Consider the following 57,671-nt stretch of genomic DNA (forward strand, 5'->3'; position numbering starts at 1 on the left):
TCGCCCTTGAGCAACCGGAGCACCGCCTCCTTCTTGCGCTTCGCCGAAAACCGACCGCGCTCCGACGTCCTGTCCTGCTTCTGCTGCTTCTTCACATCCACCTCACACGGGGGAGGTTATTCCCCCAAAGAGGTGTCTCAAGAAATCCTGGGGCGGAGGAATCCCATCGGTGGGCTGCCTTCGGCCCTCACCTGACCATTGAGCATGACGTACCTCGCTTCGTGCGAGGGGCGTGCAGGGTTGCGCTGGTCGCGGCCCTCTCCTTCCCCGTCGTTGCTCTCCTCGTGCCCTCCCTCTGGAGCGCATGGCAGGCATGGGCCATGGCGCTCCTCGCCTGCGGGTGGGCCGCCCACCAACTGACGTCCGACTGGAAGGTGCTGCTCAACAAGGAAACACAGCTCTTGAAGCTGCGGTCCGGTGTCGGCGTGTTCTTCTCCGCGAACACGCACCCTCTCGAGTCTTTTACGTCCGTGGCCCTCTCCCCCCGCGGAAAGGCGGGTGGAGGAGGCTCCAGCGACTGGGGATTCTACTCGGTGGAGTTGAAGTCCCCGACACGAACCGTGGCGGTGTCGGGGAGTAACGACCGGGAAGAGGCGCTGGAGCTCGCCCAGGCCCTCTCTCGTTTCCTGGGCGTTGATTTGAGTGTGGACGGCGGACATGCGCGCCCCGCGGACGCCCGTCTCGAAGCAGCGCCACTTGAGGGCGAGCAGGCGATACCTTCACTCCCCCCAGGCAGCCGTATCCGGGTCCGGCAGAGTGCGCAGGGGTTGGTGTTGCAGCTGCCAGGCTGCGGCTGGAGGCCCCTGTTCGTAGTGAAGGCGGGCATCGCGCTTGTCATCGCGGTAGGTGGGCCCACCGTCTTCGGGCTGGCCTGGGTGCGCACGTTCGGCCCTCGACAACTCACCTCCGCGGAGCCGCTGACTGCCCTCGCCGTCTTCCTTTGTCTGGGCGGACTCCTTTTGTGGAGTGTCATCCGGGAGGTCAATCAGGGTTGGTCTCTCGCCGCCTCCTCACGGGGGATTGAGCATTCACGCACCGGGGGCGGGAAGCCGCGAGAAGTCACACGACTCCCGTCGTCGCAAATCGAGGACATCGACCTGCGTGAGACGGAGGAAAAGCTCTTCCGGAGCTTGACCGTCGTCATCGAGCACAAGAAGGGCTTCGTGCGGATGGGGGCGGGGCTGTCCCGAGAAGAACTCGAATGGACGGAAACCATGCTGCGCCGAGCGCTGGCAACACGCGGGTGTCAGGGCAGAGGCGACGCAGAAGCATGATTCACGGAGTGTCGCATGAGTGCCGCCGCAAGAGGTGGCACGCTCGCGCGAGGAGGCGCGTGCCCCATTCCGCCAAGGGTCACCAGGGTCTCGCGTGGCAAGGTCTCCGCGAGGAACCGGGCATTGGACGCGGGATGGGTGGGGTCCTCCGGGGCGGCGATGACAAGCGTGGGTACGGTGACCTGCGTGAGATCCGCGAGCCAATCCGGAAGGGTCGGCTCGGGCATGGGCCGTCGAAGGCATCGAAGGGAATCACGTGGCCGTTGAGCCTGCGCCAGTTTTCGACCCGCATCCCAGGTGGACGCCCTGGTGTCTCGATGGTCATAGCGGATGACCCGGTAACGCCGGGCGAGAAGGGCCACGAGCGCATCCGGCCCATCGGACTCCCAAGGTCGCGGCGCCTGCCCAACCGCCCTTCCCCGCCCCGACGAAATACCCAGTCGGAACGGGGGGTTGCGAAGTGACCCCGACAGGAATCGAACCTGTGGCCTGCGGTTTAGGAAACCGCCGCTCTATCCAACTGAGCTACGGGGTCGGAAGTGCGGGAGTTATAGCAGGGGGCTCGGCGCACGCAACGGGTCTGACACCCGGGAGGGCGGCTCTGTCCACCTCGCGGCGAAGCCCCTGGTGCCACCGGACTGGAGAGACGTCCACCGAGCCGATCTCGTCCTGCGCCACCTTCGAGCAGCGGCTGGCCGAAGCGTACGTACGGCTGCGCGCCGTTGAGACCTTCGTTCAGGGGCTTGTTCGTCTCTGGGGCGACCTTTCAGTAGACTGGAACTCTCCACGAAGCTGGAAGGCGTCTCATGGCAACTCGTCTGGGCGTCACGCTCCTGCTCCTCGTCCTGCTCAATGCGTGCGCCACGCCGCGTGTCATCCGCCTCGACACGGGGCAGGGCGCGCCCCTGGAGTTCAGGCCGTCGTCCTCCTCGAACCCGCCCGTAAAGATGGACACGGAAGCCTTCGAGGAGGCGCTGGCACAACTGGTGCTGGATGTGCCCCTGACGCTCCGTGCTCCGCAGCAGATTTTACTGGTGCGCGCTTCCCACCCAGGTACCCGTGATGACAGCCGATGGCAGCGCTTGATGCGCAAGAGCTTTGGCGGCCTCTGCGATCCGGGCCAGCGCAGGGACCACTGCCTCTCCCTTCTCGATGACGGGATAGGCTTGGGCGAGTGGGACAAGCTGGGCGTTGCCTTGGGGCTGTCGCTGGAGCCCCTCAAGGAAAGCATCGCTCGGGCGGTCGAGAAGACCCTGGCGCCCCAGCTCTTCTACACGGTTATCGCCACGGGCCTCATCACCTGGGCCGTGCTGGCGGCCAATCCCGAGCCGGTGTTCACCAAGGCGGCGGCCATCGTCTCCGCGGTCCTGCTCATCTATCTAGGTGTGGAGACGTTCCTGGAGGTGGTGGACGCCAGCCGGGAGCTGAAGCGGGCCACCGACCGGGCCACGACGTGGATTGAGCTGGATCAGGCCGGTCAGCGCTTCGCCAACAGGGTGGGACCGGAGGTGGCGCGCGTCTTCGTGCTCGCGGTCACCGTCGTGGTAAGTCAGGGCATGACCGGAGGCGCCGCGTGGCTGGCCTCGCGGCTGTCGATGCTGCCTGGCTACATGGAGGCTGCGGCAGCCGGGGCATCACGGCTCGGCATCAACCTCGCGAACGTGGGACAGGTGAGTGCGGTAGCCGTGGAGGGAAGCACCGTCGTCATCTCCCTGCCTTCCACGGCGGTCGCCATGGTGGCACAGGGCTCACGAGGAACCGCAGCGGGAAGCAGTCCTGCCGGCGTCAGATCCTGGGGCTCGTTCAGTGGCCTCAAGAGTGCCATGGGCTCGGCGGGACCTGGCAAGAACTGGCACCACATCGTTGAGCAGACGCCTGGCAATGTGGCTCGGTTCGGGCCTCATTCCCTGCATAACACCGAGAACGTCATCTCTCTGGAAGAAGGGCTGCACACCCAGGTGAGCGCCTTCTATTCACGGAGGAATCTGAGGGTCACCGGCTCGCGAGATCTCACGGTGAGGCAATGGCTGAGAACTCAGTCTTACGAGGCCCAGCGTGCATTCGGATTGCAGACGATCGCGAACATCAGGAACGGAGTCTGGTGATGAAACTCGAAGAACTGGTTGAGCAATTCGCCCGCCAGGTGCAAGCAGAGACAGAGGCCGGCTGGCTGGGAGATGCTAAAGCCGCTAACAGGCACGTCGATCAATACCTCGCAGTATTCGATAAACTCCGCGCCCGGGGAGATACAGGACGCGATGCGCTTGCTGATCTTTTCAGACATCCACGCATGGATGTCCGCGTTGCAGCGGCGGCGTTCCTTCTCCGCCACCGCACGGAGGAGGCCAAGGCAGTGCTGGAAGAGGCCGCGAAAGGCACTGGGATGGTGCCCTTCGAGGCGCAGCAGGCCTTGAAGCGGTGGGAGGATGGTACCTGGGCCTTGGACCCTGAATGACCCTGCGAAACCTCAAAGGGACGAGCATGGAGGAACTCGTCCAAGAGTACGCGCAGGCGTCGGTTGTGTACGGACAAGCGATGTCCGCTGCGAATCATCGTGCTCCTAAACGGCAGCGGGCTCGCCTCTTCCAGACAGGTGACGACGTCGGGAGACCGATTGTCCAGAGTCAAACCGTTCTAAGCCGACTGCGGGGCCGGGCGAGGCCATATCTTCAGCGCCTCCTCGAACAGCGCCTTGCCGCGTCTTTCGATCGCATCCTCGTCCCATGTCCCGTACTGGTGGAGTTGCTGATTGATCGGAAGGAGAGACACCTTCAGCAACTCGGGCTTCTTCACAGCCCAAGCCGAGTTGGAGACGGACGAGTTCAGCCCCTGCGTGACAATCGTTAGATTCCCTAACGTTTGTAGGATCGCATTCCGGCGGCGTGAGGCTACCCCCCCCTCATCGTCAGAATCGGCGTCGAAGAGTTCCTTGGGAGAGAGCCCCTTATTGCCGCCGGGAAGCGGCCAATGCTCGACCCATTTCTGCGGCATGAGGTGCTCAATCGTGAGTGGGCTATCGATCGTGATGCACTCACTGAGCTTCGTGAGGTGTTCGTTGCTAATTCGCCGAAGGATGTGTCCCAGCCTTGCGTTGTTGAGTTGCTCGTAGGCATTGACCGTGAGCCACGTCTCGGAAAACTCCGTGTCGGTCGGCCACCCGGACGACTCTCCCGAGAGCGCCACGAGTGCGGCTTCGAGGTTCTTGCCCGATGGGCCAACCTCCTTGAGCGACTTCGTGAGGCTAAGGAAGACCCGATTGTACGCCTTCGTCGTCCAGCCGAGAACCGCCCGGCGAAGGAGGTATGATTCGAGGACCACCGAGATGGTCTTCCATTCCCCCTCCGATAGATTCGAATCGAGCAGGAATAGCATCAGCGGATAGGCAGTCCGGATGTCGAATCGCTCAAGGAAGGTCGCGAGTTCGAATACGACGTCACCCGGTTCGGGCGCGACGATTCGCCGGAAGTGGTCCCGCTGCCTCGCCAGGGTTGCCAACTCCTTCGTCACATTCTCAAAGGGCCGCGCCCTTTCTATCCAGAACTTGTACTCGACAAACAGGTGTTTGATGGGAATGTCGACGAATTGTCGGCTCGACAAAAAATGTTGAATGAACAGGTCGCTGCGGGGACGGACCAAGCGGCCTTGGCGGACCTCTTCGCGCCAGAAGTCGTCGTCGAATCCCCGCCAATACTTCTCGTAGAGATCCTCCTGCGGCTCGCCCTGCCTCGCGGCTCGCAAGAAGATGTGATTTCGCAGCAGATCGGCGGGAAGCAGGGGCTCCCCCCGCGCATTCAGCGTCTCGAAAATCACTTGAGCGTCGTCCTCCTTCTCAAGATCAATCGATACGACCTGCAGGGCATTCTTGAGCGCTTGGAACGCATCATCAATCCTCACCGCCAAGGGCTGGTCAGCGGCGAGTGGCTTTTCCTGGTCGGTCCCAAGGAAAAAGTCCCGGATCGAATCGCTGAAGAACAGGTACGCCTCCACCATTCTCGGACGCGGATCGTCCTTGCGTGCGTACTTCCGCCGCGTCAGGGGGTGCTTTGTCTCCACGGCGGCGCGAGAAAGCGATCCGACGACGTCGCAGAACTGTGCCCGGTCGAGCTGTGTTGGCCAGACCTTGAACTTGTCAACCTCTGGGTTGGCCAGAATACCCTTGTTGAGGGTGAAGCTCTCAAGTTCGCTCGCGAGATCCTCGCACTTCTGCTCGCGGCAGAAGTCACGAAGGGCCGCGAGAAAGATCTGGAGCGTAGTCAGACGCTGCTGGCCATCGATCACCTGCCGCTTCTCGACGTGCGTGGACGGAGTCTGCTTCTGATCGAGAACCATGGCCCCGAGGAAGTGGACCGGCGCGTCCTTACGGCCGTTGAGGTACTCAGTGAACTTTCGTTCGATGTCTTCCCAGAGAGGTTCCCACTGCTCCTCGCGGCTCCAGACGTACTGCCGCTGAAAAAGCGGCACTTCCAGCCGCATCTTCTTCTCGAATAACGCCAGCAGCGTAACAGCATTGGCTTTCATGTGGGCGCCTCGTGCAGTGCAACAGCCGCATTCACGAACTTGCGAACTACCGTCCGGAGATTCGCACTCTCGGCCTTTGTCGCCGAGTGAAATGCGCGGTGCCAGCCAAGCGGGAACGTCCGACGGCGGATGCCATCGTTCCCTCGCCCAGTCTGCTGCTCGCGGTGCCTCACGTCGCCCCGCCCCCTGCGAGCAGATGGTCCAGAACTCCGCTGACAGCTTCTGTCAAATGTTCGGAGGACAAAGCCAATGGACTGAAGTCCTCATAGACCCACTCGCGGCGGATGCTTCCGAGGGCAATTGGTCGCGGAGACTCTTCGAGTTACAGATGCCCTTCGTGCAGCCATGCTCACGGTTGAGGAGGCAGTGCGCGCCACGGGCATTCACACCCGTACCGGTGAGCGTCGAGGTAGTTGTCGCGTGGAAGGATTCAGCCGAGGCGCCTCACCTCCTGCACCGCCGGGGTGAGGTTCGGAGCGGGGCCAAAGCGGACGGTACCAAGCCATGAAGGGGCGCCGCGGGAAGCTGGGGCGGTGCTTCAGCGTGCGGATGAGAGCCTCGGAAAATGCGTAGTCGTCCGAGACGCGGGGGCGGCTGAAGGAGGGCGTGACGCCCAGCCACCGCATCCGGGCCCACTCTGTCCACCGCCCCCTGAACGGGTACGAGGTCGGCGGGCGTCCATCCCCCCACTTTGGGCCCGCCCCATCCGGACGCTGGAGCCCGCTGCCAGGATGTATGTCTTTGATGAATACGCCTGCCCGCCATGGGACGCGGCAGGCACGTCAAGCGTGATCCGCGGCCCTGCTTCCAGGCCTGACCGGAAAGTCCGCACCTTGAAGTCAGGCCGGGAATCGTCAAAATTGGCGGCCCATCCGCGTGCGTCCGGGCCCCACGGTTCCGGCGGACGCCCTCGCGAGACCTCCATGCTCGACCGCCCGATGTACCTGAAGCCCGATGTCGCCATCGAGCCGCTGTTCAACCAGTGGTACGTCTGGTGGTACCTCATCTCCCCCGCCACGGCGCCGCTGTTCGTCTCCCGCCTGCACCTGAAGCTGATGCAGTCGTTCGTCGCGAACCCGGACGTGCACGTGGCCGCGCTGCAGAACCCGGCGCTGATGGGCGGCCCCTTCATCAACCACCCCGTGTCGCGCGTGAACGAGGTGAAGGCGCTGCTCGACCGCACCACCCGCGAGCAGGCGGACATGCTGGCCTACACCAAGGCCTTGTCGGACCTGGAGCAGCTCTTGGCCAGCTCCAAGGGCGAGTCCCTGGAGCCGCTCTACGCCAAGGTGCCGGACATGCTCCGCGGCTTCGTGGAGCTGCACTACGACCTGGCCCACCGCGCCAACGCCCGCATCATGGAGCCGCTGCTCTACCGCAGCAGCCTCTACAAGGAATCCGCGCAGAGCATCTCGCTGATGCGCGTGGCCGGTGACGCGCGCAAGTACGTCTTCAGCACCCCGCGCCTGGAGGGCGATTCGCCCCTGTGGCTCCAGGTGCCCTACCGGCACGAGGGCATCGACGCCCTCTTCCGCATGCGCCACACGCCGGGCAGCCCCGGGCACGTGGCGGAGATGCTGGGCGTGCCGTCCTCCGCCGCGGAGGCCTTCGCGGACCTCTTCACGGAAGCCGCCCCGCGCAAGCCCGAGCCGTACACCGGTTCCGGCGTGCGCGTGCGCTACTTCGGCCACGCGTGCGTGCTGATGGAGACGCGTGAGGTGTCCGTCCTCACCGACCCCGTCATCAGCTACGAGCACTCCACCGCGCAGGGCCGCTACACCCACGCGGACCTGCCGGAGAAGATCGACTACGTCCTGATCACGCACGGCCACGCGGACCACCTGATGATGGAGACGCTGCTCCAGCTGCGTCACCGCATCGGGACCATCGTCGTGCCGCGCTCGAACGCGTACTCGCTGGCGGACCCCTCGCTGCGCCTGGTGCTGGAGAAGACGGGCTTCAAGAACGTCATCGAGATCGATGACCTGCAGGAGATTAAAATCCCCGGCGGGTCGCTGATGGGCATCCCCTTCATCGGCGAGCACAGCGACCTGGCGGTGCAGGCGAAGACGGCGCACCTGGTGCGGCTGGCCGGCCGCTCGCTGCTGATGGCCGCGGACTCCAACGCGCTGGAGCCGCGCATGTACCAGCACCTGTCGGAGCTGGTGGGCCCGCTGGACGCGCTCTACCTGGGCATGGAGTGCGAGGGCGGCCCGATGAGCTGGATGTACGGCCCGCTGCTCAGCCAGCCCCTGCCGCGCAAGATGGACCAGTCGCGGCGGCTCAACGGCTCCGACAGCGCCCGCGCCACGGAGATCCTCAATCACCTGAACCCGAAAGAGGTCTTCATCTACGCCATGGGCCAGGAGCCCTGGCTGCGCCACGTGATGGTGCTCCAGTACGACGAGACCGCGCCCCAGATGATCGAATCCAACAAGTTCATCGAGGTCTGCAAGGGCCGCGGCATCCCCGCCGCCCGGCCCTTCCTGAGCATGGAGCGCATCCTGGAGTAGCCGCGCGCCCGCTCCCGGTGGCGCCCCCTCCTCGGATGAGGCAGGGCGCCCCGGGGGAGCGCGTCACGTCTTGGGCCAGGTGAAGCGGAACGCCGCTCCCTCACCCGGCACGGAGTCCACCCAGGCCCGGCCGCCGCGGGTCTCGACGATCTTCCGCACCACGGACAGCCCGATGCCGGTGCCCTCGACCTTGTCGCGGCTCTCCAGCGTCTGGAAGATGCCCCAGATGCGCTCGTGGAACTCCGGCGCGATGCCCGCTCCGTTGTCCGCGACGGTGAACTCGTACTGCTCCCCCGCGTCCCGCCACGTCACCTGGATGCGCGGATCCGGCCGGTGCAGGCGCGTGAACTTGAGCGCGTTCCCGATGAGGTTCAGGAACACCTGCTGCAGCTTCACGCGCTCGGCGCTCACCGTGGGCGCGCCCGGCTGCACCGCCACCTCCACCTCGGGCGGCGGGGCCAGGAGCTCCACCACCTCCTTGAGCAGGGCGCCCGTGTCCACGGCGGTCGGATCGCTCAGCTTGCCCGCGCGGGCATAGGTGAGGATGCCGTCGATGAGCGCCTCCATGCGGTGCACGCGGCCGTGCAGGAGCGTGATGAACTCGCGCGCCTCGCTGGTGAGGTTCGTGCCCAGCTCCTCCTTGAGCCACTCCGCCAGGTTGGCGATGCCGCGCAGCGGGGCCTTGAGATCGTGGGAGGCCACGTAGGCGAACTGATCCAGCTCGCGGTTGGACTGCTCCAGCGCCTGGGTGAGCCGCACCAATTCCCGCGCCCGCTCCTCCGCCTGCTGGCGGGCGCGCACCATGTCGGTGACCTCCACCGCGTGGGTCATCACGCCGAAGGTCCCCCCGTCCTCGTCGGTGAGCGGCTGGTAGACGAAGTTGAAGTACGCGTCGTCCATCCGGCCGAAGCGCGCGACCCGCACGGGCACCTCGTTGCCGACCACGGGTTGTTTCGTGGCGTACACCTGGTCGTAGAGCTCGAAGAGGCCCTGGCCCGCCAGGTCCGGGAACGCGTCCGGGATGGTCTTCCCCACCAGGGGGCGGTTGCCCGTCATCTGATCGTAGCCCGGGTTGACCACCTGGATGACGTGCTGGGGCCCGCGGGCCACCATGATGGAAGCGGGCGCCTGCATGAAGACCTGGGTCAGCCGGTTGCGCTCCAGCTCCAGCTGCTGCTCCAGGCGGTGCTGCTGGGTGATGTCACGCAGGGTGAGCACCACGCCCAGATGGACGCGGGTGTCGGTGTACACCGGGACGGCGCTGCCCTGGACGCGCAGCCTGTGGCCGTCGGGCGTGGAGAGGGTCCACACCTCGTTGAGGACGCGCTCCCCCCGCCCCGCCCGCGCCGGGGGCAGCTCGTCGGCGGAGAGCGGCGTGCCGTCGCCCCGCTCCTGCCGGAAGCCCTGGGCGGCGAAGGGCTCGCCCACGCGCAGGCCCGGGTAGAGCGTCCGGGCCATCTCGTTGAGGAAGCTGACGCGGCCCGCGGTGTCGAAGGTGATCACCGCGTCAGCGATGTGGCCCAGCATCGCGACGCGCTCGGCCGCCAGCGCTTCGATGCTCCTGCGCGCCAGCACCTGCTCCGTGGTCTCCACCGCGTGCGCCATGATGCCGAACACGCTTCCGCTCGCGTCCTTGAGCGGCTGGTAGACGAAGTCCAGGTAGACGTCCTCCACCGCCCCGGTGCCCTTGCGGTCCAGGCGGACCAGCGCGTCGTGCGCGATGTAGGGCTTGCCGGTGGACCTCACGGTGTCCAGCAGCTGCAGGAAGCCCTGGTCCGCGATCTCGGGCAGGGCCTCACGCAGGGGCTTGCCAATCAGGTCCCGGTTGCCCGTCAGCTGCTGGTACAGCGGGTTGGAGACGGTGAAGCGGTGCTCGGGCCCCTCCAGCACGGCGATGATGGCCGGGGCCTGCATGAAGACCTCGTACAGACGCTCACGCTCCGCGCGCGCCTCCGCCAGGGCGCGGTCGCGCTCGTTGCGCGCCCGGACCTCGCGGGTCACGTCGAAGATGGAGACGAGGACGCCGCCCACGGCGCCCGTCTCGTCGCGGACCGGGCTGTAGCAGAGCGTGAGGAAGAACTCCTCCGGGCGGCCATGCGGCGCGAGCGGGTACATCCGCTCCTCGTACGTGACCGTCTCCCCGTTGAAGATGCGCGGGTAGATGGTCTCGTTGATGTGCCACACCTCCGGCCAGCACTCCTTGTTGCCCTGCCCCAGGCCTCCGGGGTGCTTGGTGCCCATGAGCAGGCGGTAGCCGTCGTTGTAGAACTGGTAGAGCTGTGGCCCCCACAGGACGATGAGCGGGAACTGCGAGCCCAGCACCATGCTCACCGCGGTCTTGAGGCTCTGGGGCCAGGTGTCCACGGGGCCCAGCGGATGCGTGCTCCAGTCCTTCGCCCGGCACAGCGCGCCCAGCTCTCCGCCGTCGGGGAAGACCCGGGCCGCCGCGTCGGTTGCTGGCTTCCACTGCACGGTCATGTCAGGGCATCTCCACGAGGGTCCAGTACTTGTTGAGCGTGGCCATGACCTCCACGAAGTTGATGAAGGTGACGGGCTTGAGCAGGTAGCCGGCGACGTTCAGGTTGTACGCGTCGATCTTGTCCCGCTCGTCCGCGGACGTGGTGAGCACCACCACGGACACCGTCCGCAGCTCCGGGTCCGCGCGCAGCACGCGCAGGAACTCGATGCCGTTCATCTTCGGGAGGTTCAAATCCAGCAGCACCAGCCGGCGCCCCTCGGGCACCGCGCCGTTGCGCAGCATCTCCAGGCCCTCCAGCCCGTTGGTGGCCACGTAGAGGGGGTTGGCGATGTGGTTCTTCTGGAAGGCGCGGCGGACGTTCATCACGTCCACTTCGTCATCTTCAATCAACAGGATGTGCAGCGTCCTGTCACCGGCGGTGGCGGTGGTCATCTCAAGCCTTTCGAGCCTGCGCGGCGTCCAGACCCAAGAGGAGCCCGAGCACGCGGCATCTAGCGTTCGCTTCCGTTCGGATATCAGGCACCTTCGGGCAACTGTCTGCTTCCTGACGCGACCCTCCGCACGCCTGCTCGGGAGGGCGCCTGGAGAGTGTCGACCATCCTTCACTTCGCACCCATGGGTTGAGGGCCCTCGCGCGGGGACGGTATGGCGATAGGCCCTGTGCGCCGTCCCCCTCCCATGGATGACTCCCAGAAGACGAAGGAAGAGCTCCTCGAGGAGCTCCATGGCCTGCGCAAGGCCTTGCGCCAGAACAGCGCCGACCTGGAGCAGTTCACCTACGTGGCCAGTCACGACCTCCGGGCCCCGCTGCGGGGCATCTCCAACCTGTCCCAGTGGCTGGAGGAGGACCTGGGGCCGCAGCTGTCCCCGGGGTCGCGCAGGCAGATGGAGCTCTTGCGCGGACGCGTGCAGCGGATGGAGACCATGCTGGATGGCCTGCTGGACTACAGCCGGGCAGGCCGTGTCCACCACAAGCCCGAGTCCGTGGCGGTCGACCGGTTGATCCACGAAACGCTGGAGCGGCTGGCCCCCGGGCCTTCCGCGCGGCTGGAAGTGGGTCCCGGGATGCCGGTGCTCGTCACGGAGCGCCCCGCGCTCCAGCAGGTCTTCCGGCACCTGCTCTCCAACGCCCTGAAGCACGCGGGCCGCGAGGACGTGCGGATCCGCGTGGAGGTGGAGGCCACCCCCGCCTTCCACCACTTCCGCGTCGCGGATGACGGCCAGGGAATCGCCTCCCGCTACCACGAGAAGATCTGGAGTCCGTTCCAGACGCTCGTGTCGCGCGACAAGGTCGAGGGCGCCGGCATGGGCCTGTGCGTCGTCAAGAAGCTCGTGGAGGGTCGCGGCGGCCGGACCTGGGTCGAGTCGGCCGAAGGCGCGGGCGCCACGTTCCACTTCACCTGGCCCGGGTCCGAGGAACGCCTCACGTGAGCGACACCCCTGTCTCGACCTCCCCCATGGAAGCCACTCCCCCCACCGAGCGCCTGCGGCTGCTGCTCGTGGATGACGACGAGGTCGACCGGCTCCTGGTCCAGCGGCTGTTGGGCACGACCGGGCTCGCGGTGGACGTGGTGGAGGCCACGAGCGGGAGCGAGGCCCTGGAGCACCTGAAGGCGCGGTCCTTCGACGTCATCCTCCTGGACTTCTTCCTGCCGGGGGAAGACGGGTTCTGGGTGCTGCGCGAGCTGGGCCGCCTGGGTTCGCGCTCCCCCATCGTCGTCCTCACGGGCCAGGGCAGCGAGCAGATGGCCGTGGAGCTGATGAAGGCGGGCGCGTCCGACTACATCGCCAAGAGCCGGTTGTCCGCGGAGCGGCTGGAGCAGAGCCTGCGCCAGGCCATGCGGCTGCACCTGGCGGAGCAGCGGCACCGGGCGCTCGCGGAGGCCCTGCCGCAGATCGTCTGGACGGCGGGCCCGGACGGACGCCCGGACTACTTCAACCAGCGCTGGTACGACTACACCGGGTTGACGCCACGGCCCGCGGCGGTGGAGAGCGGGAGCGCGGCCACCCTGCTCCCCCGGGACGTCATCCACGCCGACGACATGGCGGGCTGCCTGGGCAGGTGGAGCGAGAGCCGGCTGGCGGGGGCGCCCTTCGAGTGCGAGGGCCGCATCCGGCGCCACGCGGACGGCGCCTGGCGCTGGCACCTCATCCAGGCCCTGCCGCTGCGCAACGCGCACGGCCGCATCCTCCAGTGGCTGGGCACCTGCACGGACATCGATGATCAGAAGCGCGCGGCGGAGACGCTGAGCTTCCTGGCGGAGGCGAGCACCATGCTCACCGCCTCGCTGGAGATGTCCGTCACGCTCGAGCGGCTCTCCGCGCTGATCCTCCCTCGGCTGGGCGACTGGTGCGCGGTCTACCTCCAGGACGACGACGGGCCCGTGCGCCAGGCGATGGTTGCCCACGTGGATGCCTCGCGGGTGCCGCTCCTGCGCGAGCAGCACCGCGCCTTCCCTCCATCCGCCACCGCCAGCCACGGCGTCGCGCGGGTGCTGCGCACGGGCGTGCCGGAGCTGGTGCCCGAGCTCACCGACGCCGTCCTCCATGAAGCTCTGGGCGAGGCCCTGGGCGAGGCGCTGGGCCCTACGGGCGACGACGCGCGGATCCGCCCGGGGTCGTGGATCATCGTCCCCCTGTGGGCACAGCGGCGCGTCTTCGGGGCGCTGAAGGTGTGCGCCCTGCCGTCCGGCCGCCGCTACGGCGCGCGGGACCTGGAGCTGGTGCAGGAGCTGGCGCGGCGGGCGGAGATCGCCATCGACAACGCCCGGCTGTTCGAGATGGCCAAGGCCGAGCACCTGGGCGCCGAGCAGGCCAACCGCGCCAAGGACGAGTTCCTCGCGGCGGTTTCCCACGAGCTGCGCACCCCGCTGATGGCGATGGTGGGCTGGACGCGGATGCTGCGCTCGGGGCAGCTGGGCCCGGAGAAGGCCGCCCGGGCCCTGGAGGCGGTGGAGCGCAACACGCAGGTGCAGACGCAGCTCATCGAGGACCTGCTCGACGTGTCGCGGATCATCACCGGCAAGATGCGGCTGGAGATCCGTCCGGTGGTCCCCGGCATGTTCATCGAGGCGGCGCTGGACTCGGTGCGGCACGCCGCCGAGGCGAAGGGCGTCACGCTCTGCGCCGAGCTGCCGCCGGGCACCGGCTCCATCCACGGCGACGCGGACCGGCTGCAGCAGGTGGTCTGGAACCTGCTCTCCAACGCCATCAAGTTCACGCCCCGGGGCGGCCAGGTCACCGTGCGACTGCGGTGGGTGGAGGGCCACGTCGGCATCGAGGTCCAGGACACCGGCCAGGGCATCCCCCGGGCCTACCTGGGCCAGATCTTCGAGCGCTTCTGGCAGGTGGACGGAAGTTCCACCCGGAAGCATGGCGGGCTGGGGCTGGGGCTGGCCATCGTGCGGCACCTCACGGAGCTGCACGGGGGCACCATCGAGGCAACGAGCCAGGGCGAAGGCCATGGCGCCCTCTTCCGGTTGACGCTGCCGTTGGCGACCGCGGCCTCGTCGCGGGGAAGCACGCCCCTCGTCCAGGTCCAGGCGCGCCAGGAAGTGCCCTCGCTCGATTCAGGAGTGCTGAAGGGCCTGCAGGTGCTGGTGGTGGACGACGAGCCAGACGCGCTCGAGCTGCTCACCGTGGTGCTGGAGAGCCGCGGGGCCCAGGTCTTCACGGCCTCCAGCGCCCGCGAAGCACTGGAGAAGCACCAGCTCCACCGCCCTCACGTCATCATCTCCGACATCGGCATGCCGGGAGAGGACGGCTATTCCTTCATCCGCAGGCTGCGCGCCCTGCCACTGGCGCAGGGAAGCCAGACGCCGGCCATCGCGCTCACCGCCTTCGCGCGGATGGAGGACCGCACCCGGGCGCTGCTCGCGGGCTTCCAGATGCACGTGCCCAAGCCCATCGAGCCGGCGGAGCTGATCATCGTCCTGGCCTCGCTCACCGGGCGGCACCCGCGGGTGGACTCACAGGTCCAGGCCGTCCGCCAGGCGCCGTGACCGCACGAACAGGAACAGCAGGCCGCACGCGCTCAGCACCGCGGACAGGCCCAACGCTCCCGCGACCCACATGAAAACGCGTGCGTCGCCCGTGCTCACCTCCAGCACGCTGCGCTCCGGGGCCCCTGGGGCGTAGTGCACCTTCACCGTGGCGCCCACCGGGTAGCGCGCCAGATACGCCGTCAGCTCCGCGCTGGGCTGGGAGTGCACGCTCAGGAACTCCCGCTGAGACACGTTGGACAGGGTCTCGCCAAGATACGAGCGGCCATCCACCTCGTAGGCGTAACGCGGCTTCACGTACCAATAGCGGCTGGACTTCGAGAGCCCGGTCTCCACCGAGATCGCGAGCATCCGCCCCGGCACCGTCGGCCGGGCCAGGAATGCCTGCTCCGCGAGGTGGAGCCGCCAGGCCAGATATCCCAGGAATAGGCCGAAGACCGTTCCCACGGTCACGATGGCTTTCAGGGTGGTGCGCAGCCACATGGTGGAGTGGGCCCTCAGTGCTTGCGGCGCTGGAGCCTGCGCAGGCCCGTCAGCAGCGCCTCGCCATCCGGCGTACCCAGGCCCGTGCACGCGTTCCACAGCGTCGAGTCGCTGGCGAAGTAGGCGCCGTTGCCGCCGTGGGTGATGCGACGGACGACGGGCTGTCCCTCGGTGACGAGCGCGTACAGCCGGGGGTGGAGGAAGCCCACGCGCTCCCCCAGCGCCTCGTTGAGGCGGACGATGAGCGCGGCCCACATGGGCGCCGCGGCGCTCGTGCCCGCGGCCACGCCCTGCTGGCCCTTGAAGACGATTTGATAGCCGGTGTGCAGGTCCGCGTTCGCCGCGACGTCCGGCACGCCACGGCCGGTGCTCCGGGACACTTCGAACACGCCGTTCTTCCATGACGACTTCACCAGGTCCGGCACGCCCATGCCCTGCTGGTACCGCGGCAGCGCGTTCATGGTGCTGACGCCGCCGCTGCTCGCGCCCGCGGCCGTGGAGCTGGGGCCCATGGACATCGCCTCGCCCAGGCGGTTCCACACGCGCTCGTGGTGGAGGACGTCCCCTACCGCCTCCAGCGTGGTGCCGCCGCAGCCCAGCACCAGCGCGCTCGCGGCGGGGTAGCTCGTCGCGGCCAGGGTGATGGCGCCCGTGGGCGAGCGGGCATTCACCGGCACCTGCGACCCCAGGTCACCGGACGCGGCGCACACGGTGATGCCCAACAGCGCCGCTTCGATGAAGAGCCGCTCGAAGGCCAGCTCCTCGCCCTGCTGGATGAGCGACCCTTCGTAGAAGGACCAGCTGGTGGTCAGCACCGACGGCCGGTTCTCCCGGTCGCTGATGGCCTCCGCCAGCACGCGGTGGTAGTCGCGCAGCGAGTAGTCCTTCGACCCCGCGTTGTAGACGACGACGCTCGCGGCCGGACACACCGAGGCCACCAGCTCCACGTCCATGGTGACCTCCGCGTTGGAGGCGGTGTTGAGGAGCCCCGCCTTGTTCGGCCCCACGTTCACCACCGGCGCCGTGCGCTCCACCCCCACGGACTTCAGGTACGCATCCAGGTCCGACTGCTTGTAGCCGCCCGCCAGCTCGATGATGCCCACGCACTGGCCTTCGCCCTGGTTGCGGGGATAGCGGTACAGGTTCGCCACCTGGGGCGCCGTGTACGTGCGCAGCCCGGCCTGCTTCGCCATCTCTTCGGGGATGGGCAGGGCCGCCGCGTTGTGGGTGACGAGCGGTCGCGTGTCCAGGCCCAGGACCCACTCCGCCACGCCTTGCAGCGCGCGCGGCAGGGTCACCGGCTTCGTGTGGGTCAGGTAGGAAGACTTCCCGTGGGTGTAGCGCCGCAGGTCCACCTCGAAGGCCTTGCGAATCGCGGCCGTGGACCCCTGGAGCACGACGTAGCTCCGGTCGCGCCGCTCGGAGGTGATGGTGAGTCCGTGGCTCTTCGCGAAGCGCCGCACGGCGGCCAGGTGCTTCGGGTTCGTGCCGTACTTCGCCTCGAACTCGTCGTGGGTGAGCGGGCGGCGCCGCGGGTTCGCGCACAGCTCCTCCACCGTGGGCAGCGGCGCCCCATGACGCAACAGCAGGGTGATCTCCACCGTGCCGGTGGCGGAGCGGCTCCGGAGCGGAGGGTGGAGGGACGCCGGGGACACACGCGCGCTCTGCGTCAGGGGGATGCGGGCCATGCGCGGCGTTCTACCACGCGGGGTCCGGGCTCCCGGAAGCCGGGGCCGGGTCGTATCCACGAGCGGGGGCTACCGGGTAGGCTCGCCCGCCTGCCCATGGACCGAGTCCTCCGCATCAAGCCCCACCTGCGCGCCGAGGTGCTCGACGCGCGACGCGTGTTCCTCGTCGGGGAGCGCGCCCAGTTCCTGCTGGAGGGGGAGCTGCACGCGAGCATCGTGCCCCTGCTGGATGGCGAGCGCACCGTGGAGAACGTCATCGCCGCGCTGGCGGGACGGGCCTCCGCGCCGGAGGTGCTCTACGCGCTGTCGCTCCTGGAGGAGCGCGGACACGTGGAGGAGGCACACGACGTCTTCGACGCCAGCGTCGCCGGCTTCTGGGAGTCGCTGGGCGTGGGCGCGGCCACCGCGGCCGGTCGGCTGTTGGACGTGTCCGTCTCCGTGCACGCGGTGGACGGCGAGGATGGCGAGGGTCTGGCGGAGGCGCTGCGCGACACCGGCCTGGACGTGCGCGACGACGCCGACCGCCGCGTGCTGCTGGTGGACGACTACCTGTCGACCGAAGCGCTCGCGCTGGCCCAGGAGGCCCGGAGCGCGGGCGCCGCGTTCCTCCCGCTGAAGGTGTCCGGCACCGCGTGCCATGCGGGCCCGGTGGTGGACTCCGGCGAGCGCGCCTGCTGGACGTGCCTCACTGCGCGGCTGTTGGACAACCGCCCCATCGAGAAGTACCTCGCGCGCAAGGGCACCCCGCCGCGCGCCATCCGCCCACCGCGCACGGGGCTGCCCACCACCGCGAAGGCGGGGCTGTCCTTCGCGGCGACGCTCGTGGCCCGCTGGGTGGTGGACGGGCCCGGGGGCCCGGGACAGACGCGGCTGTGGACGCTGGACTTCGCCACCTGGAAGCTGGAGTCGCACGCGGTGGCGCGGCGTCCGCAGTGCCCGGATTGCGGCGACCCCCACTGGATGGAGGCGCGCGCGAAGAAGCCCCTGGAGCTGGCCTCGCGCTCCAAGCGCTTCACCGACGACGGGGGCCACCGCATCCTCACGCCCGAGCAGACCTGGGAGCGCCACCGCCACCTCATCAGCCCGGTGACGGGTGTGGTGAGCGACCTGCGCGCGGTGCCGGGCGACGCCCCGCTGGGCCACATCCACTCCGCCGTCTTCCGCGTGTGCCCGTGGACGGACGCGCCGGCCTCCGACGACTTCCACCGCGTGGCCAGCGGCAAGGGCCGCACGGAGGCCCAGGCCCGCGCGGGCGCGCTGTGTGAAGCGCTGGAGCGCTACAGCGCGGTGTTCCAGGGCGACGAGCCCCGAGTCCACGCCACGGCGTCCCAGCTGGGCGCGCAGGCCGTGCACCCGGACATGCTCCAGCACTTCAGCGCCGCGCAGTTCCAGGCCCGGCCCGAAAGCGCGAGCCGCGACATGCGCACCGCGGTGCCCCGTCCGTACGCGGATCAACCCATGGACTGGAGCCCCGCGTACTCACTCACGCACGGGGTCCACAAGTACGTGCCCACGTCGTTCGCGTACCTCTTCGCGCCCACGTCCCCGCTCGGAGACGGGCCGTTCTGCTTCTTCAACTCCAACGGGAACGCCGCGGGCAACTGCGTGGAGGAGGCCATCCTCCAGGGCTTCCTGGAGCTGGTGGAGCGCGATGCGGTGGCGCTCTGGTGGTACAACCGCCTGCGCCGTCCGCGCGTGGACCTGCGCTCCTTCGACGAGCCGTGGTTCGCGTCCGTAAGCGCGCACTACCAGTCGCTCGGCCTCACGTTGTCGGTGTTGGACCTCACGCACGACCTGGGCATCCCGGTGTTCGCCGCGCTCGTGTGGTCGCCGGAGCGCGGGCGGGCCTGGGCCGGGTGCGGCTGCCACTTCGACGCGAAGCTCGCCGTGCAGCGCGCGCTCACGGAGGTGGCCCAGTGTTACGACCCGAAGGACGTGGCTCCGTCCCCCTGGGACGCCAGCGCGCACGGCGACGTCAGCTGGCTCTTCCCCAACGACCTGGTCCCCGCGCGCGTCCGCGCAGACTTCCCACACGTGGGGCACAACGACCTGCGGGACGACGTGCGCGAGTGCGTGGCCCGGGCCTCGAGCGTGGGGCTGGAGACGCTGGTGGTGGAGCAATCACGGCCCGACGTGGGCGTATCCGCGGTGAAGGTCATCGTCCCGGGGCTGCGCCACTTCTGGCCGCGGCTGGGCCCCGGACGGCTGTATGACGTCCCCGTGAGAATGGGGTGGCTGAAGGCCCCGAAGACCGAAGCGCAGCTCAACCCCGTGCCCTTCTACTTCTGAGCGATGGCGCCGCCTCCCGACCCCAAGCCTCGCATCCTCCTGGTCCAGTGCGGCCCCGACCGGCGCCACGTGGACCGGGAGACGGAGGACTTCGATCCCGAGCGAGGCCTGGTGAAGCGCGCGACGATGACGCCGCTGGCCTGCGCGACGCTCGCGGCGCTCACGCCGGACGCCTTCACCGTGGACATCTGGGACGAGGAGCTGCACGGCCAGCTGCGCGCGGACACGGAGCTTCCGGACTACGACATCGTCGGCGTGTCGGTGATGTACTCCGCCCTCACCTACCAGGCGCGCTTCCTCGGCGGGCACTTCCGCGACCGGGGCGCCACCGTGGTCGCGGGCGGCCCCGCCATCTCCGCCGCGCCGGAGGACTACCGGGGCTTCTTCGACGCCCTCTTCGTCAACGAGGCGGAGCGCACCTGGCCGCGCTTCCTCGCGGACTGGCTCGGGGGCGAGTACGCGCCCGAGTACCGTCAGCTCGACAAGCCCTCGCTGAACGAAAGCCCCCTGCCCCGCTGGGACGCCATCGAGGCGGACCTCCCGCGCTACGCGTGGGGCTCCGTGCAGACCACGCGCGGCTGTCCGTTCGACTGCTCCTTCTGCGACGTCATCTACCTGTACGGCCGCAAGCAGCGGCACAAGCCCGTGGAGCAAGTGCTGGACGAGGTGCGCGCCCACGCGGCGCTCGGGGCGGAGGGCGTCTTCTTCGCGGACGACGAGTTCATCGGTGACGCGGCGTACGCGAAGGAGGTGCTCGCGGGGCTGGTGCCCCTCAACCGCGCACTGCCCCGTCCGCTGCGCTTCTTCACCCAGGTGACGATGAACCTGAGCCGCGACGCCGCGCTGCTGGAAGGCATGGCGGACGCCAACTTCTACACCATCGTCCTGGGCATCGAGTCCTTCGACACCGGCGCGCTCAAGGAAGCGCAGAAGCACCAGAACGTGCGCGCGGACCTCGTGGGCGACCTCTTGCACATCCAGGCGCACGGCATCGGGCCCCGGGGCAGCTTCATCGTCGGGTTCGACCACGACACGCCCGCGGTCTTCGACTCGCTGCACGCGAACATCCAGCGCACGCACCTGCCCTGGGTGGTGGTGGCGCCGCTCCAGGCCCCGCGCGGCACGAAGCTGTGGACGCGGCTGCGCGCGGAAGGCCGGCTCGCCACGCCCCGCAGGGCGCACGCGAAGGACCGGGGCGCCATCGTGCTCAACGTGATGCCCCTGGGCATGACGCGGCCCCAGCTGCTCGAAGGCTTCCGCGACCTGGTGGAGCGGCTGTCCACCTGGGACGCCGCCTGCGAGCGCATCCGGGGCTTCATCGCCGGCATCCAGCGCCCGCCCCAGGTGAAGGAGCCCCACTGGCCGGAGGCCGTCACCGACCGCTTCCTGCGCGAGGCCACCACCGCCTGGGCCCTGACGCCGACCGAGCGCCACGCCCTGGGGGACACGCTCGCCCAGGTGCGCCGCACCGCCCCGGCGATGCTGCCGCGCGCGGTGTTCTTCCTCGCGCGCAACCAGAACGAGCGCCGCCGCCATGAGCGCCTCTTCACGGACTTCGACGCGGTGCTGGCCGCCGAGCGCCAGGGGGACCTCGTCCCGGACACGCAGCCCGTCTACGTCCCGCCGGGCTTCGCCACCGCGATGCGCGACGTGTTCCCGGACCTCTTCGTGCGCCTGAGCCGCGACCTGCCAGACCGCCGCGACGTGCCGGAGGCTTCACGCGACGTGCTGGTGGACTTCGTCGCCCGCTGGGGCGAAGGCTTCCAGGCGCTCCAGCCGCAGCACCACGAATTCCTGCGCGAGTTATGCGACCGTGAGGTGGCGGCGCGCGGTGGCCATCCAGGCACGCTGGAGGTCTCCGAGGAGCAGGCCCTGCGCACCCAGGCGCGCCGCACCGGCCTGCTGGAAGCACTGCTCAAGGACGTGCGCGACGAGCTCGCGAGCTGGGGACCCTGACGCATGCGCGACGGCCTTCACATCTTCGACGCGGACCGGCACGTCCTGGAGCCGCTGAGCCTGTGGGCGGAGCAGCTGGAGCCCGGCCTGCGCCGGCACGCGCCTCGCCCGGGACGGCTCCCGGACGAAACGCTGGAGGAGCGCCTGGAGCGGCTGGGGCCCCAGGGCCTCCTGCCCGTGCTGCCCCTGCCGGAAGTGGACGGCAAGCCGCTGTGGAACCACATGCCGGAGAAGGCCTGGCTGGCGTTCTCCGCGCGCTCCTACGCGCAGCTGGGGCGCAATGAACTGCTGCAACGGCCGGACGTGTACCTGGCCCAGATGGATCGCGACGGCGTGGACATGGCGGCGCTCTTCCCCACCTACGCGTTGCTCCTGGAGGGTTTCTCGCCCCTGGAGCCCCACGTGGCCACCGCGTTCGCGTCCGTCTACAACACCTGGCTGCACGGCTTCTGCGCACACCAACCGGAGCGCCTTCGCGGCGTGGGGCTCATCAGCCGGCACCAGCCGGAGGCCATGGTCGCGGAGGTCCGCCGCGTCGCGGGCTTCGGCTGGCGCGCCGTGATGGTGCGCCCCAACCCCATCGGAGGCCGCCTGCTGTCGGACGCCGCCTATGAGCCCTTCTGGTCCGAGTGCGAGAAGCTCTCACTCGCGGTGGTGCTTCACGGCAGCGGCCACGTGTACGTGCCGTCCGCGGGCGCGGACCGCTTCGACACCCGCTTCGCCAACCACGTGTGCGCCCACCCCATGGAGCTGATGATGGGGCTGCTCGCGCTCCTCCAGGGGGGCGTGCTGGAGCGGCACCCGGCCCTGCGCATCGGCGCCATGGAGGCCGGCTGCGGGTGGCTTCCGTACTGGGCGTGGCGTCTGGATGAGGAATATCGCGCTGTAGGTGCAGAGGTCTCCGCCACCATCCGACAGCTCCCTTCCTCGTACCTACGCCAGCACTGCTTCGTTTCCATGGAACCGGACGAACCGTACCTGTCTGACGTGGTGCGACACCTCCCGGAGGACCGATTGGTATTCGGAAGCGATTTCCCCCATCTGGACCACGGCGAGGATGTGCTGGGTGCGATGCTGTCCTTGCGTGACGTGATGACCGAAAGTCGTCTACGAAAGGTTCTCTGGGAAAACCCGACTCGGTTCTACGGTGTGGAACCGTGAGGCCGCACGAATGAGATTGTCGCTCGCCGAAGGTGTGGCGCTGCGTTGCCCCGACGCGGAGGACGCGCGCGTGGAGGGCCCTGGCCGCTCACTGCGGTTGGGCCCGCTGGCCCCCGGTGTGCGCGCCGTCTTCGAGTCGCTCGCGGACGGAGGCATCCATGAGACGGAGGTGCCGGCCGCCGCGGGCTCGGACACGACGCTCGCCTGGTACTGGCTGGACCTGGCCGGAGACGGCGGCCTGCTGTCGTGGACGGTGGAGGAGCGCGGCAACCTGCTCCTGACGCTCACGCCCGCGTCCGCGTCGTTCCTGCGCCACCGCGCGACGTTCGACGCGGCCCAGCCGCTGCAGCTGTCTCGCTTCGCGCACACGCGCATGGCGGAGGGCCGCGCGGTGCTGGACTGCCCCACGGTGCACGCCACCGCGGCGCTGCATGACCGGCGCGTGGTGTCGCTGCTCTTCGACATGGCCCGCCCCACGCTCCTGGCGCGGCTCAACCAGTTCAACACCGGCATCGAGTCCTTCACGCTGCGCGAGCTGGTGCGCCTGCTGGCGGAGACGGGCATCCTGGTCCCCAACGGCCTGGACGTGCCGGCGTCGGAGGAGACGCAGACAGCGCTCAAGCAGTGGGAGCCGCACGACCTGCTCTTCCACCTGCGCTCGCGCGGCTGGGGCCACCAGACGCGCGCGGGGGCCACCTACCGCTTCCGTGGCGAGCTGCCCAACCCGCCCGCCCTCAAGCCCACCGTGACCGAAGAGGTCGTGGAGCTGTACCGGCCGGACCTGGAGGCGCTGCGCGCGGGCGGCGACCGCTCCTTCACGGAGGTGCTGGAGGACCGCCGCAGCCTGCGAGGCCGGGGCGCCACACCGCTCACCGTGAAGCAGCTGGGCGAGCTGCTCTTCCGCGCCGCGCGCGTGCGCGACGTGCGCACCACGCAGGACGGCGAAATCACCGACCGGCCCTACCCCGGCGCGGGCGCGGCGTACGCGCTGGAGCTCTACCCCATGGTGGGCGAGTGCCAGGGCCTGGCCCCGGGCGCCTACCACTACGATCCGCTGGGCCACCGGCTGGAGAAGCTGAGCGGCCCCACGCCGGAGTTCCACGCGCTGCTGGACGAAGCCCGCTCGTCGGTGGAGCCCTTCGAGCTGCCAGAGGTGCTGATGGTGGTGGCCGCGCGCGTGCCCCGGCTCGCGTGGAAGTACGAGACGCTGGCGTACTCACTGGTGCTGCAGGACACGGGAGCGCTGGTGCAGACGCTCTACCTGGTGTCCACCGCGCTGGGACTGCGGCCCTACGCGCTGGGCCGGAGCGATCCGGACTTCTTCCAGCGCGTGGCGGGCGTGGACGGCTTCGGCGAGGCCAGCGTGGGCGCCTTCGCGGTGTCGGGGGGCGAGTCTCCGGACCGCTGAGCGCCCCCCGCGCCGTTCAGCAGCAGGGGCTGCCGCAGCAGTGCGAGCGGCCGTAGGTGTCAGTGAGGCTGGAGAGCGCCACGGCGTGGTCCGCCACGTCGGCCGGCTTCTTCGGCAGGTGCAGCTCCACCTCCGCGTTGTTCACCTTCCAGGTGCCGTCCGACGCCGCGTCCTTCGCGGTGGAGGGGACGACCTTCAGGTGGATGCTCGCGGGCAGGTCGAAGTCGAAGCGCTTCTTGAGGGCCTGACGGGGGTCCTTCTGGAGGGCCGCCTCGAACTCGGGCTCCTTCCACGCCAGCGCGACGGCGCGCATCCACACGGCCTGCCAGTCATTCACCGAGGCCTTGGCCTCCGGGCCCCGCGTGGGCTTGCGCGCCACCGGACGGGCACGTGCGGGCGCGGCCTTCGACTCCGGCTTCTTCTTGCTCATGTCAGCGTTCTCCTCCCAGCGCATCCAACAACGCGCGGGCCTCCGAGACGGGCGGCGTCCCCCATCCTTCGGAGAACGTACTGTAGACCGTTTGCAGCCGTTGCCGGGCTTCTTCCTGTCGCCCGGATGCTTGGAGCACCCGCGCCAGGGCGGTGACGGCCTGCAGCTCCCGCATCCGCGCGCCCTGTGCGTGTGCCACCTCCGCCGCCTGCCGGAAGCACGTCTCCGCGGAGAGTGCAGTGTTTCCATCCCGCTGCAGCAGCACCCGTCCCTTGACGTGAAGCATCTTGGACTCGTGGTACGCCTCGCCCAGGGCCTGCGCGCGCTGCCGGCCGCGCTCCACGGAGGCGAGCGCCGCCTCCACGTGGCCCAGCTCCAGCTCCAGCTCCGCGAGCATGGCGTAGTACGCCGGCTGGTCCATCTCCGTGCCGAAGGCCTCGCGCAGCGCGATGCTGCGACGCATCACCTCCAGGTCCTTCACGGCCCACGCGCGCAGGATGCCCACGTAGGCGGACTGCTCCAGCAGGCCGTAGCGGTGGGACAGCTCCGCGTGCTGGGAGATGAGCTGGAGCGCCTCCGTCCGGTCGCCGTGCTCCTGGGCAATCAGCAGCAGGTAGATGAACGACAGGCCGATGCTGGTGCCGTGGTTCAGCTCGCGGCCCCACGCCACCGCGGCCTCGCCGTGCGCCTTCGCCTGGTCCGGGAAGCCGAGCAGCCACATCCCCCGGCACAGCACGGACTCACCGCCCACGCGCGTGTCCTGTCCATAGAGGATGCGGTGCATCCGGTGCGCGACCGGGTCGAACAGCGACAGGCACCGGTCCGCCTTCGCCTTCGCCTCGCCCAGGCGGCCTTCCAGCAGCTCGATGTTGGAGAGGATGGTGAGCGCCACCGCCTCCTGGCCCGCGTCCCCGTTCCGCTGCGCCAGCGCCACCAGGCGGTCCAGCAATCCGCGCACCCGGCGCTGATCACCTCCCAGGTGGTAGAAGATGGAGAGGACCCACAGCGTCGGTGCGGCGTAAGGGCTCTCCCCCACCGTGAAGAGCAGCTCCAGCGAGCGCTCGGCCACGTTGCGCAGGTCCTGTGAGCGCCAGCCCTGCGTGGACATCAGCGCCGGCGCGAGCACGCCGTTGAGGCTCAGCTCCAGCTGCGCGCGCTCCACCGGGTCGTCGATGGCGTCCAGCCACGACAGGCCCAGCCGGGCGAAGAGGATGGCCTCCAGGTAGGCGGAGCGCACCAGCGCGGCGAACGCGGCCTTCTGCGCGTAGAGGATGGCCTTGCGCTTCAGGTTCGCTGCGGCCCAGTGGTGCGCGAGCAGATCCGGCCGCGACTCCACCTGTTCCTGGAAGTGCGCCTCCATCGCCTCCGCCGTCTTCGCGTGCATCTGCTGGCGGTACCGCTTGAGCATGGAGTCGTACGCCGCGTCCCGCACCAGCGCGTGCTTGAAGAGGTACACGGGCCCCTTCGGCCGGCGCTTGCGGTGCAAGAGCCCCGAGCCCACCAGCCGCTCCAGGTCCGCCTCCAGCGCCTCGGGCGTCAGCGGGCTTACGTGGCGCAGGAGCTCATGCGTCAGCTCGCGGCCCAGCACGGAGGCGATCTGCGCGGTCTCCTTGGCGCGGCCCAGCCGGTCCAGGCGAGCGACGAGCAAGTCCCGCAGCGTGCCCGGCACCGAGGGGCCCGCCTTGCTAGCCTCCAACGCGAAGCGGCCCTCACGCTCCACCAGCGCGCCGGACTCGCGCATCGTGCGCACCAGCTCCTCCACGAACAGCGGGATGCCGTCCGTGCGCGTGGCGATCTCCTCCAACGCCTCTGGCGAGAGCGGGCCTCCCACGGCGGCGGTGGCCAGCCGCTCCACCTCCGCGCGAGCCAGCGCGCCCAGCTGCACCTGCGTCACCGCCGACGCGGCCCAGGGCGGCTCCAGCTCCGGCCGCGCGCTGAACACGGCGAGCAGGCGCGACGAGGACACCTCCTCCACCAGCGTCTTGAGCAGCTCCAGCGTGGACGGGTCCGCCCAGTGCAGGTCCTCCAGCGCCAGCACCACGGGCTGGCGCTCCGCCATCGCGGCGAGGAACGCGAGCAGCGCGTTGCGCGTGAGCTCCCGGTGCTTCAAGGGTGACACGTCCAGCGGCGCCCAGCGCTCCGGCGGCAGCGGCAGGGACAGCAGCGACGCGAACAGGGGCAGCGTCTCCGGCAGCTCGAAGCTGTAGCCGGACAGCAGCGCCTCCAGGCCCGTCAGCCGGCCCTCCGGAGGCAGGTCGCGGTTCGGGTCCAGCATCCGCGTGAGCAGGTCCACCACGGGGGCATACGCCTGTCCGGAGCTGTCCTCCGTGCAGCGGGACTCCAGCCACGTGTGGGGCTCCGCTCCCAGCCGGTCTCCCAGCTCGCGCATGAGGCGCGACTTGCCGATGCCCGGCTCGCCCGAAATCAGCACCACCTGCCCCTGCCCCGAGCGCGCCTGCTCCCAGCGCGACAGCACCAGGTCCAGCTCGCGCGAGCGGCCCACCAGCGTGAGCGCGTCGTCTGTGCCGCTCCACATCGCGTCCGCGCCCTGGAGCACGAACGTCTCCAGCCCCGGGGGCAACAGCTCGCTCGGGGACGCGGGCGCGGGCTCCAACGGGAAGTGCTTGCGCACCAGCTGCTGCGTGTCGCCCGTGACGAGGATGGCGCCCGAAGGCGCGGAGGTGGACAGCCGGAAGGCCAGCTTCGGCGTGGTGCCCACCACGAAGCCCAGGCCGGAGAGCGTGGGGTCCCGCTGCTCGCGCGACACCACCAGGCCCGTGTGCAGGCCCACGCGGATCTCCACCCGCGTGCCGCGCTCGGCCTCGATGGCACGGCCGCGCCGCTTCACCTCCGCCACCATGTCCAGCGCCGCCTGCGCCGCGCGCCGCGCGTCGTCCTCCCGCGCCGCCGGATAGCCGAAGTAGAAGAGGACGATGTCGCCCAGCGCGCTGGCGATGTGGCCGTTGTAGCGCCGGGCGATCTCGATGCAGACCTCCTGCTGGGCGCCCAGCACGTGATCCAACTCCTCGATGTCCACCGGCCCCGGCGCGGTCTGCGTCGCGGACAGCGTGCAGCACACCACCGTCAGCTGGCGGCGCTCGCCCTCCGCCCACCGGCGCGAGCGCGTGGACAGGGCGTTGGGCGTGCGGCTGGACACCTCCACCGTCGCCGTCTCGGCGTTGGGGGCGGCGGGCTGGATGCGCACGGGCGCGGGCCGGCGCGGCAGGTTGGACACGTCCACCGCCTCCAGCTGGCGCAGCAGCACCTCCGCGGACACGGTGCGCTGGGACGGGTCCTTCGCGGTGACACGCTGGAGCAGCTTGCCCAGCGGGTGCGCGGCGATGCCCGGCGGAATGGGCACCGGCTCCGAGGAGAGCTGCTGGAAGATGACCTCCGCGACGGTGGCGCCCTCGAAGATGCGGCGGCCGGTGAGGCACTCCAGGAACACCAGCCCCCACGCGTACAGGTCCGAGCGCGGCGTGGGCGCCTGCCCGCGAAGCTGCTCCGGCGCCGCGTACGACGGCGTGCCCAGCGATTCATTGGTGGACGTGATGCGCGGCTGCGCTTCCGTGCGCGTCAGCTCGTCCGTCACCGAGCCGATGCCGAAGTCCAGCACCAGCGCGTTGCGACGGGCGCCGGTGGGCACGACCATGATGTTCGCGGGCTTCAGGTCGCGGTGCACCACGTTCTGCGCGTGCGCGCACGCCAGCGCGTCCAGCAGCTGGAGCATCAGGTGGCGCGCCTCCACCGGATCCAGCACGCCCTCGTCCGCGAGCACCTGCGCCAGGTTCTTCCCCGGCACGAACTCGAAGATGGAGTAGACGGCGCCGCCCTGCGCACGGCCCGAATCGATGAGCCGCACGATGTTCGGGTGGTGCATCTGCGCGCACAGCTTCATCTCGCGCTCGAAGCGCGCGCTGCGGCGCTCCACGGACTCGGGCGTCGCGCCGTCCGTCAGGCGCAGGAGCTTCACCGCCACGTTCTGGCCGGTGGTCACCTGGCGGGCCTTGTAGACGCGGCCGAAGCCGCCCTCGCCCAGCTCCGACAGGAGTTCGTACCGGCCCTGGAAGGCTTCCAACAGCTGGGGATCCATGGGGTTCTTCATCGCGTTCCCGAGCCTCGCTCCATTGATGGCCGTCCCCCCCGCCTGGGCAGGGTGATGACGAACTCCGTGAACTCACCCGGCACCGTCTCCATGCGGAACGTGCCCTGGTGGCCCTGCACGATGATGTCATGGCTGAGTGACAGCCCCAGCCCCGTCCCCTGCCCCGGCGGCTTCGTGGTGAAGAAGGGGTCGAAGATTCTTCCCGCACTCTCCGAGGGGACGCCCGGCCCGTTGTCGCGCAGCCGGACCTCCACCCCCTCCGGACGCGCGAAGGTGCGGACCTTGAGCACCGGCACGTACGTGGCCCCTTGCGTCTGCCGCTTCTGACGCATGGCGTAGAGCGCGTTGTCCACGACGTTGATGATGACGCGGCCCACGTCCGCGCGGCTCAGTTCCAGCTGTCCCACGGCCGGGTCGTACTCGGCATCCAGGCGGACGGTCAGGGGCTCGCCCCGCATGCCGCCCTGACCCAGCGCGACGCTCTCCGCGACCAGCGCGTTCAGCTCCACCGGTTCGCGTGGACCGGGCGAGCGGCGCGCGTGCTGGAGCATGTTCTGGATGAGCGCGTCCGCGCGGCGGCCGTGCTCGTTGATCTTCCGCACGTTGGTGCGCAGGCACGCGAGCGCCTCATCCACGTCGCGCACGGAGTCCACTGTCAGCCGTTCGCGCTGCGGCTCCAGCACGCCGGCCAGGTCCTCCGTGAGGCCCACGGAGAGGCCGGCGAAGTTGCTGATGAAGTTGAGCGGGTTGCGCAGCTCGTGCGCCATGCCGCCCACCAGCGCCGCGAGCGAGGCCAGCTTCGCGTCCATGATGAGCTGCATGCGCTGCACCGTCTCCTGCTCGATGCGGCGGTAGAGCCGCGCGTTCTCCAGCGCGAGCGCCGCCTGCCCCGCGAACGCGACGAGGAACTCCAGGTCGTCCTCGGAGAAGCTCTTGGGCGTGGAGACGTTGTCCACGTAGAGCACGCCCAGCACCTCGTCGCGGGGCTTGAGCGGCACGCACATGGAGGCGCGGATGGAGCTGAAGATGACGGACTCCGAGGCGCCCAGGCGCGGATCATTCACCGCGTCGGAGAAGAGCGCCGCCACGCTCCGGCGCAGCACGAAGTCCACGATGTTCTGGCTGTAGATGGGCCCGCGCACGGCCGTGCCCTCGGCCGTCTTCGTCACGCGCGGCTCCAGCTTCCCGGTGTCCTCGTCCACCAGCAGGATGACGCCCCGCTCCACGTGGAGGATTTGAAACGCCAGGTCCAGCACCCTACCGGGCAGCGCCTCCAGGTCGTCCGTGACGGACAAGAGCTTCGCCACCTCCTGGAGGATGCGCATCCGCTCGCGGGCGCGCGTGGCCGTGCTGGGGGCCTCCACCTCGGACTTCTCCGAGCCGGACACCGCCTGCACCAGCGTCTTCAGCGGCACGCGGGTGAGCGCGCGCGTGAGCTGGGGGCGGGGTTCGTTGGAAGCTCCGGACGCCGAGCCGGGCGGGCCCGCGGGCACGGCCGGTGGCGCTTCGTGGGTGAGCAGGAAGACGAGCTCGCCCAGCGTCAGCGTGTCGCCGGGGCGCAGCTCCTTGCGGCGGATCTGCACGCCGTTGACGAACGTGCCGTTCTTGCTCTGCAGGTCGGTGACGAAGAAGCGCCCGTCGGAGGGTTCGATGCGGGCGTGCTGGCGCGACAGGCTGCGGTGGGGAATGCAGATGCCCTGGTCGTCCGCGCGGCCAATGGTGATGGGCGCGTCCCCCAGTGGGTAGGACAGCTCATCCGGCTGCCCTGGATTGTAGACGAGCATCGGCACGGCTTGAGACCCCCTCCCGGGTCCCAAGCCTAGCCGAAAAGCGATGGCCGGCTCAGGCGGCGCTCGCGGCCGGAGCCAGCAGCCCCCGGTCCCGCAGCGTGTCGAGGATGCGCTCCACCCCCGCATCCACCGTCTCCGCGTCGGAGCGGACGGTGATTTCCGGGGACTCGGGCGGCTCGTACGGGTCCGACACGCCGGTGAAGTGCGGAATCTCGCCGGCCAGGGCCTTCTTGTAGAGCCCCTTCACGTCGCGGGCGATGAGCGCGTCCAGGCTGGCCTGGACGTAGCACTCCAGGAACGGGATGCCGGCCTGGGTGGCCAGGGCGCGCACCTCGTCCCGGGAGCTCTTGTACGGCGAGATGGCGGCGGTGATGACACCCACCTCGTGCTTGGCCAGCACGCGCGCCACGTAGCCGATGCGCCGGACGTTCTCCTCGCGGTCCGCGCGGCTGAAGCCCAGGCCGCGGGAGAGGTACGTGCGCACCTCGTCCCCATCGAGCAGCTCCACGCGCTGCACGGGCGACAGCTGCCGTGCCACCGCGGTGGACAGCGTGCTCTTGCCCGCGCCGGACATGCCAGTGAACCAGAGGATGAAGCCCGGACGCTGTTGCATCACCACTCCCCTACCTGTCCACGGCGGGGCCGTTGATCATCCCCGCTCCCACGGTGGCGTTGGTGCCTTCGTCCACGAGGATGAAGCTGCCGGTGCTGCGGTTGCGCCGGTACTCGTCGAAGAAGAGCGGCACCGTCGTGCGCAGCGTCACGCGGCCCACCTCGTTGAGCTTCAAGCCTGAGCTCTGCTCGTCGCGGTGCAGGGTGTTGACGTCCAGCCGGTAGTGAAGGTTCTTCACCATGGCGCGCGCCATGCGGGTGGTGTGCTTGATGGCCAGCCGGGACCCGCTGTTGAGCTGCGCCGAGTCCGACAGCCAGCACACCATCGCGTCGATGTCCTGGCTCGCGGTGGGCGGGTTGCCCGGACGGCACAGCATGTCGCCGCGGCTGATGTCCAGCTCCTCCTCCAGCGACACGTTCACCGACATGGGCGGGAACGCCTCCGTCAGCGGCTTGCCGGCCAGCTCCAGCGACTTGATGCGCGTGGTGAAGCCGGACGGCATCACCATCACCTCGTCGCCCGGGCGCATCACGCCGCCCAACAGCTGCCCGGAGTACGCGCGGTAGTCGTGGAACTTCTTCGCGGACGCCGGCCGGATGACACCCTGCACGGGGAAGCGCAGGTGGATGAGATCCCTGTCGGACGCGATGTGCACGTTCTCCAGGTGGTGCAGGAGCGTGGGCCCCTGGTACCAGGGCATCTTCTCCGAGCGCGTCACCACGTTGTCCCCGCCCAGCGCGGAGATGGGGATGAACGACAAGTCGGACACGTCCAGCTTCATGGAGAACTGGCGGAACTCCTCCCGGATGCGGTCGAACACGCCCTGGTCGTAGTCCACCAGGTCCATCTTGTTCACGCACAGCACCAGGTGCGGCACGCGCAAGAGCGACGCGATGAACGCGTGGCGCCGCGTCTGCTCCAGCACGCCCTTGCGCGCGTCCACCAGGATGAGCGCCAGGTCCGCCGTGGACGCGCCCGTCACCATGTTGCGCGTGTACTGCAGGTGTCCGGGCGTGTCCGCGATGATGAACTTGCGCTTCGCCGTGGAGAAGTAGCGGTACGCCACGTCGATGGTGATGCCCTGCTCGCGCTCGGCCTTCAGGCCGTCCAGCAGCAGCGCCAGGTTGACGTACTCGTCGCCCCGGGCGTGGCTCGTGCGCTCCACCGCGGCGAGCTGGTCCTCGAGGATGGACTTCGTGTCGTACAACAGCCGCCCGATGAGGGTGCTCTTGCCGTCATCCACGGAGCCCGCGGTCGCGAATCTCAGCAGTTCCACTAGAAGTATCCCTCGCGCTTGCGGTCTTCCATCGCCGTCTCAGAGAACTTGTCGTCCGCGCGGCTGGCGCCACGCTCCGTCACGCGGGAGGCCGTCACCTCATCGATGACCTGCTCCACGGTGGACGCGGTGGACGGCACGCACGCGGTGCACGTCATGTCGCCCACGGTGCGGAAGCGCACCGTCTCCGTCGTCACCGTCTCGCCGGACATCATGGACATGAAGGGCGACCAGGCCATCAGCATGCCGTCCCGGCGGAACACCTCGCGCCGGTGCGTGTAGTAGATGGACGGCAGCGCCACGTTCTCCCGGCCGATGTACTGCCAGATGTCCAGCTCGGTCCAGTTGGACAGGGGGAAGACGCGCAGGTGCTCACCGCGGCGGTGGCGGCCGTTGTAGAGCGCCCACAGCTCCGGCCGCTGGTTCTTTGGATCCCACTGGCCGAACTCGTCGCGGAAGGAATAGACGCGCTCCTTCGCGCGGGCCTTCTCCTCGTCGCGCCGGGCGCCGCCGAAGACGGCGTTGAAGCCGTTCTTCTCGATGGCCTCCAGGAGCGGCTGCGTCTGCAGGCGGTTGCGGGACGCGCGAGGCCCCTTCTCCTCCGTGACCTTGCCCGCGTCGATGGCCTCCTGCACGGACGCGACGATGAGCCGCGCGCCCAGCTCCGCCACCCGTTCATCGCGATACTGGATGACCTCCGGGAAGTTGTGCCCCGTGTCCACGTGCATCAGCGGAAACGGCAGCGGTGCGGGCCAGAAGGCCTTCACCGCCAGGTGCAACATCACCGCGGAGTCCTTCCCACCGGAGAAGAGCAGCACCGGCCGGTCCAGCTCCGCCGCGACTTCCCGGATGATGAAGATGGACTCGGCTTCCAGCGCCTCAAGATGTGAAAGCTCGTAGCTCACGGACAGGCAAGCTACCACAACCCGTCCCACGCCCAACCGTGGCCTTGAAGGTTTCCGCTTCCGTGAGTGTGAGACACGGCGGATGTGACATGCCGGAGGGGGCGGTGAAACATCGCCGGAGGACCTGCTGGGAGGGATGTTTCACGCCCCCACTCCGGGTGCGTGCCACGAGCTCCCACGCGCCGTGCGGGAGGGGATTTTCGCGCGGGGGGCGCATGGTATAGACGGCCGCGCCATGGCAAGCGCATCCCCTCCCGTCCTCGACCGTTGGTTCCCGTCCCGCAAGCCGCTTCCGGAGCCGCGCCTGCGCCTGTTCTGCCTGCCCTTCGCCGGCGGGAGCGCGGCCATCTACCAGCCCTGGAGCATGGCGCTGCCTACGGGCGTGGAGCTGTGCGCGGTGCAGCTGCCCGGGCGCGAGCGGCGCCTGATGGAGCCGGCGATGAAGTCCCTGCCGGAGCTGATGGACGTGCTGATGCCGGCGCTGACGCCGCTGATGGACCGGCCCTTCGCGCTGTTCGGATACAGCATGGGGGCGCGCATCGGCCTGGAGGTGGCCCGGACGCTGAAGCGCCAGGGCGGCCCGAAGCCGCTGGGCTTCATCGCCGCGGCGGCGCCCCCGCCGTCGCACAACGACCGGGAGCCCATCCACACGCTGGATGATCCGGGCTTCATCGCGAAGCTGCGCGAGTACGACGGCACGCCGGAGGAGGTGCTCCAGCACAAGGAGCTGCTGGAGCTCATCCTCCCCACGCTGCGCGCGGACTTCTCGCTGGCTTGGTCGGAGAACGGCAAGGACACGGCCCCGCTGGACATCCCGCTGTCCGTGTACGCGGGCAAGGCGGACAAGCACGTGGGCCTGGACGTGATGGAGCACTGGCGCGCGGAGTCCACCGCCGACGTGCGCCTCCGCCACTTCGAGGGCGGCCACTTCTTCATCCGGACGCACGGCCCGCCGGTGCTCGCCGCCGTGCGCGAGGACCTGACGCGCTGGATGACGGCCGCGCAGGGTTAGGCCGTCTTGATGACCGGGGCCATGTCCCCGGACAGCGGCACGGTGTGCTGCCAGCGCACCGTGAACGCCCCGCCCCGGGGCCTGCGGAAGGCCACCGCCGCCTGGTGCCGGTCGGACGGCTTGTGCTGCATGAACTGCCACACGTCCGGCAGGTCGTTCATCCGCGGGTCGAAGCGGATGCCGGGCATCTGCCCCGGCACCAGGTCGAAGCCGAACTGATCCAACGGCAGGGACAGGCCCGCGCCGCGCGCCTTGATGTAGGCCTCCTTCAGCGTCCAGTACTCGAAGAAGCGCTCGCGCTGGCGCTCCTTGGGCAGCGAGCGCAGCGCCTGCACCTCCGTCTTCGCGAAGTAGTGGTCGGCGATCTCCACCGTCTCGCCGGGCCGCTCCGCGTCCTCGATGTCCGCGCCCAGGTCCACGTCGCGGCCCACCGCGACCAGCGCCATGCCGTCCGTGTGGCTCAGGTTGAAGCGCAGCCACTGGCCCTCGGGGCCGACGATGGCGGGGCGGCCGTACTCGTTGGGGACGAAGCGCCAGGCCTCCGGCGCGACGGGCGCGTAGCGCGACAGGGTCAGCCGCACCAGCGCATGGGACACCAGGTACTGCCGCTGGTGCCGCTCGAAGTGGAAGCGCCGCTGCCGCTCGCGCTCGCTGGGATCCAACAGGGCCTTGTAGGTCTCCAGGAGGCGCGGGTCGTCGATGCGCTCGGGTTCGACGATCCACACGTGGACCTCGTCGGGGCGCAGGTCGAGGGGCGTGGAGGAAGAGGACACCGTCATGTCGCGCAGGCAATCAGGAACCGCCGCGCCTGTCACGGGGGCTGGTCCGGCCGCTCGGCGGGCGCGTAGGCTTCGCGGCCCCAAGCCCAGGGAGAGACACGCATGGACCTGACCACCGCGACGACGAAGCTCCAGGCGCTGCGCCGGGACATGACGGGCCACACGGACCGGAACGACGAACGCCGCATCCTGGACCTGCTGGGAGGTGCCACCGGCGAGGAGCTGAACTTCCTCCTGTCCAACGTGGACCTGGTGCGCCTGCTGTCGGACCTGGATGACCGGCGGGTGGGCCCGGACCATCACACGGCGCTGCTGGACCTCCTGTGCACGCGCCGGGCGGCGGAGCTGTCCCTGCCGGTGCGCGCGTCGCTGGCCACCGCGCTCCAGAAGGGCGCGACGCACGCACAGGCGGAAGCGCGGCTGCGCGACCTGTTCCTGGGGCTGAAGGGCCGTGAGCTGACCGGGTTCAAGAACCTGCTGGAGGCGGGCGGCGAGTACCACGACCTGCACAAGCTGGTGTTCGACGACGTGGACGACGTGGCGGTGCGCGCGGAGCTGCTCACCCACTTCCAGCGCGAGGCGGACGCCTTCCCCAGCGGCGAGAACAAGGTCCTGAGCGACATCGACGACACGTTCTTCGCCAACTGGGTGGACAAGCGCTACCCGCCGAAGACGGTGTACCCGGGCGTGCTCGCGTTCTACCAGGAGCTGGACCGGGGGCCGGGCATCATCCCGGGCCGCGCGGGCGACCTCGTCTTCGTGAGCGCGCGCCCGCAGGATCCGCTGGGCCTCATCGAGAACGCGACGCTGGACTCGCTGAGCAAGCGCGGCGTGCCGCTGGCGGTGATGCTCTCCGGCAGCTTCTTCTACCTCGTGGGCAACACGCGCATCGCGCAGAAGAAGTTCGAGAACTTCGAACAGTACGCGCGCCTCTTCCCTGAGTACGGCTTCGTCTTCGTGGGCGACAGCGGCCAGGGCGACGTGGAGTTCGGCGCCCGCATGCGCGAGTCCCTGCCCCAGGCCGTGCGCGCCGTGTTCATCCACGACGTGGTGGCGACGCCGCAGGAGCAGCGCGACAGCTGGCGCGCGAAGCACGTCTTCTTCTTCGACACGTACGTGGGCGCGGCGGTGGACGCGTTCCACGCGGGCGTCATCTCCCGGGACGGCGTGGACCGCATCGCCGCCGCGGCGACCGAATCGCTGGCGGCCATCTCCTTCCCCACCCCGGCCCTGCGCCAGGCGCGGGAGGCGGAGCTGGAGCGCGACCTGGAGCGGATGCGGACGCTCTGAGCCCTCGCTGAAGGCCCGCGCCGCCCGGTTTCCATCACCGGGCGGCCCACCGGTCCCGGACAGTTGGCGGGACGTACGAGGCGCCCCAACCTTCCGTGCGCTTCACAGGGGTGGAGCGGCCGTCTGGGGACGGAAGGAAGGGCTCCGGGAGGTTCCCGGGGCCCTTCCGGGGCGTGAGGGGGCGCGCGGGACCGATGGAACTGTTTCCCATCCATTTGCTGTTCATCGTCGTCTTGATGAACCGCTACATCCTTGGCCCGTTCCTGCGGCGGCTGAAGGGGCGGCGGTTCGAACGGGTGGACGACTCCTACCGCCCGAAGGTCGCCATCGTCGTTCCGCTGTTCAACGAAGGCCAGGGCATCTACCACACGGTCAAGGCGCTGCTGGCCCAGGACTATCCGCACGAGCTGCTGGAGATCATCGTCGTGGATGACTGCTCGCGCGACGACAGCGTCGCGTGGGCCACCAAGGCCGCGGAGGGCCACCCCAACGTCCGGGTGATGCGCAACCCGGAGAACATGGGCAAGCGCAAGGGCATCAACCGGGGCGTCCGCGCCGCGGAGGACGCGGAGATCATCGTCTCCGTGGACTCGGACGTGGTGGTGGAGAAGAGCGCCGTGCGCCAACTCATCCGCCGCTTCGTGCACCCGAATGTCGCCGCGGTGGGCGGGCGCACCTTCGTCATCAACCGTCACCAGAACTGGCTGACGCGGATGATCGAAATCAAGTTCCACTTCGCCCAGAAGTGGCTGAAGGACCTGGAGCGCTCGTTCCGCCAGGTGATGTGCCTGTCCGGTTGCCTGACGGCGTATCGCCGTTCAGTGCTGATGGAGCTGGAGCCCATCCTGGAGTCGCGCGCCATCGCGGGCATCCCCATCAAGTACGGCGAGGACCGCTTCCTCACGCGGCAGATCGTCAAGCACGACTACGAGACGGTCTACACGCTGGACGCGTTCTGCTTCACCGCCGCGCCCTCCACGCTCGCGGGCTACTTCAGCCAGCAGCTGCGCTGGCGGCGCTCCAACCTGGTGGACCTCATCTGCGGCCTGTCGCACGCGTGGCGGCTGCACCCGGTCATCACCGTGCACTACGTGTCGCAGCTGGCGCTGCTGCTGTCGTACCCGGTGGTCATCATCCACAACCTGCTCAACGGAGAGTTCTGGGACATCCTCGCGTTCCACTTCCTGGTGATTGGCCTGTTGGGCTTCATCTACCGGATGGAGACGCGCTACCTGCCGGAGGACCGGCGCGTGCACCCCGTGAGCTTCCTGCCCATGGCGCTGCTCATGCCGGTGACGTACGCGCTCTTCACGCCGCTGGCGCTGCTGACGCTCGACTCCGGGAGCTGGGAGACGCGCGGCAGCCCCACGACGGCGCCAGAGCCCTCCCCCGCTCCCGCGAAGCTCACGTCCAACTCCGCAGGAGAAGGAACCCCGTCATGAACCAGCAGGTCGCCAACCGGATCAACTCCATCGCGGTGTCCGCCTACAAGTTCATGGGGTCGGTGCTGCTGGCGCTGATCCTCCTGGGCCTGATGTCGTTCCTCGTGGTGCAGGGCTTCTTCCTGGCGAGCAACAGCTGGGCCGCGCCCACCATCCTGTCACCCACCGACCCCAACGTGCTGGCGCTCAACGCACAGGCGGCGCAGCAGGAGTCGGAGCGGGACGGGCTGAGGGCCCGGCGGCGCGAAGCGGCGGACCGGCTCCTGGAGGCCGAGCGGACCGTGACCGCGGAGCGGTCCTTCCAGCAGCGCTTCGTGGTGGCGCTGAAGGGAGAGAAGCGCGCCCGCGACCGGCTGGCGAAGCGGCTGTCCACGCTGCGCCAGGAGTACCTGCGCACGGGCGAGGAGATCGCCGAGTCCAACCGCGCGTTCAGCGGCCTGGCCCGCACGCGGACGAACGCGCTCTACGGCGCGAAGCTGATGGAGCGCGAGGACGTGCTCACCACCAACCACCACCTGGCGCAGATGGCGCAGAGCAACCTGTCCCTGGCGCAGGAGACGGTGAACCTGGACATGCGCCTGGACACGCTCCGGCGCGAGCGTGAAGGGCTCACCGCCGCGGAGAACGGCCTGGGCCGCGACGCCGCCGCCGAGGGCCTGACGACGGACACGCTGCTCCTGGAGCGTGAATACACGCAGTCGGTGCTGGCGCTGGCCCGGGCGGACGCGCAGCGCAAGAGCCTGGAGGCGGACGTGCTCGCGCTGGACGACCGCATCCGCCGCTTCGACCACCTGCTCCAGGTGGTGCACGGCTCGCCGTACCTGAAGGCGCTGGAGCAGAACCTCAACGTGGCCTTCGTGCCCTACGAGAACCTGCCCAACGCCCAGGCCGGCACCCCGCTCTACACCTGCGCGCTCAAGATTTTCTGGTGCCGCGAGGTGGGCGTGGTGGGGCCCGTGCTGGAGGGTGAGATCTCCCAGCAGCACCCCATCCGCCAGTACCACTTGAGAGGCGTGATGGTGGAGCTCCAGCTTCGGGATGCGCCGAGCGCGCGAGAGCCTCTGCTTCACCTGGGCCATCCCCCGTTGATGCTGTGAGCCCCGTCGTGAAATCGGAAAGGAAGCGGAGGATGCGGACGAGCCTCGCGAGGGGAGCCCTGCTGGGGCTCGGGTTGTGGGCGGGCGTGGCGCCGGCGGAAGAAGTGGGGACGGTGCGGGCCCGGGGAGACCTCGCGAAGGGCTACTGCGAACGCGTGCGCGGCACCGCGAAGGCGGAGGCCGTACTGGAGCTGGCGCCGGAGGTGTTCGCCAGCGTGGGCGCGGTGAACGCGGGCGACGCGGTGGGAGGCTCGGACGACACGCCCCTGGGTTCTCCCAAGCTGCGCGTCACCGCGGGGCTGGGCTACGACTTCGTGGGCCTGTACCGGGGCCACACGCTGCGCTCGCGCGCGGAGGCCGAGTGCCGCCGCTACCAGGCGCTCGCCGCGCTCCAGAGCGCCGTGGAGCAGGGCTCGCGGTTGGGAGAGGCGGCGGCGCTGGACGCACGCGCCCGGGCGCTGGCCACCTCCCTGCCCCGCGCGGAGGAGCTGGTGGCCCAGCTGCGCGACGACCTGCGCGACGGCGGCGCCACGCTGGAGGAGCTCAACGCGGTGCAGGTGCGGTTGGATCACCTGCGCTCGCTCGCGCGCGACACCGCCCAGGCCCGCGAACGACTGGCGCTCGAACCCGCACTCCCGGAAGGGCAGACCCTGGGCGCGCTGCTCAGCGCCTTCGAGTCCGCGGATGATCAGGTCGAGGTCCTGTCCGGCGGCCTGCGCACAGCGGGCGCGTGGCGCCTGAGCGTGCGCGGCGGCTACGACGAGGTCTTCGACGTGGACCAGAACACGCCCCTCTTCGGCCAGCTCACGCTGGGCTACAACCTGGGCCAGCTGTGGCAGGGCCAGGCCAACGCCCAGGCTCGCGAGGGCCGCCGCCTGGAGTCGCGCGACGCGGTGGACGGAGCGCCCCGGCGGGTGCGCCAGCTCCTGGGCGAACTGCGCATCACCGAGCAGAGCGAGCAGCAGCGGCTGGGCGAGGTGTCCGCGCTGGTGTCCGACCTCCAGGGACAGCTGCGCGAGGTGGAGCAATTGCAGACGCGGCAGGTGCGCCGCTTCCGGGACTACCTGCTGCTGGAGCTGGCGCGACTCCAGGCGGAGCAGGCCTACCTGGGCGCGCATCTGGAGACCCTCCGGGCGCTCCTGGGAGGAAAGGGCTCATGAGCGATGCACGGCAGCGGCGGTGGGTGGCGCTCGGGACGTCTGGCGTGTTGATGCTGTGGGCGGGCGGACTGCTCCTGAGCCACGGCGCCTGTAACAGCGCGAGGAAGCCCATGGAATCCCCCGTGTCCTCCAGCAAGCGCGCGCTGCGCGCCGACCCTCCGCCAACGAAGAACGGACTGGCCCCCGTCACACGGCGGCAGCTGCACGTCACCGAAGGCCAGGTCGTGAACCTCCAGGAGGACGACGAACAGGACGGGACGCACTTCGCCATCGAGGGGCCGCGCCAGCGCGCGGTCGTCCCGGAGACGACGGGGGACGAGGCGGAGCTGCGCTTCACCTGGCTGGGCGCCACCAGCGAGGTGGTTCCGCTGGCTTCGGGCCAGCAGCGCGAACAGGTGGGCCTCAAGCTGCGCGCCCGGGACGGCTGCAACCTCATCTACGCCATGTGGCGCATCGCCCCCTCCGCGGGCATCGTGGTCCAGTTCAAGTCCAACCCGGACGACCACGAGAGCGGCGAGTGCGGCAACGCGGGTTACTCCACCGTGCCGCCGCGCTTCATGGAGCCGTTGGAGCGGCTGTCCCCCGGTGAAGCCCACGTGCTGCGCGCCCGCATCGACGCGAACGTGCTGACCGTATACGCGGACGGCCTGCGCGTCTGGGAGGGATTGCTGCCCGCGGACGCGCTCCGCCTGGAAGGCCCCGCTGGGATGCGCACGGACAACGCGCGCGTGCGCTTCGAGTTGCTCGTGCCCCAGGCGGCCGGCCCCACCTCGCACCTCTGAGGCGGCCGTCCGGAACCAGCCCGACGGGGCGAATGCCTGGGGGGCCCCCTTGCATGGAAGATCCGGGCATGGGTTGCTTGAGGCACGATGCCCGACCGCGACCCGCTGGCTTCGACGTATCGTCCACCGCAGGGACTGGAGGCGTTGGAAGACGCCCTCCGCCGCGACCTGGACATCCTGTCGTACCCCGCCCGCAGCTGGGTGCCGCCGCGCTCCACGCCTGACGGACGTCCCATCCTGGACGTGCTCATCGTGGGCGGAGGCCAGAGCGGGCTGGGCGCCGCGTTCGGGCTGATGCGCGAGCGCGTGACGAACCTGTTGGTTCTGGACGACGGCAGGGACGGCTTCCACGGGCCCTGGAAGACGTTCGCGCGGATGATCACCCTGCGCACGCCCAAGTACCTCACCGGTCCGGACTACAACATCCCCAACCTCTCCTTCCGCGCCTGGTACGAAGCGCAGCACGGCGTGGAGGGCTTCCAGCAGGTGGCCCTCATCCCGAAGGAGCTGTGGGCGGACTACCTCCTCTGGTACCGGCGCGTGCTGGGCATCCCGGTGAAGTGCGGCACCAAGGCGGGCGCGCTGAGCTGGCGCAAGGACCTGGACTGCTTCGAGGTCCCCGCCGCGCACAACGGCGAGACGGAGTTCCTCCTCGCGCGCAAGGTGGTGCTGGCCACCGGCATCGACGGCTCCGGCCGCTGGGAGGCGCCGCCGGAGGTGCAGCCGCTGCCGCGCGCGCTGTGGGCGCACACGCATGACCCCATCGACTTCGCCGCGCTGAAGGGCAAGCGCGTGGGCGTGCTGGGCGCGGGGGCCTCCGCGTTCGACAACGCCTCCGTGGCGCTGGAGACGGGCGCGGGCCAGGTGGACCTGTTCTACCGCCGCAAGAAGCTGCCCAACGTGAACCCCTACCGCTGGGCGGAGTTCGCGGGCTTCCTGCGCCACCACGGCGACCTGCCGGACGCGCAGCGCTGGCGCTTCATCCGGCAGATCCTCGACATGGGCCAACTGCCGCCGCGCGACACCTTCGAGCGCGCCCGCCGCCACCCGCACTTCCACCTGCACGCGGAGAGTCCCTGGGTGGAGGTGAAGGCGCAGGACGGCATGGCCGTGGTGCGCACGCCGCACGCGACGCACGCGTTCGACTTCCTCATCATCGCGTCCGGCTTCACCACGGACCTGTCGCTGCGGCCGGAGCTTCAGGAGCTGCACCCGCACATCGCGCTGTGGAAGGACCGCTTCACGCCGCCGGAGAACGAACGGCACGCGGATCTGCTGCGCCACCCGTACCTGGGCCCCTCCTTCGAGTTCCAGGAGAAGCAGCCCGGCACCGCGCCATGGCTGGGCGGCGTATTCAACTACACCTTCGGGTGCCTGCTCTCGTTGGGCTTCGGCGGTGCCAGCATCTCCGGCATGAAGTACAGCCTGCCCCGCCTGGTGGGCGGCATCACCAAACAGCTCTACCTGGATGACAGCGAGCGCCACTTCCGCGCGCTCGCGGATTACGCGACGACGGAGTTCGAGACGTGAGTGCATCTGTAACCGTGTTTCGCAGCGAGCGCGTGGTGACCCCCGAAGGCACGCGCGCCGCGGCGGTGGTGGTGCGCGACGGGCGCATCGAAGGCATCCACGCGACGGTGGACGTGCCGAAGGACGCGCAGGTGGTGGAGCTGGGCCGGGACGCGCTGTTGCCCGGCATCGTGGACAGCCACGCGCACATCAACGAGCCCGGCCGCACGGACTGGGAAGGCTTCGCCACGGCGACGGCGGCGGCGGCGGCGGGCGGCATCACCACCGTGGTGGACATGCCGCTCAACTCCATCCCCGCGACCACGTCCCTGGCCGCGCTGCGCACCAAGGCGGAGGCCGCGTCCGGCCAGTGCGCCATCGACTACGGCCTGTGGGGCGGCGTCATCCCTGGCAACGCCCACGAGCTCCAGGCGATGGTCGACGCGGGCGCGCCGGGCTTCAAGTGCTTCCTCGTGCACTCGGGCGTGGACGAGTTCCCCGCCGCCACGCGCGACGTGCTGGACGCGGCCATGCCCGTCCTCGCGAAGGCGGGCGTGCCGCTGCTGGTCCACGCGGAGCTGACGGACCATGAGCCGCCCTTCGCGGGCGACGTGCGCGCGTATGCCAGCTACCTCGCGTCCCGTCCGGCCGCGTGGGAGGTGGACGCCATCCGGATGATGATCGACCTGTGCCGCAAGCACCGCGGCCCCGTGCACATCGTCCACCTGTCCGCGGCGGACGCGCTGGACGACATCGCGAAGGCGAAGGCGGAAGGGCTGCCCTTCACGGTGGAGACGTGCCCGCACTACCTCACCTTCACCGCGGAGGAGATCGAAGCCGGCGCCACCCACTTCAAGTGCGCCCCGCCCATCCGCGAGGCGGCCAACCGCGAGCGGCTGTGGGACGCGGTGAAGAGCGGCCTCATCGACCTGGTGGTGTCGGACCACTCGCCCTGCACGCCCGCGCTCAAGAAGCTGGAGGCCGGGGACTTCTCCGGCGCGTGGGGCGGCATCGCCGGGTTGCAGCTCAGCGTGTCCGCGGTGTGGACGGGCATGCGCGCGCACGGCCTGGGCCTGGACGCGCTGGTGGAGCGCATGGCGCACCGCACCGCGAAGCTGGCCGGATTGTCGGGGCGCAAAGGAGCCATCCGGCCGGGGCTGGACGCGGACTTCGTCGTCTTCGCCCCGGAGGCGCGCTTCAAGGTGGCGCCGGAGGACATCCGCCACCGGCACCGGCTGACGCCCTACGCGGGCCGCGAGCTGGAAGGCCGGGTGATGAGGACATACCTGCGCGGCCAGCGTATCTTCGACGCCACCGAGGGACTGACGGGCCCGCGCATCGGCCAGTGGCTGCCGCGCGGATAGGCCCCGGCGGTCCGGGAGAGGACACCGATGCAAGCCGAAGCACCCGGGGCGATGCACGTCGCCTTCGCTGACTTGATTGACCTCGCCGCACGCAAGGTGGGCGGCAAGGCCCTGCTGGCCAACGACGAGTTCTTCGCGCCCAAGGAGTCGATGCTGGAGCCCGGGCGCGGCGTCTTTATCGCTGACAAGTACACGGAGCGCGGCAAGTGGATGGACGGCTGGGAGACGCGCCGCAAGCGCGTGCCCGGCTACGACTGGTGCATCGTGAAGCTGGGCCTGCCCGGCGCCATCCACGGCATCGACGTGGACACCAACCACTTCCTCGGCAACTTCCCCGAGTACGCCTCCCTGGAGGCGTGCGAGGTGGACGGAGACCCGTCGCCGGAGTCGCTGGCGGAGGACGTGTCGCGCTGGACGGAGCTGGTCCCCAAGCAGCGCCTGCGCGGCGGTTCGCGCAACCTCTTCGCGGTGGCGAACGAGCGGCGCTTCACGCACGTGCGCCTCAACATCTACCCGGACGGCGGCGTCGCGCGCCTGCGCGTGCACGGGCAGGTGCTGCCGGACTGGCACGCCCTCAAGAAGGCGGGGCTGGTGGACCTGGCGGCGGCGGCCAACGGCGGCTCCGTCGTCACGTGCAACGATCAGTTCTTCGGCACGAAGGACAACCTCATCTTCCCGGGCCGCGCGGCGAACATGGGCGAGGGCTGGGAGACGCGCCGCAAGCGCGTGCCGGGCTTCGACTGGATCGTCGTGAAGCTGGCCACGGCGGGCACGCTGCGCCGCGCGGAGGTGGACACCCACTACTTCAAGGGCAACTTCCCGGACCGCTGCTCGCTGGAGGGCATCCACCTGGAGGAGCCGCTCCTGGACTTCGCCAACGCGACGCACCTCCAGTGGAAGGAGCTGCTGCCTCAGTCGAAGCTCCAGGCGGACCACTGCCACGTCTTCGAGAAGGAGCTGAAGGACGTGGGCCCCATCACCCACGTGCGCCTCAACATCTTCCCGGACGGCGGCGTCAGCCGGCTGCGCCTCTTCGGGGAGCCGGCGTGACGACGCCGCTGGAGCGCCTGAACACCGCCACGACGCAGGAGGCCACCGAGGCATTCACCCGTTGCTGTGGCAGCACGAAGTGGGTCCAGCGGATGCTGGCCGTCCGCCCGTTCCGGGACGCGGAGCACCTGTACGCGGAGGCCGTGGACGCATGGGCGCGCACGGGGCCGGAGGACTGGAAGGAGGCCTTCACGCACCACCCGCGCATCGGCGACGTGTCGAAGCTGCGGGAGAAGTTCGCCTCCACCGCGCAGTGGTCGTCGCAGGAGCAGAAGGGCGTGGCCGGCGCGAATGAAGGCGTGCTGCAGGCGCTGGCCCAGGGCAACCGGGACTACGAGTCCCGCTACGGCTTCATCTTCCTCATCTGCGCCACCGGCAAGAGCGCCGCGGAGATGCTGGAGCTGCTCCAGGACCGCATGCACAACACCCCGGAAGCGGAGCTGAAGATCGCGGCCGGGGAGCAGGCGAAGATCACCCGCATCCGACTGGAGAAGCTCCTCTCGTCATGAGCACCCTCAGCACGCATGTCCTGGACACGAGCACGGGCCGTCCCGCGGAGGGGCTCTCCCTCACGCTGGAGGCCCGCTCGGGCGAAGAGTTCCGGGAGCTGTCCCGGGGCGTCACCAACGCGGACGGACGGGTGAAGGACCTGTCGGGCGCGAACACGAAGCTTCAGCCCGGCGTGTACCGCCTCACCTTCGACACCGGGGCCTGGTTCCAGGCCCGGGGGCAGCGGGGCTTCTACCCGTACGTGCAGGTCGTGTTCGAGGTCACGGCGACCGACGAGCACTACCACGTCCCGCTGCTCTTGAGCCCCTTCGGCTTCTCCACCTACCGGGGCAGCTGAAGAAGCATCAGACGCGCGGCGGTTCGACGGGCGCCTTGTCCACGACGGGCGCCTTGTCCGCCGCCGGGGCCTTGTCTCCGCCGCGCTCCACCTTCTCCGGCTTGTCCGCGACGGGCTCCGCGCAGAGCGTGGAGTTGTTCGACTTGCACACACCGCCGTTCTGCAGGTCGAACTGCCAGCGGTGGCGCGGGCACACCACGTAGCGGCCCTCCTCCACCCAGCCCTCCGCCAGGTCCGCGCCCTGGTGCGGGCAGAAGCGCTGGATGGTGAAGCGCTTGCCGCCGGCCTCCACCACGGTGCGCTCCTTCTGGGCCTCCGTGGCGCGGATGCCGTCGCAGAACTCGCGGATGTCCTCCACCTCCACGCCCAGGAAGCCGTGCAGCACGGGCTCGTAGACGTCCGGGTTGCGGGACAGGCGCAGGCGGAAGGACAAGAGGAAGTCCTCCCAGTTCAGCTTCCGGTCCAGCACGCGCACGATGTCGCTCGCGCTCACCTTCATCGCGTAGCGGCTCTTGTCGCGCATCTCCGTCACTTCATCCACGCGGCGGCCCTTGAAGTCCACGCGCAACAGCCGCGTGGGCGCCTCCGTCAGCTCCACGTAGAACGGCATGCCCACGCGGTCGTGCAGATCCAACAGGTCCAGCTTGCGCTGCAGCTCCACGCGCAGGCGGCCGTGGATCTCATCCACCTCCTCGCGCATCAGGTTGCGGCGGCGCTCGCGGAAGACGTGGGCCATGTCCTTCGCGTACGTGTGGAGGTACTCCTGGAAGTTCTCCGTCGACACGCGCTCCGGCACCTGGGACACGAACTCCAGCGAGCCCGCGTCCAGCACGTCCCCGGGCATGGGCTCCAGGTAGCGCGTGGGCAGCGTGGGCAGGCGCTTCTCCAGGTAGGAGAAGAGCACGGGCGCGCGCGGGAAGATGCTCACGTCCTGGAAGTTCAGGCTGAAGAGCTCCGGATCCAGGAACGCCGCCGGGCCCGCCGCCGCGATGTACGCGCGGGGCTGCACCACTTCCAACGCGCGCGCCACCGCCTCGAACTTGCTGTCGCGCTTCTTCAGGCTGATGGCCGAGTACGTCTCCCGAGGATACTCGTAACAGGTGGGGTGCCAGATGGCGCCGGAGAACTGGGCGGAGAAGACGTCGATGGGCCCTTCCTCCGCGATGACGCGCGCCAGCCGATCATGCATCTTGCAGTCGTTGATGTTGAGGAAGCACTGCCCGTCGCCGCGCACCATCACGCTGGAGTCGCGGTTGGTGCCCTGCTCGGACACGAAGAGCTTGATGTAGCCGCCCTTGATGGGAATCTCGCGCGAGTCCTCGCACGCGATGACGCGCTTGCAGCCGTACTTCTCGAAGATGTCCCGCAGCTCCGCGCGGCGGAACTTGGGCACCAGCACCGTGAAGTCCCGCTTCGCGATGGTGGCCAGGAACTCCGGGTCGAAGTGATCCTTGTGCTCGTGGCTGATGTAGAGGAAGCGCTCCTTGCCCGGCGTCTCCAGCAGCTCACGCACGCGCGGCGCCAGGTGGTGGTTGCGCGGCAGCTGCATCCACGCGGAGTCGAAGGCCCCCTGGGGCGTCAGCCACGGATCCATGACGACGAGCGCTCCGGCGGTCTCCACCGCGAAGCCCGCATGACCCAGGAAGGTGATCCGCATGAACGTCGTCCCTCGTGTGGAGGGCCCGGCCGGGAGGACCGCGCCCTGGAGTGGCTGTGTACGCGGGCGGCTCGTGGCCCCGGCGTCAGCTAGGCTGCGAAGCTAGGGCGTCTCTTTCCAGCGGCACCCCGGCGCGCCCCTCCTGTCGGAAAGGCCACGCACGTCGCGTCAGGCGGCGAACAAAAAAAGAGGGAGGCCCGCGCGGGGCCCCCCTCTCCTGCTGCCTTCAGGACATGCGGCGTGCGGCCCGCCTAGGGCTGGATCTCCCGGACGCTCAGCCACTTGAAGTCCACGTCCGTGGCGTTGTCCCAGCGGAACGTTGCGATGGGGCCGCCCCAGGTAATGGGCATGGCGCCCACGGAGCCACCGCAGTGCTGGGCGTCCCCGCCCCATTTCCCGTCGTCGGTCATGTCGTAGACCTTGGTCCAGGTGACCTTGTCGGCGTTGTCGTTGAGGTACAGCTCCAGCTTCACCGCGTCCCCGCCCTTCGCACCCGGCACGTTGTGCATGACGGCCTTGAAGCCCACCCAGCGGCCCTTCAGCGCGGAGGTGGCCGGCTTGTAAGGCGCCTGGTCGTAGGACACGTGCCAGGTCTCCTTCTCCCAGCGCACGCGGCCGTCGTAGTGCAGGCCGCCCTTGTAGCTGCTGCCCTCGCAGCCGGAGTTGTTGTCGTTGTGCTTCCCGCCGCGCGCGTACCAGGCGAAGTTGTCCTGGTTGTTGTTCACCGCGTTGACCTTCACGAAGCCGGTCATCTCGATGTTCTTCCAGTCGTTGGCCGCCTGCATGTAGCCACGGCTCGCCAGCACGTCGCGGTCATACGTGGAGATCTGCTTCGCGTCGTAGCCCGAGGCCGGGAAGGCGCTCATGCGCACCTTCGTGCTCTTCATCTTCCAGGAGCCGTCCGCGTTGCGCGTGATGGTGCCCTGGGGATCGAAGCGCTTGTCCGCCGTCGCGTTGTCGGCGAGCGCCCAGGACTCACCGCCCGGCAGTGACGGGTACAGCATCGTCACGCCGAAGCCGTCCATACCCGAAGGAGCGGGGGCCGGCGTGTCCTCCGGCGGAGCGGTGGGCGTGGGCGTGGGCGTGGGCGCAGTGGGGTCCGGCGGGGCCTCCGTCTCCGAGGGGACGGGCTCCGGCGTGCCCTCCGGCTCGGGGGCCGGCGTGGGCGTGGCAGGGACGCCAGGGGCGGGACTGGGCGCGGGGGTGCTCACCTCGTCGGTCGGGGGCGTCGTGTCGCCTTCGGGGCTCGCGCCACAACCAAAAGCATGAAGCGCCAGCAGCAGCGCGCTGGACGTGAAGACAAATCGGTTCCGCATCGGGCAGGGGGTTTCCGTGCACGGGGGCCCTCGAGACGGGCAACGGCCGCGACGCCTTCGCCGGCGGCCTCGTCACCCACGCTCCACGCCTCCGGGCGCACGTGCCACGGGCGGTTCGAGCGCTCGGCTGGTCTCAACGGCCCGGTGAAAGCGTTCTCCAGCCGGGGTCTTTCAAACCGCGGAGGAAGTGAACACTTCCCCTGGCGACAAGGGCCGCCAGAGCCCCCGGCGGGACGCCTGCCTCCGGTGATACTTCCGTTTTCCCGAAGTATCGCGTCCGGATTCTCTATTTGCCGAAGATAGCCCGCCCTCCTATTTGAGAGGGGTTGGCTCCCCGTGCCTTTCCCAGGTGAACGTCTTGGAATCATTCCAAACCATCGGCAGCCCCATCATGTGGGGCGGCTTCATCGCATTTGTCTTCGCGATGCTCGCGCTGGACCTGGGTGTGTTCCACCGCAAGGCTCACACGGTGAGCTTCAAGGAGGCCGGGGCCTGGAGCGCGGTGTGGGTGAGCCTGTCGCTGGTGTTCAACGCCTTCCTGTGGTGGCGCTACGGCGCCGGGCCGGGCATGGAGTTCCTCACCGGCTACCTCATCGAGAAGTCGCTCTCCGTCGACAACATCTTCGTCTTCGTCGTCATCTTCTCCACGATGAAGGTCCCGGCCCTGTACCAGCACCGGGTCCTCTTCTGGGGCATCCTGAGCGCGCTGGTGTTGCGCGCGGCGATGATCTTCGCGGGCGTGGCGATGCTGGAGCGCTTCCACTGGCTCATCTACGTCTTCGGCGCCTTCCTCATCATCACGGGCGTGAAGCTCTTCATCCAGCGCAACCACGAGGAGCACCCGGAGGACGGCTGGCTGATGCGCACCGCCCGGCGGGTCATCCCGTCCACGCCGCACTTCGACGGGCAGCACTTCCTCACGGTGGAGAACGGCCGCAAGCTGGCGACGCCGCTGCTGATGGCGCTGATGCTGGTGGAGGCGTCCGACGTGCTCTTCGCGCTGGACTCCATCCCCGCCATCTTCGCGGTGACGCGCGACCCGTTCATCGTCTTCACGTCGAACATCTTCGCCATCCTGGGCCTGCGCTCGCTCTTCTTCCTGATGGCCGGGGCGATGGAGAAGTTCACCTACCTGAAGGTCGGCCTGTCCGGCGTGCTCGTCTTCGTGGGCGCGAAGATGGCGCTGGTGGACGTGGTGCACCTGTCCCCGGCCGTCTCCCTGGGCGTCATCGCGCTGGTGCTGGGCGGCAGCATCGTGGCCTCGCTGGTGAAGGCCCGGAACACGCCTCCGCACGCGCCCAACGGTGAGGCGACATCAGACGTGAGCCGCGACGCGGCGGCTCCCGCGAAGAGCTGACGCTCCCGCGGAACCAGACTTTTTCCGGCTGTGGGTCCCATGGGGTGTGGGGCTCCGGGCCCGGGCCCTCGAAGCACATGGGGGCTCGGGCCTCTTTTTTCAGTGGGCTCTTGAGAGCTCCATGAACTCCAGCCAGGAGCGGATGGCGTCCTCGAACTCCTCCAGGGGCAGATCCTGGGAGCGGCCGGGGATGGCCACCTCGCTGTGGATGGAGGCCCGGGCCCGGTTGAGCTCCACGCTCCAGGTCTCCCCGGTGACGTCCCACCGCTCCCGCTGTCCCTGCCGCAGCGCCGCCAGCTCGCGCAGCATCCCCTGCGCCCGGTTCGCATCCGGCCGCAGCTCCTGGACGAGGTAGTCCGCCAGCACGTCGTCGGGCGGCAGGCCACTCACGACCGCCCGTCCCTGCTGATCCCACGTGAATCGCAATGTCCTGGGCACGGCCGTGAAGGTCGCACAGACCGCGGATCGCCGGCCACGCCCCGCCCCCGCCGATTGCGCCGGAACCCGACACTGCGGCCCGGCCGCGTGCGGCAGCCAACGGGCGGCTCCGCCCGGCGAACGGCGACTGTCAGGAGGTGGAAAAGCGAAAGGCCGTGAGCCCCTGAGGACTCACGGCCTTTCTTGAGTGGGCGCGGCAGGTTTCGAACCTGCGACCCCTGCCGTGTGAAGGCAGTGCTCTACCGCTGAGCTACGCGCCCTGCTGTCTGTGCCGCCCGCCGCGCGACCGCTGCGCAACGAACGCGGCGGTAAATGCCATTCGCCTGCGCAGGTGTCAACGCCTTTTCTAGGAGGACTCTTCCGACAGCGCCTCCAGCTTCTCGTCCAGCTCGCGCAGGCGGCGCTTGAGGCCCGCGAGCTGCTTCCCCACGGCCTTGAAGTCCCCCTTCGGCGCGAAGTGCAGGGCCTTCATGACCTCTTCCTGCCCGCGGTCCAGGGCCTGCTTGCCGCGCTGGACGCGGCCAATGGCCTGGGCCACGGCCATGGCGCGCTTCTCGTCGGCCATGAGCTTCTCCATGGCCATGCTGGACAGCCCCAGCGCCTGCTTCTTCAAGTCGTCCCGGATGCCCATGGTGGCGGTCCTCTGGCCCTCAGGGGCCGTCGGGGAACTCGGTCTTCAGCGCGGCGAAGACGCGGTCGGCGATGCCCTTGTAGCGCATGCGTTCGATGAGCGGTTGCAGGTCCCCCCGCATGGAGATGCGGCGCTTGAGCACCGCCTCCACCGGGTCCAGCGTGCCCAGCAGCAGCTGCTTCCAGACGGAGTACGGCGCGCGGGCCAGGTACACCGGCTCCAGCTCGTCCAGGTCGTCCGGATCCGACAGCACACGGGCCCGCTTGATGTCGCAGTCCCCGGGCTCCACGTGGATGACGAAGGACGTGTCCAGCTTGCCCTTCTCCGCCTCGATGACGGCCCCGAAGTCGCCCTTCCATCCCTTGCCGGCGATGGCGCACTCCGGATCTGCATTGGTGAGCCGGACGGCTTCGTCCAGCCATTCCTTCGACGGAAACTTCGGCATCGCGCCTCCCTACCCCCTACGGAAGATGCTCTTGATGCTGGAGAAGAGGCCGCGGTCATCGCTCGGCCCGCTGCTGCTCGACGGAGCAGCCGGCGTGTTGCGCGAGGCGACTTCCTGCAGGGCCTTCTTCAACTGCTCGGGCGTGTCGCGGGTGGCCAGATCCACCTTGCGCGACATGCCGCTCGCGTCCTCCACCTGCACCTGGAGGAGACACTCCTCGGTGAGGCGGAAGTCGATCTTCCGGCCCGCGGCTGCGGCCGGCACGCGGACGGTGCCCAGGTACTCGTTGTCCACCATCAGGTCGCTGTCGCCCTGGTAGATGTCCAGCTCGATGAACTGCGCGCCCGGCTGCTGCGGCGGCGGCAGGCGGAAGCTCTTCACCATGGGGATCAGCGAGTTCTTCTCGATGATGCGCTTCACGCGGCCGTTGGGCATCGCGTAGCCAATGGGCATGGACAGCGCGTCCAGCAGCGTCACCGCGTCGATGCTGCCCAGCGAATCCCCCAGCAGCGCGGCGCCCAGGGCCACGCACTCGTCCGGGTGCACGCCCTTGCGCGGGGCCTTGCCGAAGTGGGCCTGGATCTTCTGCTGCACCAGCGGCATGCGGCTCTGGCCGCCCACCAGGATGATCTCGTCGATCTCCGAGCGGCTGATGCCCTTCTCCGCGAGCACGCGGTCGCAGATGTCGAAGGTGCGGTCCACCAGGTCGCCGGTGAGGTTGTTGAGGTAGTCGCGGGTCAGCGGGATGCGCAGGTCCAGCGGCTTGCCCTTGCGCTCTTCAATGTAGGGCAGGTCGATGACGACGTTCGGGATGAGCGTCAGGTCGATCTTCGCCGCCTCGGCGGCGTTCTTGATGCGCTGGAGGGCGATGGGGCTTTCGGTCAGGTCGACCTTGGTCTCGTCGCGGAAGCGCTCCAGCACGTACTCCATGATGCGGTTGTCGAAGTCCGCGCCGCCCAGGAAGGAGTCGCCGCCCGTGGCCAGCACCTCGAAGACGTTGCCGGCCAGGTGCAGCACGCTGACGTCGAAGGTGCCGCCGCCCAGGTCATAAACGAGGACCTTCTGATCCAGGCCCCGGTTGAAGCCGTAGGCCAGCGCCGCGGCGGTGGGCTCGTTGACGATGCGCTTCACGTCGAAGCCGGCCAGCCGCCCGGCCTCCTTCACCGCGTTGCGCTGGTTGTCGTTGTAGTACGCGGGGACGGAGATGACGGCCGCGTCGATGGGGCCGCCCAGGAACTGCTCGGCGATGGTCTTCAGCTGCGACAGCACGAAGCTGGAGACCTGCGGCAGCGTGTAGAGCTTGCCGCCCAGGGTGACGGCGGTGTCCCCGTTGGCGTCCTCGACGATGTCGTAGGGGAAGTACCCCTTGAGGTCCTCCACCGCCTTCGAATGGTACTTGCGGCCGATCAGACGCTTGGTGCCCCAGAGCGTGTTCTTGGGGTTGGTCACCATCTGATCCTTGGCGACGCCGCCGACCAGCAGGTCGTTCTTGGCGGACAGCGCGACCACGGAGGGCAGGATGAGGTTGCCGCGGTCCGTGGGGACGATCTTCGGGATGCGGTTGCGCACGGACGCCACCAAGGTGTTGGTGGTGCCCAGGTCAATCCCGACGATGCGAGGTCTGTCCGCCATGAAGGTCAACGTGCACGGCTCAGGGGGAGAGGCCGCGCCCGTCCTCACTCTCTAGCACGTCGAGGCGTCGCGTGCGCGTTTCTAGGCGGACGCTTCCTCCCTGACTGTAGTTCTGGCCAGCCTGCCCACCAGGTGGGCTGATTCCGGGCCCGGCCTACAGCTCCCGGTCGGGATCCGGCCCCAGGTCGCGCAGGCGGATCGGCCCGTCGGGCTCCGGGGGCGGCAGGGTGTCACACACCGCGTCAGGGCCCCCCGGCAGCTCGGCCAGGAAGCGGGACGGGGTGAGCAGCAGCCGTCCGTCCTCCCGGGGCAGCGAGGTGTGGGGGTACACGAGCCACAGCGCCTCCCGGGCCCGGGTGACGGCGACATAGAAGAGGCGGCGCTCCTCCTCCTCGTTCTCCGGGTCGCGCGTGGCGAGCGACAGGGGGAAGCGCCCGTCGGTGAGGCCCAGCACGAAGACGGTCCGCCACTCCAGCCCCTTGGCCTGATGGACCGTGGTGAGGGTGAGCACGTCGTCCGGGGCCTCGCCTTCGCCCTCCAGGGCGGCCCGGGCGGAGAACTCGGCCACCAGGGCGATGGCGGACAGGAAGCGGGGCACGTCCTCGAAGCGGCCGGCGAACTCCTGGAGCTGGCGCAGGTCCTCCGCGCGGGGGTCCGCCCCGTCCGGGGTGGCCGGGGGCTCGCGCGCCGCCAGCACCTCCGCGAGCAGCGCGCCCGGGCTCCCCGGGCTCTGGCCCCCTCCAGCGGACAGCCTGGTCATCAGGGTCTGGAAGCGCTGGAAGCCGGCCTGCGCCTTGCGCGGCACCTGGGCCTGGACTTCCGGGTGGGCCAGCGCGTCCGCGAGGGACAGCTCCGGGGGCAGCGCGGCCAGGGCGGTCCACAGGTGTTCCGTGCTGGCGGTGCCCACACCGGTGAGCCGCCGCGCGAGCCGCTTGAAGGCCAGCTCGTCGGTCCGGTTGTGCGCCCATCTCAGGTTGGCGAGCGCGTCCTTGACGTGGGACTGCTCGAAGAAGCGCACCCCGGAGCGAACGCGGAACGGCAGCCCGTGGCGCGTCAGCTCCAGTTGGAGCTCCAGCGAGTGCAGGTGGGCGCGGTACAGCACCGCCATGGACTCCAGGCGCTCACCCCGGGCGCGCAGCTCCAGGATGCGCTCGGCGACAAAGGCGGCCTGGGCCTTCACGTCGCGGGTGGGCACCACCTGGGGCACGGGGCCGGGGGCGCCGTCGGACACGAGCGCCTTGGGGAACTGGCGGGTGTTGCGCGCGATGACGGCGTTGGCAAGCCGCAGCACCTGGGGCGTGGAGCGGTAGTTGCGCGTGAGCGGGTAGATGCCGCAGCCGGGGTATCGCTGGGGGAAGTCGATGATGTTGGTGAACTCCGCGCCCCGGAAGCTGTAGATGGACTGGCAGTCGTCGCCCACGACGGTGAGGTTGCGGCGCTCGCCCACGAGCAGGTCCACGAGGTCGCCCTGGAGGCGGTTCGTGTCCTGGTACTCGTCCACGAGCACGCCCTGGAAGCGCCCGGTGAGCTCCGCGCGGATGGACGGGTGGTCCACCAGGAGCCGCTTCAGGTGCGCCAGCAGGTCGTCGTAGTCCATCAGGTGCAGCTGCGCCTTGCGCTGCTGGAAGCGGCGCGCGGTGGCGAACACCTCCGGGGCCACGGGCAGCATCTCCCTGCGCCGGTCCACCAGCACCTGAGACACGGGCTGCTGGAGGTTGGTGGCAAGGGAGACCAGGTCCAACAGCGCGTCCGGACGCGGGAAGCGCTTGTCGCTGCGCAGCTTCCGCTCCGCCAGACACGTGGCCATCAGGTCGCGCGCGTCCTCGCGGTCCAGCACCGTGAAGCCGGTGGAGAAACCCAGCGCGCCCGCGTGCTGGCGCAGGAGCACGTGCGCCGCGTGGTGGAAGGTGCCGCCGAGGAGACTGCCCACGTCCGCGAAGCCGCCGGCCAGCTCCTCCACGCGGCGGATCATCTCGCGCGCGGCCTTGTTGGTGAACGTGAGCAGCAGCAGTGACGACGGAGGGACGCCCCGCTCCAGCATGCGTGCCACGCGGTACGTGAGCGTGCGCGTCTTGCCGGAGCCCGCCCCGGCGATCACGAGCACGGGCCCCTCCCCTGCTTCGACGGCCGCGCGCTGCTCGTCGTTGAGCGCGCCATCCAGGTCCAGACGGCGCGAGGGCGCTCCGGCGGGGACGGCGTGGATCAGCGGCAGGGGGGCGGCCATGGGGGGCTGGGACTCTAACCGCCGCCGTCGGGTCCGCCAGTCCGTCTCAGGGAGGGGTGGATCCGGCCAACCGGGAGGCCGCCGCGGCGCGGACTTCCGGAGAGGGATCTCTCTCGCGGGCCAGCTCCAGGAGCAGCGTGCCCACGGGCTTGGGCAGCTTCGCGCTCGACGCCTGCTGGAGCGCCTGGGTACGCTCCTTCACGCCCTGCGACAGGCGCTCGGTGACCTGTTGATCCGCGCAGGTGCGCACGCCGGGGTGCTGCTGGCGCAGGAGCAGCTCCGCGTCCGCGAGCTTCGCCTCGGCCAGGCGCACGGCGTCCTGGGCGGTGCGCTCGAAGGTCTCCATGTCCTCCGGGAACTCCGTCTTCTCGTTGCGGACCCGGGCGATGGCCTGGGCCGCGAAGCGCGCGTCCACCACCGCCGCGCAGAGCTGACGGGCCGACGCCAGGGGCACCCCACCCTCCGCGGACACGAGCTCCTCGCGCGCGGTCGTCTGGGCCCACACCGCGAGCTGCCGGGCCGCCACCGCCGCGGAGAACGCCTGGCGGCGCTGCTCGCGCAGCTGCACCCAGCGCCAGAGCACCACCGGATCCGTGCCGCCGGACTCATAGACGCGCTGGTACTGGCTGGCGGCCTGCTCCAGCTGGCCGCTCAGGTCCAGGAGCGCAGCCACGGTGATGTAGAGCTCCGGGCTGCTGGCGCGCTCGCGCAGGGACTCCAGCCGCACGGCGACTTCATAGCCGGCCACGGGCGCGGGCAGCGCGGAGAGCACCGTGCGCAGCGACGACAGCGCGTTCTGGCGGATCAGCGGGTTGCGCGCCGTGCGCAGCGCCTCCAGCAGCGGATCCACCGCGCGCACGGAGACGTGCTGACCCAGCTCCTCCGCCGCCTGCCAGCGGTCCAGCGGATCCGGCGCCACGAGCGCGCGCTTCAGGTCCTCCAGGTCGCGCAGGTAGTGGCCCGCCTGCATCGCGCGGGCGGCGGGCTCGGTGCGGGAGAGCGCGCCCTGCTCCTCTCGGGCGCGGGCCAGACGCGCGGGGAAGCCCGTCAGCTTCGGCCCCAGCGGGTGGAGCTTCACCTTCGCCTCTGCCTCGTCCACCAGCCCGGAGACGAGCAGCCCCTCCACCTCCAGCTCCAGCAGCTTGACGCGGACCTCCTCGCGGTGCGCGCCCGCGGGGAAGTCGCGCAGGTAGGCGAAGAGCTTCCCGGCGTCCCTGGCCTGGGCGAAGGACTCGTCGTCCAGCTTGCGCTCCAGCTCCTCGCGGCGCGCGCCGGCGGCCTCGCCCTGGAGGAGTTGGGACACACGCTTGAGGTCGGTGGTCGTCTGGACGTCGCGCTCCTGGGCCGCCTGCAGCCGGGTGCGCGCCTCGTCGCGGTGGGTGCCGTCGGGGTGCTCGGCGAGGAACTGCCGCCACCCGGCCTCCGTGTCCGCCTCCTTCGCCGCGTTGAAGCGCAGGCCCTCCAGCAGCGACTTCGCCCTCTGCAGCTGCGTCGCGTCCGGGTACGTCTCCAGGAAGCGCTTGTAGGCGATGACCGAGTGCAGCCGCTTCGCCTCGTCGAACTCCAGCCCCTCGATGCGCCCCTGGGCCGTCATGGCCTCGGGGTCCTCCGGGTTCTCGCGCAGGAAGTCCTGGTAGGCCTGCACGGTGTCCAGCTCGCTGGCCTTGTCGAAGGACATGTGCGAGCAACCGGTGGCCAGGAGCACGAGGGCGAGAGCGCGGCGGATGGTGGGCATTCCCCTCCAGCAATACCCCACCCGCCCCCGGTCGAAAACCCGAGCCGCTCCGCCCGGTTGCCTGGGTGGTTTTCTTGCCTACACGCGCCAGCGGAGGGAGCCTCTGTCCCAGGACGCTACAGGACGAGGTGGCCATGAAGCTGGGCGCATGGATGGCGATGCTGGCGATGACGACGGGCTGTGCGACCGGATCCCCCACGGGGGCCTGGGTGGCGTCGGATGCCGTGCGCTACCGCTCCGCCTCCCCGCCAGCCTTCCCGCGCGCCGCGCTGTCCGAGGAGGTGGCGGTCCGTGAGCGCGCCCCCGCCGAGCGGCCCGCGAAGGCCCCCGCCCCGAGCAAGGCCCCGGCGGTAGCGAAGGCACCGGCCAGGAAGGCTCCGGCGAAGGCGCGCGTCACGCCCGCGAAGCAGACGACCGCGAGCCCTGCCCCCACGGCCGATCCCCGCGAGCGCGTGCTGGCCACGGCGCGTGCACTGGTGGGGCAGTCGTCGGTGCAGGTGAGCGGCAAGCGCTACCCGGCGGACTGCACGGCGCTCATCGATGCCACCTACTCCCAGGCGGGCGTGAAGTTCCGGGGCACCATCAAGCCCGGGGACAACGGCGTCACCGCGATGTACCGCTACGCCCAGGCGAACGGCCGCGTGTACACGAGCGGGCGCCCCGTGCCGGGCGACCTGGTGTTCTTCCGCGAGACGTACGATCAGAACCGCGACGGCCGGCGCAACGACGGCCTCACCCACGTGGGCCTGGTGGACGGCGTGGACGCGGACGGCACGGTCACCGTCATCCACCGGGTGAAGCGCGGCGTGGTGCGCTACCGGATGAACCTGGCGCGCCCCCACATGGCCCGCGATCCGAAGACGGGCGAGGTGCTCAACGACATGCTGCGAAGCCCCGGCCCCGGTCACCCGCACGTGCTCACCGGCCAGCTCTTCGCCGCGTTCGGCAGCGTGCTGCCCTCCGGCCCGGCGAAGCCCATGGCCGTGGCTGCCCGCTGAAAAAGGAAAGCCCGCCG

The 57,671-nt window shown here is 69.6% G+C and carries 43 protein-coding genes and 2 tRNA genes; 23 read left to right on the forward strand and 22 right to left on the reverse strand.

Features of this window, described 5'->3' with window-relative positions; translation table 11 throughout:
• The first annotated feature begins 320 nt into the window (after positions 1-320).
• A complete protein-coding gene (locus D7X30_RS38540) occupies positions 321-1,274 on the forward strand; it encodes a hypothetical protein (RefSeq protein WP_120567980.1) in 954 nt (317 codons plus the stop codon).
• 461 nt (positions 1,275-1,735) lie between these two features.
• Here the strand turns inward: D7X30_RS38540 and D7X30_RS38550 are convergent.
• Positions 1,736-1,809: transfer RNA gene (locus tag D7X30_RS38550), tRNA-Arg, on the reverse strand.
• A gap of 271 nt (positions 1,810-2,080) precedes the next feature.
• Between D7X30_RS38550 and D7X30_RS38555 the strand changes: the two genes are divergently transcribed.
• Complete coding sequence (locus tag D7X30_RS38555) at positions 2,081-3,379, forward strand: hypothetical protein (protein ID WP_120567981.1); 1,299 nt, start codon at positions 2,081-2,083, stop codon at positions 3,377-3,379.
• Positions 3,379-3,729 (forward strand): DUF2019 domain-containing protein, encoded by a 351-nt coding sequence (locus D7X30_RS38560; RefSeq protein ID WP_120567982.1) that lies wholly within the window; start codon positions 3,379-3,381, stop codon positions 3,727-3,729. Before D7X30_RS38555 ends, D7X30_RS38560 begins: the two co-directional genes overlap by 1 nt.
• Positions 3,730-3,908: 179 nt before the next feature.
• Here D7X30_RS38560 and D7X30_RS38565 read toward each other — a convergent pair whose 3' ends face one another.
• Positions 3,909-5,792: a DUF262 domain-containing protein gene (locus D7X30_RS38565; RefSeq protein ID WP_120567983.1), complete on the reverse strand. Its 1,884-nt coding sequence runs from the start codon at positions 5,790-5,792 to the stop codon at positions 3,909-3,911.
• Positions 5,793-6,715: 923 nt separating this feature from the next.
• Here D7X30_RS38565 and D7X30_RS38575 point away from each other — a divergent pair.
• Positions 6,716-8,305, forward strand: coding sequence for an MBL fold metallo-hydrolase (locus tag D7X30_RS38575; RefSeq protein ID WP_120567985.1), 1,590 nt, complete (start codon positions 6,716-6,718; stop codon positions 8,303-8,305).
• A 63-nt stretch (positions 8,306-8,368) separates the two neighbouring features.
• Here D7X30_RS38575 and D7X30_RS38580 read toward each other — a convergent pair whose 3' ends face one another.
• Both D7X30_RS38580 and D7X30_RS38585 read right to left on the reverse strand, forming a co-directional pair.
• Entirely contained in the window at positions 8,369-10,783 is a 2,415-nt protein-coding gene (locus D7X30_RS38580; RefSeq protein WP_120567986.1) for a PAS domain-containing protein, read from the reverse strand.
• Between the two features lies 1 nt (position 10,784).
• Positions 10,785-11,216 (reverse strand): response regulator, encoded by a 432-nt coding sequence (locus D7X30_RS38585; RefSeq protein ID WP_120567987.1) that lies wholly within the window; start codon positions 11,214-11,216, stop codon positions 10,785-10,787.
• 246 nt (positions 11,217-11,462) lie between these two features.
• Here D7X30_RS38585 and D7X30_RS38590 point away from each other — a divergent pair, with 246 nt between their 5' ends.
• Together D7X30_RS38590 and D7X30_RS38595 are read left to right on the forward strand one after the other, a co-directional pair.
• Positions 11,463-12,215, forward strand: a complete 753-nt coding sequence (locus tag D7X30_RS38590) for an ATP-binding protein (RefSeq protein ID WP_158619462.1) — start codon at positions 11,463-11,465, stop codon at positions 12,213-12,215.
• Positions 12,212-14,785 carry a response regulator gene (locus tag D7X30_RS38595; protein WP_120567989.1) on the forward strand — a complete coding sequence of 858 codons (2,574 nt, stop codon included), beginning with the start codon at positions 12,212-12,214 and terminating at the stop codon, positions 14,783-14,785. The genes D7X30_RS38590 and D7X30_RS38595 overlap by 4 nt, the downstream gene beginning before the upstream one ends.
• On the opposite strand, the gene D7X30_RS42125 is transcribed toward D7X30_RS38595, so the two are convergent.
• Positions 14,753-15,238, reverse strand: a complete 486-nt coding sequence (locus tag D7X30_RS42125) for a DUF3592 domain-containing protein (protein WP_158619463.1) — start codon at positions 15,236-15,238, stop codon at positions 14,753-14,755. The two genes, D7X30_RS38595 and D7X30_RS42125, sit on opposite strands and share 33 nt — an antisense overlap.
• Positions 15,239-15,282: 44 nt before the next feature.
• A complete protein-coding gene (locus tag D7X30_RS38605; protein WP_120567990.1) occupies positions 15,283-16,956 on the reverse strand; it encodes a protease pro-enzyme activation domain-containing protein in 1,674 nt (557 codons plus the stop codon).
• A 96-nt stretch (positions 16,957-17,052) separates the two neighbouring features.
• On the opposite strand from D7X30_RS38605, the gene D7X30_RS38610 reads away from it, so the two are divergent.
• Genes D7X30_RS38610 through D7X30_RS38625 form a run of 4 tightly spaced genes read left to right on the forward strand, consistent with a single transcriptional unit; the run spans position 17,053 to position 23,770 of the window.
• On the forward strand, positions 17,053-19,245 hold the full coding sequence (locus D7X30_RS38610) for a TOMM precursor leader peptide-binding protein (RefSeq protein ID WP_120567991.1): 2,193 nt from the start codon (positions 17,053-17,055) through the stop codon (positions 19,243-19,245).
• Between the two features lie 3 nt (positions 19,246-19,248).
• Complete coding sequence (locus tag D7X30_RS38615; RefSeq protein WP_120567992.1) at positions 19,249-21,201, forward strand: radical SAM protein; 1,953 nt, start codon at positions 19,249-19,251, stop codon at positions 21,199-21,201.
• Between the two features lie 3 nt (positions 21,202-21,204).
• Complete coding sequence (locus tag D7X30_RS38620) at positions 21,205-22,362, forward strand: amidohydrolase family protein (RefSeq protein WP_120567993.1); 1,158 nt, start codon at positions 21,205-21,207, stop codon at positions 22,360-22,362.
• A gap of 10 nt (positions 22,363-22,372) precedes the next feature.
• The gene (locus D7X30_RS38625) at positions 22,373-23,770 is read left to right on the forward strand and encodes a SagB family peptide dehydrogenase (RefSeq protein WP_120567994.1); all 1,398 of its coding nucleotides are present in this window, start codon (positions 22,373-22,375) and stop codon (positions 23,768-23,770) included.
• Positions 23,771-23,786: 16 nt separating this feature from the next.
• Here D7X30_RS38625 and D7X30_RS38630 read toward each other — a convergent pair whose 3' ends face one another.
• From D7X30_RS38630 to cysD, 6 genes are read right to left on the reverse strand one after another with little or no spacing between them, the layout of a single operon-like run.
• Positions 23,787-24,200 (reverse strand): BMA_0021/BMA_0022 family TOMM bacteriocin, encoded by a 414-nt coding sequence (locus tag D7X30_RS38630; RefSeq protein WP_158619464.1) that lies wholly within the window; start codon positions 24,198-24,200, stop codon positions 23,787-23,789.
• A 1-nt stretch (position 24,201) separates the two neighbouring features.
• On the reverse strand, positions 24,202-28,293 hold the full coding sequence (locus D7X30_RS38635) for a TOMM system kinase/cyclase fusion protein (protein ID WP_233592075.1): 4,092 nt from the start codon (positions 28,291-28,293) through the stop codon (positions 24,202-24,204).
• Positions 28,294-28,301: 8 nt separating this feature from the next.
• Positions 28,302-30,089: an FHA domain-containing protein gene (locus tag D7X30_RS38640; protein WP_120567997.1), complete on the reverse strand. Its 1,788-nt coding sequence runs from the start codon at positions 30,087-30,089 to the stop codon at positions 28,302-28,304.
• A 58-nt stretch (positions 30,090-30,147) separates the two neighbouring features.
• Positions 30,148-30,708 (reverse strand): adenylyl-sulfate kinase, encoded by a 561-nt coding sequence (gene cysC / locus D7X30_RS38645; RefSeq protein WP_120567998.1) that lies wholly within the window; start codon positions 30,706-30,708, stop codon positions 30,148-30,150.
• A gap of 10 nt (positions 30,709-30,718) precedes the next feature.
• Complete coding sequence (locus D7X30_RS38650) at positions 30,719-31,984, reverse strand: sulfate adenylyltransferase subunit 1 (RefSeq protein WP_120567999.1); 1,266 nt, start codon at positions 31,982-31,984, stop codon at positions 30,719-30,721.
• Positions 31,984-32,889, reverse strand: coding sequence for a sulfate adenylyltransferase subunit CysD (gene cysD / locus D7X30_RS38655; protein WP_120568000.1), 906 nt, complete (start codon positions 32,887-32,889; stop codon positions 31,984-31,986). Before cysD ends, D7X30_RS38650 begins: the two co-directional genes overlap by 1 nt.
• Before the next feature lie 235 nt (positions 32,890-33,124).
• Here cysD and D7X30_RS38660 point away from each other — a divergent pair, with 235 nt between their 5' ends.
• Positions 33,125-33,901 carry a thioesterase II family protein gene (locus D7X30_RS38660; RefSeq protein ID WP_120568001.1) on the forward strand — a complete coding sequence of 259 codons (777 nt, stop codon included), beginning with the start codon at positions 33,125-33,127 and terminating at the stop codon, positions 33,899-33,901.
• On the opposite strand, the gene D7X30_RS38665 is transcribed toward D7X30_RS38660, so the two are convergent.
• Positions 33,898-34,680, reverse strand: coding sequence for a 4'-phosphopantetheinyl transferase superfamily protein (locus D7X30_RS38665; RefSeq protein ID WP_120568002.1), 783 nt, complete (start codon positions 34,678-34,680; stop codon positions 33,898-33,900). The genes D7X30_RS38660 and D7X30_RS38665 overlap by 4 nt on opposite strands.
• A gap of 102 nt (positions 34,681-34,782) precedes the next feature.
• On the opposite strand from D7X30_RS38665, the gene D7X30_RS38670 reads away from it, so the two are divergent.
• The 10 genes from D7X30_RS38670 (at position 34,783) to uraH (ending at position 45,221) form a co-directional block, all read left to right on the forward strand.
• Positions 34,783-35,970, forward strand: coding sequence for a phosphatase domain-containing protein (locus D7X30_RS38670; RefSeq protein WP_120568003.1), 1,188 nt, complete (start codon positions 34,783-34,785; stop codon positions 35,968-35,970).
• Positions 35,971-36,164: 194 nt separating this feature from the next.
• Positions 36,165-37,412, forward strand: coding sequence for a glycosyltransferase family 2 protein (locus D7X30_RS38675; protein ID WP_120568004.1), 1,248 nt, complete (start codon positions 36,165-36,167; stop codon positions 37,410-37,412).
• Positions 37,409-38,509 carry a hypothetical protein gene (locus tag D7X30_RS43745; protein ID WP_120568005.1) on the forward strand — a complete coding sequence of 367 codons (1,101 nt, stop codon included), beginning with the start codon at positions 37,409-37,411 and terminating at the stop codon, positions 38,507-38,509. Before D7X30_RS38675 ends, D7X30_RS43745 begins: the two co-directional genes overlap by 4 nt.
• A 32-nt stretch (positions 38,510-38,541) precedes the next feature.
• Complete coding sequence (locus D7X30_RS38685) at positions 38,542-39,669, forward strand: hypothetical protein (protein ID WP_120568006.1); 1,128 nt, start codon at positions 38,542-38,544, stop codon at positions 39,667-39,669.
• Positions 39,666-40,451: a hypothetical protein gene (locus D7X30_RS38690; RefSeq protein ID WP_147443422.1), complete on the forward strand. Its 786-nt coding sequence runs from the start codon at positions 39,666-39,668 to the stop codon at positions 40,449-40,451. The genes D7X30_RS38685 and D7X30_RS38690 overlap by 4 nt, the downstream gene beginning before the upstream one ends.
• An 87-nt stretch (positions 40,452-40,538) precedes the next feature.
• A complete protein-coding gene (locus tag D7X30_RS38695) occupies positions 40,539-41,981 on the forward strand; it encodes an FAD/NAD(P)-binding protein (protein WP_120568008.1) in 1,443 nt (480 codons plus the stop codon).
• On the forward strand, positions 41,978-43,324 hold the full coding sequence (gene allB, locus D7X30_RS38700) for an allantoinase AllB (protein WP_120568009.1): 1,347 nt from the start codon (positions 41,978-41,980) through the stop codon (positions 43,322-43,324). Before D7X30_RS38695 ends, allB begins: the two co-directional genes overlap by 4 nt.
• A 27-nt stretch (positions 43,325-43,351) precedes the next feature.
• Positions 43,352-44,374, forward strand: a complete 1,023-nt coding sequence (gene alc, locus D7X30_RS38705; RefSeq protein WP_120568010.1) for an allantoicase — start codon at positions 43,352-43,354, stop codon at positions 44,372-44,374.
• Positions 44,371-44,883 carry a 2-oxo-4-hydroxy-4-carboxy-5-ureidoimidazoline decarboxylase gene (gene uraD, locus D7X30_RS38710; RefSeq protein WP_120568011.1) on the forward strand — a complete coding sequence of 171 codons (513 nt, stop codon included), beginning with the start codon at positions 44,371-44,373 and terminating at the stop codon, positions 44,881-44,883. The genes alc and uraD overlap by 4 nt, the downstream gene beginning before the upstream one ends.
• Complete coding sequence (uraH, locus tag D7X30_RS38715; protein ID WP_120568012.1) at positions 44,880-45,221, forward strand: hydroxyisourate hydrolase; 342 nt, start codon at positions 44,880-44,882, stop codon at positions 45,219-45,221. The genes uraD and uraH overlap by 4 nt, the downstream gene beginning before the upstream one ends.
• Before the next feature lie 7 nt (positions 45,222-45,228).
• Here the strand turns inward: uraH and D7X30_RS38720 are convergent, their stop codons facing one another.
• On the reverse strand, positions 45,229-46,878 hold the full coding sequence (locus D7X30_RS38720; protein ID WP_120568013.1) for a Rieske 2Fe-2S domain-containing protein: 1,650 nt from the start codon (positions 46,876-46,878) through the stop codon (positions 45,229-45,231).
• A 251-nt stretch (positions 46,879-47,129) separates the two neighbouring features.
• The gene (locus D7X30_RS38725; protein ID WP_120568014.1) at positions 47,130-48,194 is read right to left on the reverse strand and encodes a carbohydrate-binding protein; all 1,065 of its coding nucleotides are present in this window, start codon (positions 48,192-48,194) and stop codon (positions 47,130-47,132) included.
• Between the two features lie 391 nt (positions 48,195-48,585).
• Here D7X30_RS38725 and D7X30_RS38730 point away from each other — a divergent pair, with 391 nt between their 5' ends.
• Positions 48,586-49,551: a TerC family protein gene (locus D7X30_RS38730; protein WP_370052061.1), complete on the forward strand. Its 966-nt coding sequence runs from the start codon at positions 48,586-48,588 to the stop codon at positions 49,549-49,551.
• A 99-nt stretch (positions 49,552-49,650) separates the two neighbouring features.
• On the opposite strand, the gene D7X30_RS38735 is transcribed toward D7X30_RS38730, so the two are convergent.
• From D7X30_RS38735 to D7X30_RS38765, 7 genes are all read right to left on the reverse strand, one after another.
• Positions 49,651-49,941 carry a hypothetical protein gene (locus D7X30_RS38735; protein ID WP_199724676.1) on the reverse strand — a complete coding sequence of 97 codons (291 nt, stop codon included), beginning with the start codon at positions 49,939-49,941 and terminating at the stop codon, positions 49,651-49,653.
• Positions 49,942-50,177: 236 nt separating this feature from the next.
• Positions 50,178-50,249, reverse strand: a tRNA-Val gene (locus tag D7X30_RS38740).
• 86 nt (positions 50,250-50,335) lie between these two features.
• The gene (locus tag D7X30_RS38745; protein ID WP_120568016.1) at positions 50,336-50,620 is read right to left on the reverse strand and encodes a hypothetical protein; all 285 of its coding nucleotides are present in this window, start codon (positions 50,618-50,620) and stop codon (positions 50,336-50,338) included.
• Positions 50,621-50,639: 19 nt separating this feature from the next.
• Entirely contained in the window at positions 50,640-51,065 is a 426-nt protein-coding gene (locus D7X30_RS38750) for a hypothetical protein (RefSeq protein ID WP_120568017.1), read from the reverse strand.
• 9 nt (positions 51,066-51,074) lie between these two features.
• Entirely contained in the window at positions 51,075-52,697 is a 1,623-nt protein-coding gene (locus tag D7X30_RS38755) for an Hsp70 family protein (RefSeq protein WP_120568030.1), read from the reverse strand.
• A 154-nt stretch (positions 52,698-52,851) separates the two neighbouring features.
• A complete protein-coding gene (locus tag D7X30_RS38760; protein ID WP_120568018.1) occupies positions 52,852-54,921 on the reverse strand; it encodes an ATP-dependent helicase in 2,070 nt (689 codons plus the stop codon).
• A gap of 46 nt (positions 54,922-54,967) precedes the next feature.
• The gene (locus D7X30_RS38765; protein ID WP_120568019.1) at positions 54,968-56,656 is read right to left on the reverse strand and encodes a HEAT repeat domain-containing protein; all 1,689 of its coding nucleotides are present in this window, start codon (positions 56,654-56,656) and stop codon (positions 54,968-54,970) included.
• A 134-nt stretch (positions 56,657-56,790) separates the two neighbouring features.
• Between D7X30_RS38765 and D7X30_RS38770 the strand changes: the two genes are divergently transcribed.
• Positions 56,791-57,654 (forward strand): CHAP domain-containing protein, encoded by an 864-nt coding sequence (locus D7X30_RS38770; protein WP_120568020.1) that lies wholly within the window; start codon positions 56,791-56,793, stop codon positions 57,652-57,654.
• The last annotated feature ends 17 nt before the right edge of the window (positions 57,655-57,671 follow it).

Origin of the sequence: Corallococcus sp. AB011P (assembly GCF_003611605.1) — a bacterium.
In the GTDB taxonomy this organism is placed as follows: domain Bacteria; phylum Myxococcota; class Myxococcia; order Myxococcales; family Myxococcaceae; genus Corallococcus; species Corallococcus coralloides.

Bases quoted from the DNA above. Each gene is read 5' to 3' on its own strand.
- D7X30_RS38585 (WP_120567987.1), bottom strand. From the start codon at position 11,216: ATGACCACCGCCACCGCCGGTGACAGGACGCTGCACATCCTGTTGATT.
- D7X30_RS38635 (WP_233592075.1), bottom strand. From the start codon at position 28,293: ATGGATCCCCAGCTGTTGGAAGCCTTCCAGGGCCGGTACGAACTCCTG.
- D7X30_RS38690 (WP_147443422.1), top strand. From the start codon at position 39,666: ATGAGCGATGCACGGCAGCGGCGGTGGGTGGCGCTCGGGACGTCTGGC.
- D7X30_RS43745 (WP_120568005.1), top strand. From the start codon at position 37,409: ATGAACCAGCAGGTCGCCAACCGGATCAACTCCATCGCGGTGTCCGCC.
- D7X30_RS38610 (WP_120567991.1), top strand. From the start codon at position 17,053: ATGGACCGAGTCCTCCGCATCAAGCCCCACCTGCGCGCCGAGGTGCTC.
- D7X30_RS38725 (WP_120568014.1), bottom strand. From the start codon at position 48,194: ATGCGGAACCGATTTGTCTTCACGTCCAGCGCGCTGCTGCTGGCGCTT.
- D7X30_RS38770 (WP_120568020.1), top strand. From the start codon at position 56,791: ATGAAGCTGGGCGCATGGATGGCGATGCTGGCGATGACGACGGGCTGT.
- D7X30_RS38695 (WP_120568008.1), top strand. From the start codon at position 40,539: ATGCCCGACCGCGACCCGCTGGCTTCGACGTATCGTCCACCGCAGGGA.
- D7X30_RS38560 (WP_120567982.1), top strand. From the start codon at position 3,379: ATGAAACTCGAAGAACTGGTTGAGCAATTCGCCCGCCAGGTGCAAGCA.
- alc (WP_120568010.1), top strand. From the start codon at position 43,352: ATGCAAGCCGAAGCACCCGGGGCGATGCACGTCGCCTTCGCTGACTTG.
- D7X30_RS38605 (WP_120567990.1), bottom strand. From the start codon at position 16,956: ATGGCCCGCATCCCCCTGACGCAGAGCGCGCGTGTGTCCCCGGCGTCC.
- D7X30_RS38730 (WP_370052061.1), top strand. From the start codon at position 48,586: ATGTGGGGCGGCTTCATCGCATTTGTCTTCGCGATGCTCGCGCTGGAC.
- D7X30_RS38620 (WP_120567993.1), top strand. From the start codon at position 21,205: ATGCGCGACGGCCTTCACATCTTCGACGCGGACCGGCACGTCCTGGAG.
- D7X30_RS38665 (WP_120568002.1), bottom strand. From the start codon at position 34,680: ATGACGGTGTCCTCTTCCTCCACGCCCCTCGACCTGCGCCCCGACGAG.
- D7X30_RS38625 (WP_120567994.1), top strand. From the start codon at position 22,373: ATGAGATTGTCGCTCGCCGAAGGTGTGGCGCTGCGTTGCCCCGACGCG.
- D7X30_RS38630 (WP_158619464.1), bottom strand. From the start codon at position 24,200: ATGAGCAAGAAGAAGCCGGAGTCGAAGGCCGCGCCCGCACGTGCCCGT.
- D7X30_RS38720 (WP_120568013.1), bottom strand. From the start codon at position 46,878: ATGCGGATCACCTTCCTGGGTCATGCGGGCTTCGCGGTGGAGACCGCC.
- D7X30_RS38685 (WP_120568006.1), top strand. From the start codon at position 38,542: ATGCGGACGAGCCTCGCGAGGGGAGCCCTGCTGGGGCTCGGGTTGTGG.
- D7X30_RS38640 (WP_120567997.1), bottom strand. From the start codon at position 30,089: ATGCTCGTCTACAATCCAGGGCAGCCGGATGAGCTGTCCTACCCACTG.
- D7X30_RS38615 (WP_120567992.1), top strand. From the start codon at position 19,249: ATGGCGCCGCCTCCCGACCCCAAGCCTCGCATCCTCCTGGTCCAGTGC.
- D7X30_RS38765 (WP_120568019.1), bottom strand. From the start codon at position 56,656: ATGCCCACCATCCGCCGCGCTCTCGCCCTCGTGCTCCTGGCCACCGGT.
- D7X30_RS38575 (WP_120567985.1), top strand. From the start codon at position 6,716: ATGCTCGACCGCCCGATGTACCTGAAGCCCGATGTCGCCATCGAGCCG.
- uraH (WP_120568012.1), top strand. From the start codon at position 44,880: ATGAGCACCCTCAGCACGCATGTCCTGGACACGAGCACGGGCCGTCCC.
- D7X30_RS38745 (WP_120568016.1), bottom strand. From the start codon at position 50,620: ATGGGCATCCGGGACGACTTGAAGAAGCAGGCGCTGGGGCTGTCCAGC.
- D7X30_RS38760 (WP_120568018.1), bottom strand. From the start codon at position 54,921: ATGGCCGCCCCCCTGCCGCTGATCCACGCCGTCCCCGCCGGAGCGCCC.
- D7X30_RS38675 (WP_120568004.1), top strand. From the start codon at position 36,165: ATGGAACTGTTTCCCATCCATTTGCTGTTCATCGTCGTCTTGATGAAC.
- D7X30_RS38540 (WP_120567980.1), top strand. From the start codon at position 321: ATGGCGCTCCTCGCCTGCGGGTGGGCCGCCCACCAACTGACGTCCGAC.
- D7X30_RS38670 (WP_120568003.1), top strand. From the start codon at position 34,783: ATGGACCTGACCACCGCGACGACGAAGCTCCAGGCGCTGCGCCGGGAC.
- D7X30_RS38660 (WP_120568001.1), top strand. From the start codon at position 33,125: ATGGCAAGCGCATCCCCTCCCGTCCTCGACCGTTGGTTCCCGTCCCGC.
- cysC (WP_120567998.1), bottom strand. From the start codon at position 30,708: ATGCAACAGCGTCCGGGCTTCATCCTCTGGTTCACTGGCATGTCCGGC.
- D7X30_RS38565 (WP_120567983.1), bottom strand. From the start codon at position 5,792: ATGAAAGCCAATGCTGTTACGCTGCTGGCGTTATTCGAGAAGAAGATG.
- D7X30_RS38580 (WP_120567986.1), bottom strand. From the start codon at position 10,783: ATGACCGTGCAGTGGAAGCCAGCAACCGACGCGGCGGCCCGGGTCTTC.
- D7X30_RS38555 (WP_120567981.1), top strand. From the start codon at position 2,081: ATGGCAACTCGTCTGGGCGTCACGCTCCTGCTCCTCGTCCTGCTCAAT.
- D7X30_RS38590 (WP_158619462.1), top strand. From the start codon at position 11,463: ATGGATGACTCCCAGAAGACGAAGGAAGAGCTCCTCGAGGAGCTCCAT.
- D7X30_RS38755 (WP_120568030.1), bottom strand. From the start codon at position 52,697: ATGGCGGACAGACCTCGCATCGTCGGGATTGACCTGGGCACCACCAAC.
- D7X30_RS38750 (WP_120568017.1), bottom strand. From the start codon at position 51,065: ATGCCGAAGTTTCCGTCGAAGGAATGGCTGGACGAAGCCGTCCGGCTC.